The sequence below is a fragment of the Paenibacillus sp. FSL H7-0326 genome (assembly GCF_001955535.1).
In the GTDB taxonomy this organism is placed as follows: domain Bacteria; phylum Bacillota; class Bacilli; order Paenibacillales; family Paenibacillaceae; genus Paenibacillus; species Paenibacillus shunpengii.
On the sequence record NZ_MPVN01000006.1, the window covers coordinates 57538 to 115208 of the forward strand.

At 46.8% G+C, this 57671-nt stretch carries 58 protein-coding genes and 1 riboswitch (2 of these 59 only partly in view); of the genes, 42 read left to right on the forward strand and 16 right to left on the reverse strand.

The genetic code is table 11. The features are described from left to right. From BK126_RS23865 to BK126_RS23885, 5 genes are all read left to right on the forward strand, one after another. Positions 1-252 carry the 3' end of a metal ABC transporter ATP-binding protein gene (locus BK126_RS23865; RefSeq protein ID WP_076315012.1) on the forward strand. 555 nt of this gene lie to the left of the window's left edge, so 252 of the gene's 807 nt are visible here — the last part of the coding sequence; its start codon lies beyond the left edge, outside the window; it ends in the stop codon at positions 250-252. A 6-nt stretch (positions 253-258) separates the two neighbouring features. Beyond that, the gene (locus BK126_RS23870; protein WP_076315013.1) at positions 259-1191 is read left to right on the forward strand and encodes a metal ABC transporter permease; all 933 of its coding nucleotides are present in this window, start codon (positions 259-261) and stop codon (positions 1189-1191) included. Positions 1192-1208: 17 nt separating this feature from the next. Then, positions 1209-2099, forward strand: a complete 891-nt coding sequence (locus BK126_RS23875; protein WP_076315014.1) for a metal ABC transporter permease — start codon at positions 1209-1211, stop codon at positions 2097-2099. Between the two features lie 243 nt (positions 2100-2342). Next, complete coding sequence (locus BK126_RS23880) at positions 2343-3113, forward strand: Cof-type HAD-IIB family hydrolase (RefSeq protein ID WP_256209889.1); 771 nt, start codon at positions 2343-2345, stop codon at positions 3111-3113. Between the two features lie 36 nt (positions 3114-3149). Then, complete coding sequence (locus BK126_RS23885; protein WP_076315015.1) at positions 3150-4781, forward strand: putative polysaccharide biosynthesis protein; 1632 nt, start codon at positions 3150-3152, stop codon at positions 4779-4781. A 79-nt stretch (positions 4782-4860) separates the two neighbouring features. On the opposite strand, the gene BK126_RS23890 is transcribed toward BK126_RS23885, so the two are convergent. Next, positions 4861-6210 carry a DUF2515 family protein gene (locus BK126_RS23890; protein WP_305954056.1) on the reverse strand — a complete coding sequence of 450 codons (1350 nt, stop codon included), beginning with the start codon at positions 6208-6210 and terminating at the stop codon, positions 4861-4863. Between the two features lie 73 nt (positions 6211-6283). On the opposite strand from BK126_RS23890, the gene BK126_RS23895 reads away from it, so the two are divergent. From BK126_RS23895 to BK126_RS23925, 7 genes are all read left to right on the forward strand, one after another. Then, positions 6284-6628, forward strand: a complete 345-nt coding sequence (locus tag BK126_RS23895) for a thioredoxin family protein (protein ID WP_047913551.1) — start codon at positions 6284-6286, stop codon at positions 6626-6628. A 244-nt stretch (positions 6629-6872) separates the two neighbouring features. Next, positions 6873-7817 carry a COX15/CtaA family protein gene (locus BK126_RS23900; protein ID WP_379264268.1) on the forward strand — a complete coding sequence of 315 codons (945 nt, stop codon included), beginning with the start codon at positions 6873-6875 and terminating at the stop codon, positions 7815-7817. A 263-nt stretch (positions 7818-8080) separates the two neighbouring features. Continuing rightward, positions 8081-8824, forward strand: coding sequence for a Cthe_2314 family HEPN domain-containing protein (locus BK126_RS23905; protein ID WP_076315018.1), 744 nt, complete (start codon positions 8081-8083; stop codon positions 8822-8824). A 123-nt stretch (positions 8825-8947) separates the two neighbouring features. Next, positions 8948-9095: riboswitch (SAM riboswitch) on the forward strand. A 182-nt stretch (positions 9096-9277) separates the two neighbouring features. Next, positions 9278-10294 (forward strand): methionine ABC transporter ATP-binding protein, encoded by a 1017-nt coding sequence (locus BK126_RS23910; protein ID WP_076315019.1) that lies wholly within the window; start codon positions 9278-9280, stop codon positions 10292-10294. Then, positions 10291-10959, forward strand: a complete 669-nt coding sequence (locus BK126_RS23915; RefSeq protein WP_076315020.1) for a methionine ABC transporter permease — start codon at positions 10291-10293, stop codon at positions 10957-10959. The genes BK126_RS23910 and BK126_RS23915 overlap by 4 nt, the downstream gene beginning before the upstream one ends. Positions 10960-11091: 132 nt before the next feature. Beyond that, positions 11092-11928, forward strand: a complete 837-nt coding sequence (locus tag BK126_RS23920; protein WP_076315021.1) for a MetQ/NlpA family ABC transporter substrate-binding protein — start codon at positions 11092-11094, stop codon at positions 11926-11928. Positions 11929-12076: 148 nt separating this feature from the next. Then, positions 12077-12847 carry an SDR family oxidoreductase gene (locus BK126_RS23925; protein WP_076315022.1) on the forward strand — a complete coding sequence of 257 codons (771 nt, stop codon included), beginning with the start codon at positions 12077-12079 and terminating at the stop codon, positions 12845-12847. A 98-nt stretch (positions 12848-12945) separates the two neighbouring features. Here the strand turns inward: BK126_RS23925 and BK126_RS23930 are convergent, their stop codons facing one another. Continuing rightward, complete coding sequence (locus BK126_RS23930; RefSeq protein WP_047913558.1) at positions 12946-13194, reverse strand: NifU family protein; 249 nt, start codon at positions 13192-13194, stop codon at positions 12946-12948. An 81-nt stretch (positions 13195-13275) separates the two neighbouring features. Between BK126_RS23930 and BK126_RS23935 the strand changes: the two genes are divergently transcribed. After that, positions 13276-13527: a YuzB family protein gene (locus BK126_RS23935; RefSeq protein ID WP_076315023.1), complete on the forward strand. Its 252-nt coding sequence runs from the start codon at positions 13276-13278 to the stop codon at positions 13525-13527. Between the two features lie 20 nt (positions 13528-13547). Here the strand turns inward: BK126_RS23935 and BK126_RS23940 are convergent, their stop codons facing one another. Continuing rightward, entirely contained in the window at positions 13548-14609 is a 1062-nt protein-coding gene (locus BK126_RS23940) for an NAD(P)/FAD-dependent oxidoreductase (RefSeq protein WP_076315024.1), read from the reverse strand. Between the two features lie 230 nt (positions 14610-14839). Continuing rightward, positions 14840-15946, reverse strand: coding sequence for an aminofutalosine synthase MqnE (mqnE, locus tag BK126_RS23945; RefSeq protein WP_076315025.1), 1107 nt, complete (start codon positions 15944-15946; stop codon positions 14840-14842). Between the two features lie 349 nt (positions 15947-16295). On the opposite strand from mqnE, the gene BK126_RS23950 reads away from it, so the two are divergent. The 3 genes from BK126_RS23950 to BK126_RS23965 all read left to right on the forward strand — a co-directional run bounded on the left by BK126_RS23950 (position 16296) and on the right by BK126_RS23965 (position 18618). After that, complete coding sequence (locus BK126_RS23950; protein ID WP_076315026.1) at positions 16296-16655, forward strand: HesB/IscA family protein; 360 nt, start codon at positions 16296-16298, stop codon at positions 16653-16655. Positions 16656-17268: 613 nt separating this feature from the next. Continuing rightward, entirely contained in the window at positions 17269-18075 is an 807-nt protein-coding gene (locus tag BK126_RS23960; RefSeq protein WP_076315028.1) for a hypothetical protein, read from the forward strand. A 156-nt stretch (positions 18076-18231) separates the two neighbouring features. Continuing rightward, the gene (locus tag BK126_RS23965; protein WP_076315162.1) at positions 18232-18618 is read left to right on the forward strand and encodes a VOC family protein; all 387 of its coding nucleotides are present in this window, start codon (positions 18232-18234) and stop codon (positions 18616-18618) included. A 117-nt stretch (positions 18619-18735) separates the two neighbouring features. Here the strand turns inward: BK126_RS23965 and BK126_RS23970 are convergent, their stop codons facing one another. After that, a complete protein-coding gene (locus BK126_RS23970) occupies positions 18736-18963 on the reverse strand; it encodes a hypothetical protein (protein WP_076315029.1) in 228 nt (75 codons plus the stop codon). A gap of 288 nt (positions 18964-19251) precedes the next feature. Between BK126_RS23970 and ppk1 the strand changes: the two genes are divergently transcribed. Next, the gene (gene ppk1, locus BK126_RS23975; protein WP_143757791.1) at positions 19252-21348 is read left to right on the forward strand and encodes a polyphosphate kinase 1; all 2097 of its coding nucleotides are present in this window, start codon (positions 19252-19254) and stop codon (positions 21346-21348) included. Here the strand turns inward: ppk1 and BK126_RS23980 are convergent. Then, positions 21308-22831, reverse strand: coding sequence for a Ppx/GppA phosphatase family protein (locus BK126_RS23980; protein ID WP_076315031.1), 1524 nt, complete (start codon positions 22829-22831; stop codon positions 21308-21310). The two genes, ppk1 and BK126_RS23980, sit on opposite strands and share 41 nt — an antisense overlap. Positions 22832-23075: 244 nt before the next feature. Then, positions 23076-23279 (reverse strand): hypothetical protein, encoded by a 204-nt coding sequence (locus tag BK126_RS23985; RefSeq protein WP_076315032.1) that lies wholly within the window; start codon positions 23277-23279, stop codon positions 23076-23078. A gap of 179 nt (positions 23280-23458) precedes the next feature. On the opposite strand from BK126_RS23985, the gene BK126_RS23990 reads away from it, so the two are divergent. Continuing rightward, positions 23459-24118: a YheC/YheD family protein gene (locus BK126_RS23990; protein ID WP_076315033.1), complete on the forward strand. Its 660-nt coding sequence runs from the start codon at positions 23459-23461 to the stop codon at positions 24116-24118. Positions 24119-24389: 271 nt separating this feature from the next. After that, on the forward strand, positions 24390-24533 hold the full coding sequence (gene sda / locus BK126_RS23995; protein ID WP_090726845.1) for a sporulation histidine kinase inhibitor Sda: 144 nt from the start codon (positions 24390-24392) through the stop codon (positions 24531-24533). A gap of 348 nt (positions 24534-24881) precedes the next feature. Here sda and BK126_RS24005 read toward each other — a convergent pair whose 3' ends face one another. Next, complete coding sequence (locus BK126_RS24005) at positions 24882-25883, reverse strand: NAD(P)/FAD-dependent oxidoreductase (protein ID WP_076315035.1); 1002 nt, start codon at positions 25881-25883, stop codon at positions 24882-24884. Between the two features lie 570 nt (positions 25884-26453). On the opposite strand from BK126_RS24005, the gene BK126_RS24010 reads away from it, so the two are divergent. Together BK126_RS24010 and BK126_RS24015 are read left to right on the forward strand one after the other, a co-directional pair. Further along, complete coding sequence (locus BK126_RS24010; protein WP_076315036.1) at positions 26454-27644, forward strand: NAD(P)/FAD-dependent oxidoreductase; 1191 nt, start codon at positions 26454-26456, stop codon at positions 27642-27644. A 3-nt stretch (positions 27645-27647) separates the two neighbouring features. Next, positions 27648-27902: a hypothetical protein gene (locus BK126_RS24015; protein ID WP_076315037.1), complete on the forward strand. Its 255-nt coding sequence runs from the start codon at positions 27648-27650 to the stop codon at positions 27900-27902. A 66-nt stretch (positions 27903-27968) separates the two neighbouring features. Here the strand turns inward: BK126_RS24015 and hemQ are convergent, their stop codons facing one another. Beyond that, positions 27969-28712 carry a hydrogen peroxide-dependent heme synthase gene (gene hemQ / locus BK126_RS24020; protein ID WP_076315038.1) on the reverse strand — a complete coding sequence of 248 codons (744 nt, stop codon included), beginning with the start codon at positions 28710-28712 and terminating at the stop codon, positions 27969-27971. A gap of 314 nt (positions 28713-29026) precedes the next feature. On the opposite strand from hemQ, the gene BK126_RS24025 reads away from it, so the two are divergent. The 3 genes from BK126_RS24025 to dnaI all read left to right on the forward strand — a co-directional run bounded on the left by BK126_RS24025 (position 29027) and on the right by dnaI (position 32165). Beyond that, positions 29027-29356, forward strand: coding sequence for a YuiB family protein (locus tag BK126_RS24025; RefSeq protein ID WP_371264608.1), 330 nt, complete (start codon positions 29027-29029; stop codon positions 29354-29356). Between the two features lie 266 nt (positions 29357-29622). Beyond that, positions 29623-31152 carry a replication initiation and membrane attachment family protein gene (locus BK126_RS24030; RefSeq protein ID WP_076315039.1) on the forward strand — a complete coding sequence of 510 codons (1530 nt, stop codon included), beginning with the start codon at positions 29623-29625 and terminating at the stop codon, positions 31150-31152. Between the two features lie 59 nt (positions 31153-31211). After that, on the forward strand, positions 31212-32165 hold the full coding sequence (gene dnaI, locus BK126_RS24035) for a primosomal protein DnaI (RefSeq protein WP_076315040.1): 954 nt from the start codon (positions 31212-31214) through the stop codon (positions 32163-32165). A 115-nt stretch (positions 32166-32280) separates the two neighbouring features. Here dnaI and BK126_RS29200 read toward each other — a convergent pair whose 3' ends face one another. Beyond that, positions 32281-32439, reverse strand: coding sequence for a YqzM family protein (locus BK126_RS29200; RefSeq protein ID WP_090726846.1), 159 nt, complete (start codon positions 32437-32439; stop codon positions 32281-32283). 229 nt (positions 32440-32668) lie between these two features. Here BK126_RS29200 and trxA point away from each other — a divergent pair, with 229 nt between their 5' ends. After that, positions 32669-32983 (forward strand): thioredoxin, encoded by a 315-nt coding sequence (gene trxA, locus BK126_RS24040; RefSeq protein WP_047913576.1) that lies wholly within the window; start codon positions 32669-32671, stop codon positions 32981-32983. Between the two features lie 257 nt (positions 32984-33240). After that, on the forward strand, positions 33241-35226 hold the full coding sequence (gene uvrC, locus BK126_RS24045) for an excinuclease ABC subunit UvrC (RefSeq protein WP_076315041.1): 1986 nt from the start codon (positions 33241-33243) through the stop codon (positions 35224-35226). On the opposite strand, the gene BK126_RS24050 is transcribed toward uvrC, so the two are convergent. Then, positions 35195-36895 (reverse strand): CPBP family intramembrane glutamic endopeptidase, encoded by a 1701-nt coding sequence (locus tag BK126_RS24050; protein ID WP_076315042.1) that lies wholly within the window; start codon positions 36893-36895, stop codon positions 35195-35197. The genes uvrC and BK126_RS24050 overlap by 32 nt on opposite strands. Before the next feature lie 367 nt (positions 36896-37262). Here BK126_RS24050 and BK126_RS24055 point away from each other — a divergent pair, with 367 nt between their 5' ends. Both BK126_RS24055 and BK126_RS24060 read left to right on the forward strand, forming a co-directional pair. After that, the gene (locus BK126_RS24055; protein ID WP_076315043.1) at positions 37263-38609 is read left to right on the forward strand and encodes a TrkH family potassium uptake protein; all 1347 of its coding nucleotides are present in this window, start codon (positions 37263-37265) and stop codon (positions 38607-38609) included. A gap of 23 nt (positions 38610-38632) precedes the next feature. Further along, positions 38633-39298: a potassium channel family protein gene (locus BK126_RS24060; RefSeq protein ID WP_076315044.1), complete on the forward strand. Its 666-nt coding sequence runs from the start codon at positions 38633-38635 to the stop codon at positions 39296-39298. 14 nt (positions 39299-39312) lie between these two features. On the opposite strand, the gene BK126_RS24065 is transcribed toward BK126_RS24060, so the two are convergent. After that, positions 39313-40209, reverse strand: coding sequence for a LysR family transcriptional regulator (locus tag BK126_RS24065; protein ID WP_076315045.1), 897 nt, complete (start codon positions 40207-40209; stop codon positions 39313-39315). A gap of 347 nt (positions 40210-40556) precedes the next feature. Here BK126_RS24065 and BK126_RS24070 point away from each other — a divergent pair, with 347 nt between their 5' ends. The 8 genes from BK126_RS24070 (at position 40557) to BK126_RS24105 (ending at position 48143) form a co-directional block, all read left to right on the forward strand. Next, positions 40557-41219, forward strand: coding sequence for a succinate dehydrogenase cytochrome b558 subunit (locus tag BK126_RS24070; RefSeq protein WP_076315046.1), 663 nt, complete (start codon positions 40557-40559; stop codon positions 41217-41219). A 25-nt stretch (positions 41220-41244) separates the two neighbouring features. After that, on the forward strand, positions 41245-42990 hold the full coding sequence (gene sdhA, locus BK126_RS24075) for a succinate dehydrogenase flavoprotein subunit (protein ID WP_076315047.1): 1746 nt from the start codon (positions 41245-41247) through the stop codon (positions 42988-42990). A 42-nt stretch (positions 42991-43032) separates the two neighbouring features. Then, on the forward strand, positions 43033-43806 hold the full coding sequence (gene sdhB / locus BK126_RS24080; protein WP_076315048.1) for a succinate dehydrogenase iron-sulfur subunit: 774 nt from the start codon (positions 43033-43035) through the stop codon (positions 43804-43806). Between the two features lie 153 nt (positions 43807-43959). Then, a complete protein-coding gene (locus BK126_RS24085) occupies positions 43960-44772 on the forward strand; it encodes an AAC(3) family N-acetyltransferase (protein ID WP_076315049.1) in 813 nt (270 codons plus the stop codon). Between the two features lie 27 nt (positions 44773-44799). Continuing rightward, positions 44800-45747 carry a metallophosphoesterase gene (locus BK126_RS24090; protein WP_256703026.1) on the forward strand — a complete coding sequence of 316 codons (948 nt, stop codon included), beginning with the start codon at positions 44800-44802 and terminating at the stop codon, positions 45745-45747. A 54-nt stretch (positions 45748-45801) separates the two neighbouring features. Continuing rightward, on the forward strand, positions 45802-46569 hold the full coding sequence (locus BK126_RS24095; RefSeq protein WP_076315050.1) for a metallophosphoesterase family protein: 768 nt from the start codon (positions 45802-45804) through the stop codon (positions 46567-46569). Between the two features lie 28 nt (positions 46570-46597). Beyond that, positions 46598-47155, forward strand: coding sequence for a GNAT family N-acetyltransferase (locus BK126_RS24100; protein WP_076315051.1), 558 nt, complete (start codon positions 46598-46600; stop codon positions 47153-47155). 16 nt (positions 47156-47171) lie between these two features. After that, complete coding sequence (locus BK126_RS24105) at positions 47172-48143, forward strand: DMT family transporter (RefSeq protein ID WP_076315052.1); 972 nt, start codon at positions 47172-47174, stop codon at positions 48141-48143. Positions 48144-48353: 210 nt separating this feature from the next. On the opposite strand, the gene BK126_RS24110 is transcribed toward BK126_RS24105, so the two are convergent. Next, the gene (locus BK126_RS24110; RefSeq protein ID WP_076315053.1) at positions 48354-49163 is read right to left on the reverse strand and encodes a histidinol-phosphatase; all 810 of its coding nucleotides are present in this window, start codon (positions 49161-49163) and stop codon (positions 48354-48356) included. Between the two features lie 19 nt (positions 49164-49182). Beyond that, a complete protein-coding gene (locus tag BK126_RS24115; RefSeq protein WP_076315054.1) occupies positions 49183-50085 on the reverse strand; it encodes a LysR family transcriptional regulator in 903 nt (300 codons plus the stop codon). Between the two features lie 262 nt (positions 50086-50347). Here BK126_RS24115 and BK126_RS24120 point away from each other — a divergent pair, with 262 nt between their 5' ends. The 6 genes from BK126_RS24120 to BK126_RS24145 all read left to right on the forward strand — a co-directional run bounded on the left by BK126_RS24120 (position 50348) and on the right by BK126_RS24145 (position 56785). Beyond that, a complete protein-coding gene (locus tag BK126_RS24120) occupies positions 50348-51673 on the forward strand; it encodes an MFS transporter (protein WP_076315055.1) in 1326 nt (441 codons plus the stop codon). Between the two features lie 204 nt (positions 51674-51877). After that, positions 51878-52336 carry a chemotaxis protein CheX gene (locus BK126_RS24125; RefSeq protein WP_076315056.1) on the forward strand — a complete coding sequence of 153 codons (459 nt, stop codon included), beginning with the start codon at positions 51878-51880 and terminating at the stop codon, positions 52334-52336. 127 nt (positions 52337-52463) lie between these two features. Continuing rightward, complete coding sequence (locus tag BK126_RS24130) at positions 52464-53240, forward strand: SDR family NAD(P)-dependent oxidoreductase (RefSeq protein ID WP_076315057.1); 777 nt, start codon at positions 52464-52466, stop codon at positions 53238-53240. A 195-nt stretch (positions 53241-53435) separates the two neighbouring features. Further along, positions 53436-54800, forward strand: coding sequence for a DEAD/DEAH box helicase (locus BK126_RS24135; protein WP_076315058.1), 1365 nt, complete (start codon positions 53436-53438; stop codon positions 54798-54800). A 17-nt stretch (positions 54801-54817) separates the two neighbouring features. After that, positions 54818-55564: an ABC transporter ATP-binding protein gene (locus tag BK126_RS24140; RefSeq protein WP_076315059.1), complete on the forward strand. Its 747-nt coding sequence runs from the start codon at positions 54818-54820 to the stop codon at positions 55562-55564. A gap of 3 nt (positions 55565-55567) precedes the next feature. Next, the gene (locus BK126_RS24145; protein WP_076315060.1) at positions 55568-56785 is read left to right on the forward strand and encodes an ABC transporter permease; all 1218 of its coding nucleotides are present in this window, start codon (positions 55568-55570) and stop codon (positions 56783-56785) included. Positions 56786-56917: 132 nt separating this feature from the next. On the opposite strand, the gene BK126_RS29660 is transcribed toward BK126_RS24145, so the two are convergent. Continuing rightward, positions 56918-57049, reverse strand: coding sequence for a YjcZ family sporulation protein (locus tag BK126_RS29660; RefSeq protein ID WP_218145903.1), 132 nt, complete (start codon positions 57047-57049; stop codon positions 56918-56920). 245 nt (positions 57050-57294) lie between these two features. Beyond that, positions 57295-57671, reverse strand: partial view of an aminotransferase class I/II-fold pyridoxal phosphate-dependent enzyme gene (locus BK126_RS24150; RefSeq protein ID WP_076315061.1) — the 3' end only. Its footprint extends 922 nt past the window's final position; 377 of the gene's 1299 nt are visible here — the last part of the coding sequence; the start codon falls outside the window, past its right edge — the gene reads right to left on this strand; it ends in the stop codon at positions 57295-57297.

The window sequence follows — 57671 nt, forward strand, 5'->3', positions numbered from 1 at the left end:
GATGCCACAACAGAGAAGGCGATTATTGCACTGCTCGAGGCACTCAAGAATCAGGGCAAGACCGTTCTTGTTGTACACCACGATCTGGCTACTGTGGAAGAATACTTTGATCATGTACTGCTCTTGAACGGCAGACTGGTTGCTGCCGGACCGACAGCAGAAACCTTCACCCCTGACCTGCTGCAACAGACTTATGGAGGCCGGATTGCCATGATCGGGCACTCCCCATCCGCACCGAAAGATGGAAGGTGAGCCCGCATGTTCGAATGGATAGCTTCTGTAGTGACTGATCCTAATGTCAGATGGATTCTGTTTGGTTCAATGCTGCTCGGCTTCAGCAGCGGACTGATCGGTTCCTTCACCTATCTTCGCAAACAAAGTCTGATCGGTGATACCCTTGCTCACGCAGCACTCCCGGGCATATGCATCGCGTTTATGCTGAGTGGAGTCAAATCCACCTTTTTATTCATGATTGGAGCCCTTGTTGCCGGTTGGATGGCGACCATTGGGATTTCGCTCATAACCCGCTATTCCCGAATCAAGCAGGATACTGCACTGGGTATCGTATTGTCCGTGTTTTTCGGTATTGGTATTGTGCTCCTGACGAAAATTCAGCATGGGGATTACGGAAGTGCCAGCGGGCTGGATAAGTATATGTTCGGCCAGGCAGCCTCCATGGTTAGAAGCGACGTATACATGATGCTGGGAGTATCGGTTCTTCTGCTCATCGTGTGCTGGCTGCTATTCAAGGAGTTCAAGCTGATCAGCTTTGACGCCGGCTTTGCAAGGGGAATGGGTTATCCATCAGCCTTTCTTGAACAGTTGTTATTATTTCTAACCGTGATTGCCGTTGTTGCCGGCGTTCAGGTTGTAGGTGTCGTGCTGGTCGCAGCCTTATTGATTACGCCAGCTGCCGCTGCAAGGTACTGGACGAATGCGCTCGGTCTGATGGTCTGTCTGGCAGGACTGTTTGGAGCAGTTAGCGGAGCACTGGGCACGCTGATCAGTGCAACAATGCCGGATCTTCCTACTGGACCGGTTACCGTGCTGGTCATTACACTGATCTTCGGTGTTTCTGTGCTGATCGCACCGGGGCGGGGGCTGCTCGCCAAAGAAATTAGGAAGTATAGAACCAAAACGGATTACAACAATCAGCAGCAATCGGTAAATCGTGCTGAGGTCAGTAAATAGGAGGGAGGGAATCAATCATGTCAACATTCTGGATTTTGCTAACTGCCATACTGGTTTCCTCGGCCTGTGCACTGCTCGGTACGTTTCTGGTGCTTAGAAAGATGGCCATGGTTGGGGATGCAATCAGCCACGCGGTCCTTCCTGGTATCGCTATTGCCTTTTTAATCAGTGGCCGCGAATCCCTGTGGATCCTTGTCGGCGCTACGGCGGTGGGACTGCTTGCCGTCTTTCTGATTCAGCATCTGGAGTCCAGCGGGCTACAGTCTGATGCTTCCATCGGGATTGTCTTTACAGCTCTGTTCGCCCTTGGCGTCATTCTGATCAGTTTAAATGCACAGAATGTCGACCTTGATCTGGATCACGTATTGTATGGTGAAATTACGTATGTTCAATGGGACCGGCTGATCATTGGAGAAGTGGATCTTGGGCCAAGGGCGGTATGGATGCTCGGAATTACCCTGGCGATTATTCTGACGCTGCTAATTCTGTTCTATAAGCAGTTTAAGCTGGTATCCTTTGACCCTGCGCTGGCAGCGGCTACAGGCATTCCGGTAATGCTGTTCCACTACCTGCTGATGGGCATGGTGTCTATGACCTCGGTCGCTTCATTTGATAGTGTCGGCGCCATCCTTGTTGTCGGCATGCTGATTGTACCTGCGGCGACGGCATATCTGCTCACAGATCGGCTGTCCCATATGCTGGTGATCAGTGTTATTATCGGTGTAATCAGCTCATTTGCCGGCTATTATTCCGCTTTGATCATGGACTCGTCCATTGCCGGATGCATGGTAGCTTTCGCAGGTATTTTGTTTGTGCTGGCCTTCCTGTTCTCTCCACTTCATGGAGTTGTCGTTCGGAAATGGAAACAGAAGCGGGGCAACATGTCAGAAGATCCGCTGGAAGTATAGTTGAATTAGGTGTACGAGAATGTAACATAATGAAATGATGAAGTGACAGGCTGAGATGGAATCTCGCCCTGTCCTTTTTGCATTGTAATTTTTGTTGAACAATCCTGTTTTATGTTAAAATGTCGCTATGCCTCTTGATAGGGCGGCTAAAGGTATGATGAAATTGAATCTAATTGATTCTGCCTCATAGAGATATAAGAACATTGGATAAGAGTTGCAACAAACAAAGGAGGTCGAACCTGCTTGAGTAATCATTATCAGTATAAATTGCTTGCGCTGGATATGGACGGTACACTGCTGACGGATAATCATGAGATATCCCATGAGACGTCTACCTGGATTCATAAAGCGATGGAGGCCGGTATTCATGTCTGTCTGTCCACCGGACGTGCCGCGCATCATGCGCTGCCTTACGGTCAAGAGCTGGGCCTTGAGACACCAATGGTTACGGTGAATGGAAGCGAAGTGTGGAAATCGCCGAATGAGCTGCATATCCGCACACTGCTTGACCCCGAATTGATTAAGAAGATGCATGAAATTGCTGTGAAGCATGACTGCTGGTTCTGGGCTTATTCCGTAGATCAGCTGTTTAATCGTGAGCGCTGGGTGGATGCCATTATGGATCATGAATGGCTGAAATTTGGCTACACCACAGAGGATGATCAGGTGCGTCATGAGATTCTCATGGAGCTCCAGGATCTCGGCGGGCTGCAGATCACCAATTCTTCACCGACCAACCTGGAAGTGAATCCTGCGGGCATATCGAAGGCAAGTGGTGTTGCCGAAGTGTGCAAGCTGCTCGGTATTACAATGGAAGAGGTTGTTGCCGTTGGCGACAGCTTGAACGATCTTGCGGTCATTCAGGCTGTTGGCCTTGGTGTGGCCATGGGGAATGCGCAGGAGACGGTGAAGGAAGCAGCGGATCTTATCGTCGCTTCCAATAATGAAGATGGTATTGTGGAGGTCATTCGTGACCATATGTTGAAGGTAGGTACGACTAAAATACAGCCTTAACGTTTCGCACGGGGAAGGAAGAAGGGAAAGAACGTTTTGTCTAAGAAAGAATCATTTATTAAGGGGACGCTGATTCTGGCTGCAGCGGCATTAGTTGCGCGCGTGCTGGGCCTAGTTCAGCGGGTTCCGCTTGAGCATTTGCTCGGGCCCGTCGGGGATGCTTCGTTCGGTGTCGCAAACAGCGTCTATCTTATGCTTCTTACAGTAGCGACAGCAGGAATTCCGAGCACACTCAGTAAGATGGTATCTGAACGGTATGCACTCGACAAACCGCAGGATGCCAAGAGGGTATATCAGGCTGCGCTTATCTTCGCTGGTTTTGCCGGAATCGTCATGACCATTCTCTTATGGTCGCTCGCTCCATTCTACGCCACCTATGTTGCTCAGGTCCCGGAGGCATCGACAGCGATTCGGGCACTTGCTCCTGCACTGCTGCTGTTTCCGACCATTGCCATGATGCGAGGATACTTCCAGGGCCGTAATAACATGACGGCCGGAGGTATCTCTCAAATCGTGGAGCAATTCGCCCGAGTGGGAACGGCGATTCTGCTTGCGTTCATTCTCTTGCGACTCGGATATGCCGATGAAGAGGTAGCAGCAGGTGCTTCCTTCGGAGGAGTGCTGGGCAGCGTCGGTGCTTTTGCTGTTATGATGTATTTTGCATTCAAGCAGTCTCGCAAGGACCAGTCGATGGGGCTGGCACTGCATGCAAACACGCAGGTTCCATTATCACGTATCTATCGTGATATCTTTACGCTATCGATTCCTATCGTTCTGTCATCCCTTGCTGTGCCTGTAGTGAATTTCATTGATTCCTCCATCATTAAGCCGCTCATCAGCGGTGATGTCGGATCAGATGCAGCGACCAATCTGCTCGGGATCTTAACGAATCGTGCACAGCCGGTTGCGGGGATTCCACCGATTCTCGCTATTGCGCTTAGTCAGTCGCTTATTCCTATTATCGCCGCAGCTTATGCCAGAAAAGATGAAAGTCATCTGCGCGGACAGGTTACCCTGGCGATGCGAATTGCCATTATGACAGGTATGCCAATGGTCATTGCACTTACCGTTGCTGCATATTCCATCAATGGACTCTTGTTCAGTTCGTTGGAAGGTGCCGGCGTGGTGGCGATGCTGACGTTCGGAACAATCTTCCAGATTACAATGATGACGTCGAATTCCATCCTGCTTGGAATCGGCAAACCCAAAATTACCATGGTTACCGTCTTTATAGGAATCGTGGTGAAGCTTGCCGCGAGCTTTGCGCTTGCACCGTTCTTCGGCATCTATGGCATCATCGCTTCAACAGGTCTCGCATTCCTCATTATTACGGCATTAAATGTGCGTGTTCTGAAGAAAACGGTCAGCTTCTCCATCCTTGGCTCAAGGTGGGCAGGATTTGCTGCAACCGTCGTGCTCTCGGCAGGGATAGGGTACGGGCTTCATCAGCTGGGACTGCGAATGGCTGATCTGATGCCGTCTAGACTTGCTTACTTGATTAACTGCGGAATCGTTGGACTGGCTGTTCTTATCAGCTATTTTGTTCTGCTTATCCTTCTCGGCGTATTGCGAGAGGACGAGCTGAAGAGTTATCCGCGTATCATTCAGAAGGTGCTCCGCCCGCTGATGCGATTGAAGCGTTCTGGTAATCAGGGAGCAAGAGGATAACAGAGTGAGGGTTTGAATACTACGTATATAGAAAAAAAGGCATCGTTTCATTACCACATGAAGCGATGCCTTTTGCTATCTATATCAATCGATCCAGGTCATGCATCATGGCCAGCTTGGATAGACTGTTCCTATGCTCATGGCTGATCTCGAACAGCTTGGGTCGTCTTGGAACGGTCAGATGACCAAGACTATCGGTTTGAGTCAGCCAGTCTTCCCGTGATATTTTCTCATACGGTAAGTCCTGCCAAACGTTTAATAGTTTTGGGCTGTACAGCTTGTTCCCTGACGGGAGCGCTTCATTACGGCTCAGCATAGGAGATACGAGAGCCTCGTGTGTAGAGAGCTCTTTTTGATCTGTGAAAAACTTAGGCCAGTATTCACTTCTTGAGCCTTCATGAGGGACGGCATATGCATAAGCAGCAGCCCGATCCAGCACCTGCTCGTGTCCAAATAGCAGCGCATACAGATTCTTGCCAAAAGCAATCCGCTCATGCACCTTACTGAAATTCGACAAGGTCAAGCCAACGAGCTCCTCATTGATACCGAGCGGGATGACAATATGGTTCAGCCCCGCAATTTCATGTGAACGAAAGGACAGAGTAGAAGTCACATGGTGCTGGTAGAACGAATTGCGTATGACGCGATACTCAATATAATTCTGTTCATTAATGATGAGTCCAACCGTCAGCAGTGCACTGTCCCTATTCAGCCAGAAATGCTCCCAGAAGGGAACCATGAAGGAGGAAATGTGAAACTCCGATAGCAAATGAAAGTAGCTCCGGCCCTTTTCCTTACTTTTCATATATAGCAGCAGCTGTGGGTAAGCGTCTTGAAAAATAAGTGCGTTGCACCGTTCAAGCAGCAGGTATACCCTTTCTTTTTCTTGGTCATTCAGGATGGTCTTCAGCAATCCGCTGTGTAGATCTGTCATATTGTATCCACCGTTCCGGGATACGAAGTGAGCGAGAAGTGCCCAGTGCAGCTCCGGATAAGACTTGTAGCAGGCGAGGTAAGCTGCTGTTCTTGAGACATTGCTCCGGTTGTGATATTTCGTCAGCTCTTTGATCTCCTGAACGAGCTCCAGCTCCTCTACACTGTAAGGGTCAAGCTGGCTGCTCCGAAGGGAGGCTGTCTGAACACCAGACGTTCTCACACTTGCCATCATATGCTCAAGCTGTTGCTGTATCTGTACGGCAGAAGACGTCTGCCACGTCAGGGAGAGAAGTGGATGACGCAGTTTTTTGGAGGCTTCCCAGGCTGATCTCTTCCCAGTGATCATTTCCTTGATCGTGACCGGAATCGTTGTAATCAGCTGCCAAATAGAAGGCTTGGCCTGCGCTTGGTAATCTGGATGGTCCATCATCATATCTCCCTTTCGTTGAATCGTCTCACGATGCTTACTTACGATGTTTACTAGTATGCACACAAAATTTGACTTCCACTCTATTGTTTGCTTCACTAAGGTTAGATAAAGGTAAATAGCAGAAAGGATGGTACACATGAAATTAATGAATTCCAAAGCTGAATTTGACGTATCTATACAATCCTCCAACCTGGTCGTTGCTGTATTTAAGGCGGATTGGTGCGGTGACTGCACCTATATCAATCCATTTATGCCAGAGGTAGAGGAGAAATATGCCGATTCCTTATCGCTTATTCAGGTTGATGTGGATAAAGTGGAGGAGGTTAGTCAGGAGCAGAATATTCTGGGCATTCCGAGCTTTGTTGCTTACACGGATGGCCGGGAACTGATTCGTTTCGTCAATAAAAACCGTAAATCACGCGAGGAGATTGAGACCTTCCTGGATCGTGCGGTTGAAGTGTACAAGTCCATTCATAAATAAGAAACTCAAAAAAACACCGTTCTCCTTCTTTCGAAGGGAGCGGTGTTTTGCTGTGTAATGATGGATATACTGAGATGAGTGCAATGATTTGTGATTGATTTGGCAGCTCAGCGTGTTATGAAATAGATTTTATGCGTTAACATTTTGTCACAATCGGTTTATGCTGCGGATTCTTTTATCCGGTATAATTGAAAAAGAGCTGATGGATAGCTTCACCATATTTTATAACAGCAGGTGAATGAAGTTGAAACATATCAAATTGTTAAAATGGGTCAGTTTCGTGACGACCATATTCATGTTCTTTGCCACCTTTGGCGGCGGAGTCGTTACCCGGACCGAGTCCGGTCTCGGCTGCGGCAATGAGTGGCCGCTGTGTCATGGTAAATTTGTACCGGCGCATACACTTGCTTCACTTATTGAGTATTCCCATCGCATAGTAAGTTCCACAGCTGGGCTGCTTGCGGTTGCGACCTTTGTACTATTCTGGCTGTACAGCAAGAAACGCCGTGATTTACAGATATTTGCGTTATTGACGTTAATATTTGTCATTATCCAAGGAGCAATGGGAGCACTCGCTGTTGTCTTCTCCCAATCTCCACCCGTGATGGCACTGCACCTTGGGTTTGCGTTTATCTCGCTTGCGAGTGCACTGATGACAACGCTTGGGGCCAGACAGGAAGAGAAGTTTGGAGGTCTTGAACGGTTTGACAGACTGCCGCGCGTCAGTAAGGGCTTCCGTAATCTGGTATGGATTACCGCGATTTATTCCTACGTGGTTGTCTATACGGGTGCTTTTGTAAGTCATACGAGCTCTGCAGGCGGCTGCTCCGGCTTCCCTCTATGTAATGGAGAGGTTGTGCCTCAGTTGTCTGGCGGAGTCGGCATAGCCTTTATGCACCGGGCAGCTGCATTTCTGCTGGTAGCTGTCGTTGCTGTACTCAGTCACTATGCTTACCGGCACCACAAGAATAATCGGGAAATGCAGGTGCTTGGGCTGTCAGCGATCGGTCTAATTATACTTCAAGTGCTCTCTGGTGTTGGACTAATGCTGACGATGAATCGTCCTGAAGTCTATATGTTTGTCGTACTGGCACATATGACGATCATTGCCGTCTTGTTCGGTATGCTGTGCTATATGAGCTATGTCGTGTGGAGACTTGCCAAGCCCGCGGGCAGTAACAAGCTGTAACAGAAGCCAGAGGGAATCTAACCGTTTTTTTTCGGGCAGCGTTCTGCTGCCCGGCATACATAACTTAGACGTATGTCCCGCCCTTGTTAAGCCTTCGGAGATGTTCTCCGCAGGCTTTTGTTTTCAACATGCTTGATAACGGGGTACATATCTTGCATGAACTCACCTCTAATCCATCATTTTATCCTTCAGGATCAAGTTATGGTTGTGAGGTGCAGAATTCGGGAAATATAAGCTGCACAGATGCACAGGAGGACACGCATATGCTTCGAACTTTATTGGGAGAGCCCGCCCGGGTTAACACCGGAGAACTAAAAGAAGCCATGGATACCATGGCGAAGACACTGCAGCTGCTTGGAGCGGCTATAGATCGAGGAAACGACCCTTCACATGATTATCGCAAGCTCGATATTTGGACCCGAGGCCTGATGACCTCACTTGATGAACTGGAGCAGAGCACTTTTGCCGCTTCTTTCTTTGCCGCTAAAGTTCACTCCTCCTCAACAGAAGATATGGAACCGGATGAGAAGGCGGATTACGCACGGTATGTTTATTTTTACAAGGATGGCTTTATTCGCATGTTTGCTATCCTCGATAAGCTTGGTAACCTGCTGGATGACTGGTATGAGCTTCATACTTCCAAGGTGAAGGTGCATTTCTCGTACTTTACGGTTCTTCGTCAATTTGAATATTCGAAGCAGCATATGCCGCTTGTTCAGGAGCTGAACGATCTCAAGGATCAATATTCGGACTCGATGAACCGGCTTCGTAAACGAAGAAATACAGAAATCCATCACATGAATGTAGAGATGGTGGATGATCTGTGGCAGAAGCATCAGACTCTTCATGGCAAGGTTGAGCTGGAGGATCTGAGGTCCTTTACACAGGATCTTGAGCTGGGACTGGAGCTGGTATCCAAGAGCGTGACGGCGGCATTTCATTACATTAATAACAACTGGCAGAAGAGCACACCGAAGGCCAAAAGCTCTGTCAAATCCTCATCATAAGAAATCCGATAAAAATAATGTAATATTTTCCTTTGACAAGTAGTGTAAAGTATTTTATACTTTCACTTAGTTTCTGAAATTGCTGAAATGAATAAGTGAATTAAACACACAATCGCATATATGTTCTTATCGAGAGTGGCGGAGGGACAGGCCCTATGAAGCCCGGCAACCGATTCTGTATTGTAGTCAGTAAGACTGCTGTACCCGAATGACATGGTGCTAAATCCTTCAAGACCGTGAGGTTACTTCTTACGATCTTGGCAGATGAGAAGGAATCGCTTAATGATAACAAGCCCCTTTTTGTCTAGCAAAAAGGCGGCTTTTTCTTTTTATCGGACATTCTTCCACGAGGGATTCGGGTAGAAAGCAAGGCATACGGGTAAAACAAGTGTAAAGAAATAGAAGCTCTGACATAGAGAAGAACGGATTGCAGTAAGTAAGGAGGTACCTCATTTGATCGAACTAAAAAATATTAAAAAGGACTATGGCAAAGGGAAACAGGTCACGACGGCCTTATCCGGGCTTAATCTGTCCATTCAAAAGGGTGAAATCTTCGGCGTCATCGGTCATTCCGGCGCAGGGAAGAGCACGCTGATTCGTTTAATTAATTTGCTTGAGCGGCCGACAGCCGGTGAGGTATGGGTCGGCGGTATAAACATGACCAGGCTTGGTAAACATCAGCTGCAGGCGAAGCGCCGCAAGATCGGTATGATTTTTCAGCATTTCAACCTGCTCAGTTCAGCTACTGTATATGATAATATCGCGTTTCCCCTACGGCTCGTGAAGACCAATCAGGCGGAAGTGGATCGTAAAGTGAAGGAACTGCTAGAGCTGGTTGGCCTGACCGAGCATAGTAAGAAGTATCCTTCTCAGCTCTCAGGCGGTCAGAAGCAGCGCGTCGGCATCGCACGTGCGCTGGCAAGCGACCCGGAAGTGCTGCTATGTGATGAGGCAACCTCAGCACTGGACCCGCAGACGACGAATTCCATACTTAAGCTGCTGCTGGATATCAACAAACGCTTTAATTTGACCATTGTACTGATTACACATGAGATGCATGTGATTCAGTCGATCTGTGATCGTGTCGCCGTCATTCATCAGGGCGGTATTGTGGAAGAGGGTCCGGTGACGGAAGTGTTCCTCAAGCCGCAGCATCCTGTAACCCAGGACTTTATTCTACGGGAAACAGATTCGGGCGACCTGCTCGGTGAAGCCATTATGGCGACGCATTTGGAACATTCCCAAACTGTCAAAATTACGTTTCTCGGAAGCAAAACGTATGATTCGATTCTGTCGCAGACGGCTAGAAGGCTTGGTATTGATTTTGCCATCCTGCAAGGAACCATCTCAACTATTAAGCAAGTGCCTTACGGACAGCTTACGGTTAGACTTGAAGGTCCTCCTGAGCTGATTCGCAGTACGATAGATGAGCTAGTATCACAGGGACTAGAAGTGGAGGTGGTGGTATGATGGGGCTTGATTTTTCCGTCATCAACTGGGATGAATTCCAGAAGGCCACTTTAGATACATTAAAGATGCTGGGTGCATCCGGATTATTTTCCATTCTTATTGGTCTTCCGCTGGGCATTATTTTGTTCATGACTTCCCGTTCCACATCCGGAATCAGCAGGGCTGTTTACAATGTGCTGTCTGTAATTGTCAACATATTGCGGTCCGTTCCATTCATCATTCTGATTGTGGCGATGATTCCGATTACGAAAGAAATCGTGGGGACGGCGATCGGTGTTCTCGGTACGATTCCTCCGCTTGTTGTGGGGGCTGCGCCGTTCTTTGCCAGACTTGTTGAGACTGCGCTTCGTGAAGTCGACCGCGGTGTCATTGAGGCCTCACAGGCAATGGGCGCATCGACGGGTCAGATTATCTGGAAGGTGCTGATGCCGGAATCTCTACCGGGTCTGCTTGCAGGGATGACCATGACCATTGTTACGCTCGTATCCTACACAGCGATGTCGGGGATGGTCGGTGGTGGAGGCCTTGGTTCTCTGGCCGTCAACTACGGGTACTACCGCTATGAGAATGAAGTGATGATTATTGCTGTTATTATCATGATTGTGCTCGTGCAAGCACTGCAGATGATTGGGGATCGCTTGGTGAAGCATTTTACTCGGAGATAATAGACTCATCGCAAGTTCCTATTTAGGCGTATTTAATGAGAAATCTTAAGCTTACTTTGGATTTAGGGCATGGACGTTGTATGGTTCATCCTTTATCACATATATCGAGATTATATAGGAGGGTCATCTGTAATGAAAAAATGGTTCTTATCTGCATTAACTCTAACTCTGGTTCTGGTACTGGCAGCTTGCGGCAATGATTCCGCTCCCGATACAACAGGAAGTGAAGGCACGGGAGGCACAGAAGAAACAGTAACCTTGAAGGTCGGTGCAACACCAGTTCCACAAGCTGAAATTCTGGAGCAAGTCAAGCCAATTCTTGAAGAGCAAGGCGTTAACTTGGAAATTGTTACTTTCAACGATTATGTACAGCCGAACGTACAGCTAGATGAAGGCCAGCTCGATGCGAACTTCTTCCAGCACAAGCCTTACCTGGATAACGAAATAGAGACACGTGGTCTTAAGCTGGCGGCTCTCAATCCGGTACATGTGGAGCCGCTTGGTGCTTACTCGAATACGATTACCTCTGCAGATGAGCTGCAGGACGGTGCAAAGATTGCGATTCCGAACGATGCAACCAACGGCGGCCGTGCCCTTATCCTTCTGGACAAGAACGGTATCATTAAATTGAAAGACAACACTAACATTGAATCCAAGATCAGCGATATTGCAGAGAATCCAAAAAACTTGGAAATTATTGAGATGGATGCAGCGATGCTTCCTCGTCAGCTGGGTGAAGTAGAGCTTGCTGTCATCAACGTTAACTATGCGCTTGAAGCAGATCTAAACCCGCTGGAAGACGCACTCTTCCTTGAAGATGCAGATTCTCCATATGCGAATCTGCTCGTATCCCGCGAGGATAACAAAGATAATGAGGCAATTCAGAAGCTGAATGATGCTCTTCAATCCGATGAGATTAAACAGTTCATTGAAGATAATTATGCTGGATCTATCGTACCTGCATTTTAATTAAAGTAAGATGATAAACAGTCCCGTTCGGTACTTTGATGTTAAAAAAGTGCCGGACGGGACTGTTTCGTATGCCGTTCCTTTCATTCTGCCCTTCCCTATATTATACTGAAATAGGTAACCGCTCTTGTTAGAAGGAGGAAGGGATTTGGACAATAAAGTCGCCCTTATTACGGGAAGTGCGAAGGGCCTTGGCAAGATGACAGCTCTTCGGCTGGCTGCGGAAGGCTTCGATATTGCATTAAATTATGTGCATAGCAGGAAGGAAGCGGAAGCTCTTCAAGCAGAGATCATGGAGCTTGGTGTGCGTTGTATTGCGGTACAAGCGGATGTCTGTATAGCCGATGATACAGAGCGACTCGTCACCACGGTTGAGAAGGAACTTGGAGAAGTGGACATACTGATTAACAATGCAGGACCGTTCATTCGTGAGCGGAGGCTGTTTGCTGAATATAAGCAAGAAGAGATCATGATGCTGATGCAGGGCAATTTGGTCGGTACGATGCTCCTTGATCATCGGGTGCTGCCTTCAATGCGGCGCAAGAAATGGGGACGTATCATTCACTTTGGATTCAGTCACGCAGGAGAGGCAAGATCCTGGCCGCAGCGGGCGGTGTATGCGGCTGCCAAGGTAGGACTGGTTTCCTTCACGAAGACACTGGCCGTCGAGGAAGCGCCCTATGGAATTACAGTGAATATGATCTGTCCGGGGGATATTAGAGGAGATCATAAGGAAATGACGATTGAAGCGGTCAGCGGGCTCGTTGATAAGGAGACTCCTCGAGGCAGACCTGGCAGCGGAGAAGACGTTGCAAGAGTCATTCATTTCTTGTGTCTGGAGCAATCGGACTTTATTACCGGCAATATTATGGATATTTCCGGTGGACTCGATCCGATAAGACCGACCATTAAGGAATGAGAATGAGCGGGAGAAGTCAGAAGTGCCTCAAAAAAAAGAGTCCCGGCTTCTGCACATGACAGAAGCTTCGGGACTCTCTTATATGATGGTATGGGATACTAGAATACTTGAACAACTTCTTCTACGCCTTCGACTTCTTCGACTAGCGCGCGTTCGATCCCTGCTTTTAGTGTGATGGTGGAGCTTGGGCAACTACCGCAAGCACCCATCAATTTCAGTTTCACAATACCGTCTTCGACATCGACCAATTCCACGTCACCGCCATCGCGCTGCAGGAACGGACGAAGTTTATCGAGCACGTCAGAGACTTCATCATACATGGTGCTGCTTTGTACGTTTTCGCTCATATTATCAACTCCTTTCCTTCCCTTTATTATAGTATAAATTACGCCAAAATAAAATGGTCAAACCAAAAGCAGGTGAATAAAATGAGACCGATTATAGAATTTTGTACCAACAATATGCATTTTGGTACGGATGAGCTCTTTGAAGAGCTTGAAGAGAACATGGACTATGATGTCATCGAATACGGCTGCCTCAGCAATTGCGGACAATGCAGCATTACCCCTTTTGTACTGGTCAATGGTGAAGTTATCACCGCAGCCAGCCCTAAAGAACTGCATGAAGCCATTTTGTCCAAAATCGCTGAAGCTGACGCATGGGATGACTTGGATATATGAGTTAACCCGCTTGGTTTCAGCTAACCAAGATGACGTTTCGACATCCAGAGAACACCGCTCTTTAGAATACGCGGAACACGCCCCATCATGGAGGTCTTACCCATGAGCCCAAATCCGGCTTTTTTGCCTAGTGCACCCAGTGTGCCTCTCAGGCGAAGTGCCTCGACTTTGGGCTCTTCGTTTCTTAGAAGAGCAGAAATGACATGCGCAATCTGCTCACCTTGCACTTCAGCTGCTTGGGCGCTTGGGGCAAAAGGCAGGCTCGCACAGTCTCCGACAACATAGACTTCTTTGTATTCTGGAATCTGGTAGTACTCGTTCAATTTCACACGACCGCTTGGATCTTTCTCAACAGGCAGATCCTGCACCAATTGTACAGGCTGGATTCCTGCCGTCCACACAATGGCATCTGTCATAATTTCCTCATCCCGGTTATAGATCGAGCCAGGCTCAACACGGGATACAGAAATATGATTCTTGATCTCCACTTGATGCTCACTGAACCACTCACCCACGTAAGCAGACAAACGCTGTGGAAATGCAGAGAGAACACGTTCGCCGCGATCGAGTATGGTTACGTTTAGATCAGCGCGGCTTTCTCTTATTTCCGCTGCCATCTCAACTCCGCTTAAGCCGCCGCCCACAATATGCACATTGGCGTAAGGCTTGAGCTCACTTAGACGCATATAAGTTTCACGAGTGCTCTTGAAGCTTTGTATTGTGCAGCTATACTCTTCAGCACCTGGAGTGCCATGGAATCGATCGGTACAGCCAAGGCCGATGACGAGCTGATCATATTCAATCATTTCTTCATTTTGAATGGAGATGGATTTTGCATCCAGATCAATGCTCGTCACTTCACCATATCGATATTCCAATTGATGGTGAACCGGGTACTGTACACGAAGATCATAATCAGACACGGTTCCGGCTGCTAGTGCATAGTATTCTGTCTTCAGACCCTGAAAAGGCATGCGGTCGACCAGCGTGATATGGACATCCTTTGGCAATGGACCTTCAATTAAGTGTTTAACAATAGTGAGGCCGCCGTAGCCGCCTCCAAGTACAACAATATTCTTCATAGCGAAAAAACTCCCTTTCCTGATGTGCACCCACATAAAAAGAAGCTGTCAGTTGTCTGGTTATTACTAAAGAATATAAAATCGACAGTCCAATATTATGGGTAACGTCGTCTTTGTTGTTATTGCTTGGGCTGGTTCGTGCATAAGTAAGGATCAGTCCCTGCTCGAGAACTGATCCGTTAATAATTAAGAAGTACGTAAATGGGAGAGTCGACTGATCATATTCGATCTTATTCAAATACTTCAATCTCGTTATAGAACGTATCCCGTTCAACAGGAACACGTCCTGCTCCTTTAATGAGCCAGATCAGCTCCTTGCGGGTGAGTCCCGCTGGAGTCAGAGCACCTGCTGCGTGACTGATCTGTTCTCGGACAATTGTGCCATGTACGTCAGAGGCCCCGAAGCTTAAGGAGACCTGAGTCAGCTGAGCACCAATATTAATAAAGTAGGCTTTGATGTGGTCAAAATTATCTAGCATGAGTCTCGAGATCGCAATGGTCTTCAGATCCTCATAAGCGGAATTACGGCGCATGATGCCGGCGTTCTTGCTCTTCGGCTGCATGGATAGCGGGATAAATACGAGGAACCCCTTCGTCTCATCCTGCAGCTCGCGAATTTGGAGCATATGGTTAATCCGGTCTTCATAGGATTCCACAGATCCATACAGCATCGTGGTGTGTGTCTTCATGCCGAGTTGATGAGCTGTGCGGTGAACCTCCAAATAACGGTCTACATTTGCCTTGGTCACCTTCATTTTTCTACGATATTCATCGGAGAGGATTTCTGCCCCGCCCCCGGTAAGAGATTGGAGTCCCGCCTTCATGAGCTCCTGTAGTACTTCCTGGATACTGAGACCGCTGATGCGGGTGAAGAAATCAATCTCAGCGGCAGTATAGGCTTTCAGTGTTACATTCGGATATTTCTCGTTTAAAGCAGCAAGGGAATCGACATAATATTGAAAAGGCACATGCTGATTATGCCCGCCGACGATATGGAATTCCCGTACTCCCGGATGAATGTGCTGCTCCACATAATCAATCATTTCTTGCCCGGACAGCGTGTAAGAGCCTTCCTCGCCTTGATCTTTGCGGAAGTTGCAGAAGGCACAGCGTGCCTCACACACATTGGTGAAATAAAGGCTCATATTTTCGATAAAATAAACTTTCTTTCCGTTCTTGCGAAGATTTACTTCGTTAGCAAGCTGTCCGATCGTTAGCAGATCGTCGCTCTCATACAAGTAAACACCATCTTCAAGCGTAAGACGCTGACCATTCTGAACTTTCTCTATGATGGCAGCCATCTTCGAGTCCGTATGTGGTGTAATAAGGGTGGACATGCGCATTCCTCCTAGTCCGTACTTTTTTGGTTTGTGCTGTGACCATTAATTCATGCTCTCATATAGGTTTACCCGTAGGAGTCCCAAGATCAATCTTCAATAATGAATGGTTGTGAAAAAAGTTACAACTACATTTATGACAGCAACTGGATACACTGTGACAAAATATCGACAGTTTGGCCTCAAATACCCTACCTATTATAAACCTCACATTTCTTAGGTTCAATATCTGGAAATAAAAAGAATGCATTCTTAATAAAAAGCATACCGAAATGCGGATAGGTAACTCTTGAGGTACGAAAGTCACTGGAGTATAATTTAGTTATCAGGAAAGAAGGAGGTAAGACTTATGATTACAATTAGCGAGACAGCGGCAGAGCATCTGAAAGATATGCTTGAACAGCAGGAAACACCGAACATGTTCCTCCGTCTTGGTGTGACACCGGGAGGCTGCACAGGGTTCTCCTATGCGATGGGTTTTGATGATAACGAAACAGACGATGATGTATATATGACAATTCAAGATATGAAAGTAGTCGTGGAGAAGGACAGCCTTCGCTTCCTCGACGGACTTGAAATCGACTTTGAAGAATCCGGTATGACGGGCGGGTTCACCATTCATAATCCGAACGCGATTGCGACTTGTGGGTGTGGTTCTTCCTTCCGTACAGCTACGGACGCGGGTAAACCGAACGAAGAGCCTTGCTAAGACGGGAATTTAAAGTGTCTTTATAGTGTCTAACCATGAAACGGACCTTCTGAGCTATGTAAGCAGTATGCTTATTTAGTTCAGAAGGTTTTTCGTTTATTATGAATTATAAAATCAGATAAGTCAGCATAGAGGGGAGCTTGGCAGTGTGAGTTGGTTCTTTGCAGGTGTTTTTTGGCTGGTTTCTTTATCGGCCTTCCTTTTTGGGTTAAATTTAACAAGAGAATTACATAAGAGCACAGACTATTCCTCAAACGATTCCTCAGCAGGGTGGTTTTTTGATATCTTTTCCTCAATTCCAGGGCTAATTATAGGCTTCTTTAGCATCCTTCCTTGGTGGCTTGCAAGGACTGTACTTTTTGGAATTAGCATTATAATGCTTCTATTAGGAATCATTGTATTGAAAATATTGTAACTAGTTTCTTGGCATCCACGATAAGTGACACGAACCCGAGCTGCTCTCCTGTATTCCTATGGTCAAATCGTTTAAGGATGTGACCTCCATATGGAGTTTTGAGGATGACTTCATATTTCATGCCGAACTTCCGATACAAAATTTATATCCATTGTTCTTTGGGAACGGTATAAAGGGGAAATCATACTGATACATAAAATGATAAGGAACACGTTATTTTTACTTGTCGTGATTGCACTTCTAGTTATAGTCGTGAGGAAGGTATCCGAGCCTGTCTTCTCTGACCTGATTACACAGCCGATTACCGATAAAATAGCGCGAGATGCACTGGAGGATCTGCCTCTTCCTCCATCGCAGGAGGAGCTGATCGCGTACGCTCAGCAGCTTGCCGAGGAGGGGACAGTGCAATATTCTACAGATTTAACCCTTCAGTACGAGCAGGCATCTGGTGATAGTAAGGGCATCATGACGGCTGCTTACAAGGAAACGCTCCTTGGCTTTATTGATATGGAATCTTCATCACTGGCCGAGATTTCAAATCGTCCGATTTATGAAGAGAATGTGATGATTTCGAGCTCACTGGCTGCGGATATAGAGGGAGAGCAATATGCACAGACCCGTGCAGATCAAGATCAGCAGGCTGGCATGGATGCCATGCAGCTTGAGCCGGGTATGGTGCAGCAAGAGAACAGAGAGCAAGATAACCTTATAACGACGGACGCTTCTGTTCCTGTTGTTGAAGAAGGGGATGTGCGGAAGAGTGATGGAGGTCCCAGTTCAGGAAGCTCCAATACGGGCTCCGAATCCACTGACGTCACAGTTGACAGCGAGGTTTCGATTGCGGGCAATGAAGGAGTCGCTCTTTATGTAAATGAAGTGTATTTTGACCGTTATCCTAATCTTAAGGAGGCAGTTCGGCTGGCGTCATTGGTTAAAAATGCAGCACTGATTGATCTGCGTACAGATCAAGTGGTCTGGGACAATTATAAGCACAGCGCAGATTAGCCGGTGCAATAACGCTATACCTCTATACAAATCTCACTTTATCGCGCATGTATTCAATGGCATTTATGACAATTCACCTGCACATATGTTAGCATAGAGACATGGAATTCTCAGGTGACATTATTTAGCCAGATCATGAAGAGTGAGGTATACAATATGCTTGAAATGGAACGGATTCACCATGTCAGTCTTGCGGTTCGGGATATCGAGCGCGCTCATGCTTTTTATTCGGAAAAGCTGAAGTTTAAGCGGCTGGAGCGTCCCCCTTTTAACTCCACGGGAGTATGGTATGCGATCGGGGAGCATCAGCAGCTGCATTTATTGGAGCATCCTGAAGGAGATACACTGAGAGAGCGTGGAATTGACACGACAGATGGGCATTTTGCAATATGGGTGAAGAGTCATAAGGCCACGATTGAATGGCTGGAGTCTCAGCACATCCCGTACGAAGCGAGACCCGAGAGTGTTGCGGGGTTTGCCCAAATTTTCATTCTGGACCCCGACCACAATATTATTGAATTCGGAGCCCCGTATTCGTCGTAAATGCCGGCACTGAGCCTGCTTCGAGCGATATAAAAAAACGACTACTGCTTATTCGTTAGGATTCGGCCCATCTAAAAATGGACTGAATTCTAAAGAATACGTAGTCGTCCTCGTATATTAAACTTCCGTTTGGAAAATGACCGTGTCACGGGAATAATGATGCTCTCTTCCGTCTTCACTTCTTAACCGCACTTTATCATTGGAGAACATTTCTACAAGACCACGGGCAATTTCGCAATAGACGCCAGCAGAATCCTCCTGCCAAACGGAAACGACGGTTTGAGATAAGGCCGCAGTAAAAAACTCGATGTTTTTTTGCAGCGTTCTGGATTTATTGGAATTCATCGTATCCTCCTTCTTTCGTAAGGTGACAACTACGTTCACGTATAATAGCACTGACGTAAACACTTTACCCTACTCTATTCTCTATTGTAAAGCATCCCGTCAAATTTGGTAGAAACATTCTCATATTTTTTAGTATCTACACATTCAGGAATCGTAATATGGGTCAACCTTGCGGTGATTTTACATTGCGTTTACACAAAGAGTTTACAATAAAAATGGATAACTCTTTAGAAAAAGTGAGTAAGCTCAATCAGGCTTCGAACAATACACTTCATGAGTGAGGGAAGTATGAAAAAGGAGAATTATAATCACGACATGAACCCATATCTGAATCGGGATTTAAGCTGGCTGGAATTCAACAGAAGAGTACTTGAAGAAGCACAAAGCCCGGATACACCCCTGCTGGAACGCGTCCGCTTCCTATCCATTGTAACGACCAACCTGGATGAGTTTATGAGCGTGCGTGTTGCAGAGACCAGAGAGAAGATTAAGGCTGGCTTTACGAAAAAGGACTTTACCGGATATACAGCAACAGGTCTATATCGAAGACTGATGAAACGAACGATGAAAATGGTCAGTGAGCAGTATCGTTCATACCGTGATTTGCTTAGACAACTGAGCAAAAAGGGGATCGTATTTATGGAATATACGGACCTGAATGCAACCCAGCAAAAAGCGATGGAGCAATATTTTCACGATATTGTATTTCCGGTACTGACACCGATGGCTGTAGACTCCAGCAGGCCTTTTCCACTCGTACACCATAAATATGTGTATTTGGCCGTAGTCTTGCGCAAGGAAGAGAGCAAGGAAGCAAATGAACATTATTTTGCGATTGTACAGGTTCCTTCCAATATTCCGCGTGTTATCTCAGTTCCGCTGCGGTCTAATAGCAAGAAGAAATCATTCATACGAATTGAAGAACTGATAAAACATCATATTCAATCTTTGTTCAGCGGGTACATTCCAGAAGCCGTTCATGGCTTTAGACTAACGCGAAATTCGGACTTGTACATCAATGAGGAAGAAGCAGAGGATTTGCTCGAAGAGATTGAAAAAGAGCTGAGAAGACGCAGAAGAGGTGCGCCTGTACGTCTTGAGGTGGAGCAGGGAATTCATCCGTATGCACTTGAATATTTACAGGAAGAATTCTCGATAGGCTCCGATGAAATCTTCGAAATTCAAGGGCCGATGGATCTTGGATTTCTAAGCGGATTTGTGGATCAGCTCGAAGGATATACCCATTTGAAATATCCCGGCATCAAGCCTGTTTATCCAGATATCTTCAATACGGAGGAAAGCCTGTTCCGCATTTTGCGAAGACAGGACGTATTGCTGTACCATCCATATGAGTCTTTTGATGCGGTTACGGATTTTGTAGAAGAGGCATCAGAGGACCCGCAGGTCATGGCAATCAAGATGACCTTATATCGGGTAAATGGAGATTCCAGACTGATTCCGGCACTTGCTCATGCAGCTGAGATGGGCAAGCAGGTGACGGTTGTTGTCGAGCTGAAGGCAAGATTTGATGAAGAGCGAAACATCGCTTGGGCGAGGAAGCTGGAGAAGGCGGGCTGTCATGTTGTATACGGCCTTGTCGGACTGAAGACACATGCCAAGATCATCCTTGTCGTTCGAAAAGAGCAAAATATGCTCAAGAGATACGTCCATGTAGGCACGGGCAACTATAATGCGAGTACAGCACGGGTGTATACAGATATCGGACTCCTCACTTCAGATCCGCAGATCGGTGAGGATGCTTCTGAGGTATTTAACGAAATTACGGGGTATTCCGCAGCTCAGGGCTTGCAGCAGCTTCATATTGCACCAGCTGGACTGAAATCAAGGCTGTTTGAGATGATACGCAGAGAAGCAGAGAATGCAGCTCAGGGTAAACCAGCTCAAATTATCGCCAAGATCAATTCCCTGTCCAACCAGGAGCTGATTGACGAGCTTTACGCTGCTTCACAGGCAGGAGTCAAGATTCAGCTGATCGTTAGAGGTGTATGCTGTCTTCGTCCCGGAATAGAAGGACTCAGCGAGAATATTCAGGTCATCAGTATCGTTGACCGGTTTCTTGAGCATTCACGTATTTTTTATTTTCAGAACCATAAAGACCCAGAGGTCTACTTATCCAGTGCGGATTGGATGACTCGAAATCTAAATCGCCGGATTGAGCTGATGTGTCCAGTACATGATCCACAGCTTAAGCAAACGATTGTCAATATATTGGAATTATCGTTACAAGACAATGTGAAGGCCCGGCTCCTTCTATCGAACGGGAATTATGTTCCTGTTACGAATGATGAGCCGAGCCTGAGAAGTCAATTTGAAGCACTTAAGATCAACACGTGGAAGAAAGAGAAAGAGACCATTTCAAGCTAAGCTTCCAAGCCTTCTCAATATCTTTCTTAACCTCCGCTAGCTCCACCCGTTCCACAGACGGCTCCCTGCTGCAGCTTAACTGCAGGTGCAGGGCGTCGTCTGTTTTTTGCATATCTACCCTGTGGATCGCTTTTCCTCCACTGTACAGAGCTCGGGCGAGTTTAAGAAGGGAGCCGATTTGGTGTGTTTTATCCACATCAGCTGGTGTCAGTATATCCAAATGATCTTGGATTTGCTTTGGCGTACGGTTCTTATGGTAATCACAGATCATTGCAGAGATGACCGTTTCCCGATGACTGAGTCCCCACATGCCTTTGTTCATGAGCCAATACATGGAATGGGAGCTTGCCCGGTGATGATGTACCCGCTCTCCTATTCTGTAAAGCATGGACACAGCATAAATGATGCGCTCATCCTGTGTCTGTCCTTGGCCTATAAGTGTAGTGTGAAGCCGCTTCATTAGGCTGTAGACTTGATCAAGCTCCTCCTGCGGTGCAAGTGAATCAAAGGCAAGAGCATTGTGGACACTCTTGTACAAGACATCCTGATCCATAAACTGAGGGAATTGCCGATGAAGCGGCTCATAGAACAGCCCGTCACGAAGTCCTGCTCCGCTCACAACATAATGGGTAGACCTTAATAGCTCGTAGATCGTCTGCAGCAGGATCACACCAGGAATGATCAGATCGGTTCGATCCTTGGATAAGCCAGGGGTCTTCTTACGCTGATCATATGGAATATATGGAAGTGTGTCATAGAAGGATTGAATTTCTTCCTTGCTTATCATGTAGCCGTGCATAAGCGGAAGGGAATAGGCTTGTCTCTTCTGAACCATTTTTGCCAAGGCACGAACGGTCCCGCCTAGACCGACGAGCGGAAGATTTGGATGCGCGAGCAGCCAGTCCTCATCTTTCAAGGCGGTAAGAATGGAGTGTTTGAATCCTTGCACGGTTTCTGAACGCCAGTAATCGGCTGTGCCATAACGTGCATGAGAATTTACCGCACCGTAGGGGATCGATAGGCTTGCTCGATACTCCCGGTTAAGGAACAGTGTGATCTCTGTGCTTCCTCCTCCGATATCAATGATATATCCGTCCTGAAGAGGAATGGATTCTCGCACACCGAGAAATCCAAGCCGACCTTCGTCCTCACCGGAGATAAGCTCCACGGTAAGTCCGGTCGCCGCTCTAATCCAGGCTGTAATTTCTTCACTATTTGCAGCATTTCGAATGGCTGCAGTCGCAGCTGCCCGAATATGTAAGACATCGTATGCTGAACAGATATCCTGATAGCTCAGCAGAACGGGAATGATTGTATCTATATTTTCTTTGGTGATGGTGCCGTCAGGACTCACTCTTTGACTGAGTCTGGCTGCATATTTTTTCTCATGGAGAACCCTATGCTCTCCCGAATGAAGTACTTCGTATATAACGAGTCGAATCGAGTTCGATCCAATATCAATGATGCCAATTCGATGATTCATGTCAGCAAGCCACTCCTTTTTGTGAGACTCCCAGGTGATTCCTATTCGGATATTGGATTAATACCATCCTATCGCTTATTAGATACATATATACTCGAACGAATCAGTGCCAGGTTATGTATAAAGCCTATGTCTAAATATATGTACTATATTGTAACAGCTTAAACAGACAGCATAAACAAAAAAACCGCTTCTCCAGATAGGAGAAAGCGGTTTTTTTGTAAAACTTGGTTGGTTGATTGCATTACGTAGTAATGAACTCAATGACACTGATGAAAATCCCTGTAAAGATGAGAGAGAATATGATACAGCCGATTCCAAACCCGATGTGTTTCTTGTCACGAATAAATTTAATGCCTGTCACGAAAGTAAGGATCGTTACAGCAACAAGTACGAGAACGATGGCAAAATAAGCGACCCCGTATAGACTTTCAATTAATTGTACCACTTTAATTAGTGCTCCCTTCCAGGGTTATAATCTGCTTGCAATGTTTCTATAAGTTTAACCAAAACAGGCTCTCTACAAAGGCATACATACAAGAGAAGCAAGACTTCCGCCAATATATATGTAGTATATACCACGCTTAAGTTCATCCTGAAATCTTAATAGAGGGGAGAAGGAAGAAAATGAGCTTGACGATCGGAAGTAAGTGGTTAAAAACACAAGTGCTCCTGAGCAATGCCTCTGTTGCTAATCATATCCCAGAAACCTGCTTGTTTACCAAGCAGCATCTGAAAAATATGTTACAAAAATACGGAATGGTATTTGTTAAGCCCGTCCATGGAGGCGGGGGAGCCGGTGTCATTCGTGTCAAGCAAGAGCAGACAGGTTATTCATACACCAAATTGTCGCGCCGACTGACGTTTTCGAATTTTGATCTTATGTATGCCTCGCTTTTGAGAGCAAAGAAGAGAAGAAGCTATCTAATACAACGTGGAATTGAGCTGGCTCAGATCGGAGGCAGACCGATCGATTATCGTGTCAAATTCGTCAAGAAAGAGGCGGGCTGGAAGATCACGGCAATGCTTGGAAGACTAGCACGACCCGGCCTTGTGATAACGAATGTATGCAAGGGAGGAACCCTGATTAAAGGACGGCTGGCGTTACAGCAATCACTTCCCCATATCAGTACTCGGTCAAAGCAGCAGGAGATGCGGAATTTAACACGTGTTTGTACAGCCATCTTAGAAGAAAGGTTCCCGGGAATCGGACAATTGGGCTTTGATTATGGACTTGACCACTCAGGTAAGATCTGGATTCTGGAAGTCAATACAAGACCTCAATAATTGCTCTTTATGGAATGCTGCTTTCTCTTCATTCTATCAAAATTTAATAGTTCTCGAAAAAAAATTTTTGATAAGGTTTTCAGAAGAAATGACCTGTGTATAAATATTATCCACATAATCCACTTGCCAAAAATATAGATTTATCATAATTATTAACAATTTATACACAGGATTTCCACAAGTGGATGTGGATATCAAGAACGCTTGTTCTACTTTTTATTCTCTGATATGATAGCTTTGAGGAATAAATAGGAAAGGTTGTGTCGGACACATGGCTATGCTCTCAGATGAGACGCTGCTCGATTCTTACCATATGGCAATCGAGCTTCAGCTTGATGTCGATTTCATAGCATTATTGTTAGAAGAAATCCACAAACGTAGATTGCATACCGACGTATCTGCCGTTCTGCACTAGAAATCCTCGATTTGTGGACGGTCAGATCCTTCCAGGCACGTACCAAGTATCAGCTGCATATGAGAATTCCGTCAGACAATGAGGACAATGCATCAAGTGTAAGCATTGATTGGCGGCTGCTGGTATCGTTTGAGCGTGGGAAGATGCGACATAGGGACTGTAAGGTCCTGCGTAATCTTCCTGCAGTCCGCAATCTACGGTTTCTTGATGGCAGTTGGGACATAGTAAAACGGGTGCGGAATCTAGACCGTTACATATTGGGCATACATATGACAAAGGGTATCCACTCCTGAGATTAGTTTCAGGAGTAAGATACCCTTTTTTGTTGCAATATTATGCATTTATCGCTTACAGCTTCATATTGCTGCTATGGCCAGGGGACAGCTTCGCGCTTGGGTCCACATAGACCTTGGCGTTATTAACTGCAGTCGGTGCTTCGCCGAATCCAACAGCAATCAGCTTCAGCTTACCTTCATAGGTTGTAATATCACCGGCAGCAAAGATTCCCGGAATACTTGTCTCCATACGTGTGTCAACGACGATGGAGTTGCTGTTAATCTCGATGCCCCACTCGGCAATCGGACCTAAAGAGGAGATGAATCCAAAGTTTACAATGACATCGTCAACTTCAATTTCTTGTGTTTCTTTTGTTTTGACATGAGAGAGCGTTACCTTCGTGATACGGTCTTCACCATGAAGCTCGGTAATCTCTACTGGTGTAACTACATTCACTTTGGAAGCCATAAGATTCTCTACACTGTGCTCATGCGCACGGAATTTATCGCGGCGGTGAATCAGGGTGACCTGCTCTGCAATTGGCTCTAGCATAAGCGCCCAATCTACTGCAGAATCTCCGCCTCCGCTGATGAGCACCTTCTTGCCGGCAAAGCGCTGCAGATCACTTACAAAATAGTGCAGGTTCGTTTGTTCGAATTTGCTCGCTCCTTCAAGATCCAGTCTGCGAGGCTCGAATGCGCCCACACCTGCTGTAATAATAACGGCTTTGGCATGATGAACGTCTTTATCTGTCGTTACGATAAAATGCCGCTCTTCTTTCTTTTCAACAGAAAGTACCTTCTCCTCCAGACGGATATCGGTATCGAAGCGTTTCATTTGCTCCAGCAGATTGCCAACGAGATCGCCAGCCGTAATCTTTGGAAATCCAGCAACATCGTAGATGTATTTCTCCGGATACAAGGCGGCAAGCTGTCCGCCGAGCTGAGGCATGCTTTCGACGATTTTGACCGAAGCCTGGCGCATACCTCCGTAAAATGCAGCAAACATCCCAGCGGGACCGCCGCCGATGATGAGCAAATCAGTTATATCTTGTGTGGAATCTGGGGTCGTCACCTGTAAAACACACCTTTCATGTTTTATTCGAATCAATATCGTCACGGATTCAAATCCCACGAATTTCGATTCATAGACCAATGGGTAAATGGAAGTAATATGTCCATTAGTCCTTCTATTTGATAGTCATTATCAATTATAGACACTACTCTTGCTCGTTGCAAAGAACAATATACAACTTTTCCTATAATTTTCACCCAGAAAACGATTATATTTTCACTTGCTATTTTCGATACGTATCGCTATCATTTTTGTTGCATGAAAAAATAACTTGATTTTTAAAGGTTTTAGGCTTATTTTAAATAGTTTTGCAACCGAATGACATAAGCTGTCGTTTTAATGAATAGGAATTGAATTACACCCTCTTTTTAGCACGTTATGCGAAGGTGGATGTATACAGCTGGCCCATAGCGAACTTGTACGTTTCAGGGGAAGAATGGGCCATAAATATAGAGCGGACTAATAGGATGAAATCGATTCAGTTGTTATGAAGATTTACTTATTATAACCTGATAATATTGACTTTGGTTCCTTCTATAGAAGTTGAAACAATATCGGAGGGGTAAGCGCATGAGCAGCATTCCTAAGATTGTCATCCTTGGCGCAGGCTACGGGGGTATATTGACCGCGCAGCGACTTCAAAAGGAACTGAATTATAACGAAGCAGACGTTACACTCGTAAATCGGCATGACTACCATTATATTACGACACATCTTCATATGCCGGCCGCAGGGACGGACTCGATTGAGCATGCAAGAGTGCCTATTTCTAAATTGATTGATGAATTCAAGATTGATCTTGTGAAATCGGCTGTCAAAGATATTAGGCCGCATGAGAAAAAAGTAATATTGGAAGATGGTACCTTGTCATACGATGTCTTAGTTATTGGTCTCGGAGGTGAACCGGAGACATTCGGAATTCCCGGGATGAGAGAGCACGCTTTGACGATTCGCAGCATTAATTCAGTAAGGCTGATTCGGGAGCATATTGAATATCAATTTGCATGCTATAAAAATGACAGCAAGGCCAGCAGGATGAATTTTGTAGTGGGCGGTGCGGGCTTTAGCGGGGTAGAGTTTGTATCTGAGCTTGCTGACCGTCTTCCACGCCTGTGTAAGGAGTTTGATGTCGATCCAGGGGTTGTACACCTCTATAATGTTGAGGCAGCCCCAACGGCCCTTCCAGGCTTTGATAAAGAGCTGGTCGAATATGCGATGAAGGTGCTGAAGAACAAGGGAGTATCGCTGCGTATAGGTGTTCCTATTAAAGAATGTCTGCCCGAGGGTGTTATTATCGGAGACGGGGAACACATTGAAGCTTCCACGGTCGTATGGACCGGGGGCATCAGGGGCAACAGGCTGGTGGAGCAGGCTGGCTTTGAGGTCACACGAGGACGTGTAGCCGTTGATGAATATTTGCGGGCGCCGGGCTTCGATAACATATTCATCATTGGAGACAGCTCTCTCATTATGAGTGCAGAGGGTCGTCCTTACCCGCCTACAGCGCAGATGGCGATGCAGCAAGGGGTCAATTGTGCTAAGAACATTTCTTTGCTGATCCGTGGCAAATCGCTGGAAAAATTCAGATTTAATCATAAAGGAACGGTAGCTTCACTTGGCAAGGGCGAAGCAATCGCTGTTGTGAACGGGAAGAAATGGAAAGGCTGGAAGGCTGCTCAGCTCAAAAAAGCAGTAGATATCAGATACTTATATAAGATCGGCGGAATCCCGCTCGTCATCCAAAAAGGAAGGTTCTTTTAACTTATGAGACATTGCAGTGTTCAAGTACGCGGGCTGCTCACTAGAGATGAACTCAATCGGTATAATGCACTGATGGAAGTAGGCAGCTATTTGGAAGAACAAGACCGCTATGATCTATCTTATATTGTTCAGAAGGAAGTTGACATTCTTATTCTGCCGGCTATCGAGCGATTGAAGGAGAAGAGCAGGGACCGGGACCGTGCAACGGCAGAGTTCCTGGAGTCACTGAAAAGGCTCGAAGAGGAAGATGAGGATTAAAGCATTGTTACCCAAAAAAGAGGATGTGCTGCAGGTTGATCCGCAGTACATCCTCTTTGTGTAAGCTTACAGCTTCAGCATTGCTTCAAATGACTCCTGTGTCAGAAGGCTTCCTACATAGAAGGAACCAAATTCCCCGTAACGTGCGCTGACTTCATCAAAACGCATTTCATAGACCAGCTTCTTGAATTGAAGAGCATCGTCCGAGAACAGCGTTACTCCCCACTCCCAGTCATCGAAGCCGACAGAGCCCGTAATGATTTGCTTTACTTTGCCCGCATAGCTGCGGCCGATCATACCGTGACTTCTCATCATGGATTTGCGCTCGTCCATCGGCAGCATGTACCAGTTGTCACTGAGATCGCGTTTTTTGTTCATTGGATAGAAGCAAATGTATTGATTCTTCGGAAGTACCGGCTTCAGACGTGCAACAATCTGTGGATTCTGCATCGGATCTTCATCTTTGCCCAGATAGTTGCTAAGCTCAACGACGCTGACATAAGAATAGGATTTCGTCGTAAATTGGGCAAACGTTGTTTTGTTAAATGCATTCTCGATCGCATTCAGATCCTCCAGCGTTTCACGCAGATGCATCATGACAAAGTCCGCTTTTTGACCTACTACAGTATATACGGTAGAGCTTCCTTTGCCGGATTCCTCATCCGCTGCCCAGGCATTCAGAAATTCCTGTAATTCATCTGTGGCAACCGCACGGGTCTCATCGTCAGCAGCACGCCATGCCGCCCAGTTGATCGATCTGAAATCATGAAGGGCATACCAGCCCTCGAGAGTTAAAGCCGCTTCGCTCATCTGTTTATCACTCCTGATTGGAATATTTATTGTAAAAGAATTTTTCATTTGTTGTGAATCAATGTCATAATCCCTTTTATGACATTGATTCTGGTGCATACAGCTTTATTGTATCAAAGCGTAAAGCGGCTGGGCAAATGAAGATCTCATTAAGTGCACCGTTTTAACAAAATGCTCATAATTTGAACAATTGGGCGAAAGCCTGTTCATTTCATTTTTTGAGAACGGTAACACCTGTATTTTTGGAGGCGATCTCATTGCCTGTACCTCTCATTTGAGTTAAACTAATGATTATCTATTATGGGTTTGCATACATGAACTGGCAGAAAGAGGGGGAAGGTGAACGGATGCAGATTTTACCTGTGCTTGTTCTCATGGTTTTATTTTTTGTCATGATGTTTGGGATCGGTTTCATTTTAAATATGCTGATGAAGACAACGTGGTTTCCTTCTTATTTGTTTGTCATCGTGCTGATTCCTGTTGTGATCTTCAGTATGTGGGATCAGGCAAGCATGAGCCTAGGGGCACATCTCGGTACATATCGGCTAGTGGATTATTTAACAGGGATTGCTGGACTTGTAGGTGCCGTGATGAGCGGATGGACCATTAAGAAGCTGAGACTTGGTGGATATCGAATGTTTTAGTAATTAACTGGATACTTATTGAAGGACGCCTCTTTCTGGATGAAGAAAGGGGCTCTTTTGTCATATCAGGGGTTCACTTTTCATAGAGTGATAGAGTACAATAGTAAACCGTGGCTTTCAAAATAGAAGAATGGTCGATTAATGTCGTATAAGATGAAATAGCGGAAAGATTAAGCAGGGAAATTGGCTATTTTTGAAGATTTAAGCGGCCGCCTTTTATGATAGAATAGAGAAACATTATTATTCGGAAGAAGGAGAAATGAGCGATGCGCATGAAGAACATGCTGCACTTTACCGAGAATCATCGATACTGCGTTTTCCGCGAGTTTGGACTTAGCAGCCTGGACGAACGGATGCTCAGCTCCGCATATCAGCCCATGGCGGGGGCCTTTGCGATCAGCTTGTACAGGCTGTTATTCCAGCATGTCAGAGCAGATCAAATCGGCTACTCCACAATGGAGCAGCAGCGCAAGCTGTTCCTGGCGCTGGGACTTGAACCCAGTGATAAAGGACGCAAGTATTTGATGGAGCAAACCTCCAAGCTTGAAGCCGTAGGGCTGCTTCAGACTTCCCGAGTTTATATACCTGAGACAGATGAATATACCTATGAGTATGAGCTGTATCCTCCCTTGTCTCCCGGTGAATTTTTCCGGACCCAGCATCTGACGCTGCTGCTGAGAGATAAGATTGGCAAGTTCGCAGTCCTTGCACTGAGATCGCAGATTTGGACTGAAGATGCTGAGGAAGCAGGATTACCATCAGCGAACAAGGAGAATATCTCTGTCCCGTTTTACGATATATTTGAGCTGAATACGCATGTCATTGATTATGAGCTTGAGCAGGCATTATCCGAAATGTCGAGTGCTAGATCTGAAGCAAGTATGCCGGCTGTGCCTGAGAATGACCAGCTGAACTATGCGGATATTATTTTGCGCTTCCCGCGTGAATCTGCCAATCGGCGTTATGTCGAGCAGCTCCGATTTGAACCGGATCAGCTTGGCCTTGTGAATTATGTTGTGCACAAATATGACCTGGGGATTCAGGATGTGTGCCGATTGCTAGATGAGGACGACGTATTTAACACCCGTGGGGAGATTATACTGGATCGTCTGCAGGAGCTGGCCAGCAGCATGTTCAGGCAAGGGAAGAAGCGGAAAGAAGAGAGATCCATCCATGCGGCTAAGGTGGTTAGCATGCGCCAGGCACTTGAGAGCAAGCAGCCAGACGAGCCTCCAGTCGAGCATGGGGTAGAGATGGAATATTATTTGGAAGTACCTCCTCAATTCTCTTCTAAATGTGATATACATCAGTACAATATGATGCTGCGTAACGAACCCTATTTGCGTTTACTGCAAACCTTTTTCCCAGGTTCGGTTCCCGACAATCTTATTGACATATTCGAAAAGGTAGACCTCAGCTATAAGCTTCCGGGCGAAGTCATTAATGTATTGATTCATTATCTAATGACCTTGCTGGTGTCCGGGAGTGAACAGCGTATTAATCGTAATTTTGTGGAAGCCATTGCTTCCAATATGCTGCTTAAGCAGGTCAATACTTATGAAAAAGCAGTACAGTATATTCGTGACCAGTCGAAGGTCAAAGGCAGCAAGGATAAAACGAACGAGAAGGCTCAACGACCTGGGCGCACGAGAGGCTATGCATCACAGCAGGCAAAACTTAAGCCGGACATTCCTATTGTTCAAGATACAGGAGACGGGGCTTCGGTTACTGAAGAGGAGCTTGAAGAGATGATTCGTTTTGCCGAGGAAATGCAGGCGAAGAAATCACTCCGTTAACCAAGAAATGAATTTCAGCATATATATTCTAAATCAAGAAAGGAGGGCATTAACCAAGGATGGGACCGCTAGGACAAATATTACAGCAGATGAATCCGTCGTTTCGTCAACAGTCTCATGCCATTGCGGACAAGCTGAAGGCTGATCCTTCCGTTCGCCGGTTCTTGGAAGAGAACCCTGAGGTCGATGACACCCGGTTTATGCTCTCATTATCCAAGTTTTTTCAGTATGCCAAAGACAGCAGTAATTGTGCGAACTGCCCAGGTCTTGCGAATTGTCCGAATGACTTCGAAGGACATTATTCGAAATTGTCCGTGGAGCATTTTAACGGAGAGCCTGAAATTATAGATAAAAAAACCCCCTGCAACCTGCAGCTTGCAGCGATGCACAAGAAAAAGGTCAAGGAGCGGATTCAGAGCTTCTATGTGGATGAACGTGCTCTGAGCGAGGGGTATAATGTTGCCGAAATTTTAAGAAAAGATCTGCAGCGGGCCCCTGCCGTGAACCAGGTGTTCCGTTACGTCAATGAAGCGAAGCAGAACGGGCTTTCACCGCATGGATTGTATCTCGAAGGCTCTTTTGGAACAGGAAAGACATTCCTTATGGGATATTTGCTGCATGAGCTGGCGCTTGAAGGGTTCACTGGCGTCATTGTGTATATGCCTGACTTTGTAGAGGATCTGAAATCCATGTTTCAAGATGGGCAGAAGCTGAAGGAAACGACAGAAATGCTTAAGAACTGCGATCTGCTCATATTTGATGACATCGGTGCAGAGAACTTAAGCCCTTGGGTACGAGATCATGTACTGGGTTCAATTCTGAACTATCGGATGAACCGCAAGCCGACGTTCTATACTTCAAATTATAATCTGGACAGCCTGGAACAGCATCTGAGCTTTACGAGCAAGGACGGGGAAGAACGGCATAAGGGGCAACGCTTAATGGACCGAATTCGTCCTTTTGTAGACGTGGTTCCTGTACGTGGAGACAATCAGCGTGGAAAACAACGGTAACGTTATGGAGCTGATGAAATCATAAATATCGGGCACAATAAACAAAGCCTGATCATCCCGTCACAGCGGGCGAATCAGACTTTGGCTTGGGTCATGCGGCTTTCGACTTGAAAGCCTACGCCATCAGGAACTTAATGATCACCATTCCAAAAAAGATAACGGTCATCAGCACGAACATGCCGACGAATCCGCCAATGAGATCGAAGAGATCGTTACGCGGTTCTTCGTTCACATGGGACCTTGGATCGTACGGTCTCACAATGTTTGGTTCCATGATGCTGCCCTCCTCTGTTTACGTACTAAAACAATATAAGTATACCCACTATAGGAAGCACTTGTAAAGATTTCGTGAATACGGAAACATTTGTAAAGAATTCGCGAAATATATGCATATGCATGTATTTCCTTACGGGAGTCGTTGTGCTATAATGAACTCAATCGTTTACCAGAACGATATGAAGTTTAATAATAACTACGCAGTATATATAAGGAGGACATAATTCATGGCTATTGTTAATGTATCCGATCAATCCTTTAACACTGAGGTTGAAGGCACAGGTACGGTTCTTGTAGATTTCTGGGCGCCTTGGTGCGGTCCTTGTAAAATGCTTGCTCCTATTCTAGAAGAGCTTGCTGGTGAAGTAGGCGATGATGTAAAGATCGCTAAAGTAAACGTGGATGAGAACCCTGAATCGGCTTCCCGTTTCGGTGTAATGAGCATTCCTACACTGATCCTGTTCAAAGACGGTCAGCCTGTTGATAAAGTGGTTGGTTTGAACTCTAAGGAAAACCTGAAAAATCTGATTTCCAAGCACTAATCGGCTTAAGAAATGAAGATGATAACGCCTCCGGCATTGCAGCCTGGGGCGTTTTTTCATGGTTTTTGCGGTTGTGATGAAGAATACAGGATAGGATAGCACTTGATCGTACGAAGAAAGAAGTTATACTATAACATAGGGAACATGCATTCGTTGTTTGATCCCTTTTTCAGACCTTTTTACTTTTTAAGACTTCCATATACCGTTTATATATAGATCTAATAATACAGTTTGTCAGGGAGGGGGAACGAAGGAAGATGGAATCACATCTGAGCCATATTCATGAACAGGAGAAGGCGCTGGAGCAGATCAGACACAAGCTGGCGCTGCTGCCCGATCTGCCTGGCTGTTATCTGATGAAGAATGATCAGGGGAAGATCATCTACGTCGGGAAAGCGAAGGTGCTGAAGAATCGGGTGCGCTCCTATTTTACGGGAAGCCATAACGGGAAGACGCAGCGGCTTGTTGCGGATATCCGTGATTTTGAATACATCGTTACGAGCAGTAACAAAGAGGCGCTTCTGCTGGAGCTGAATCTAATCAAGAAGCATCAGCCGCGTTACAATGTACTGCTTAAGGATGACAAGACCTTTCCCTATTTGAAAATAACGAATGAGCGACATCCGAAGCTGGAGGTCACTCGCCGGGTGCTGAAGGACAAGGCAAAGTATTTCGGTCCATATCCGAACTCCTATGCAGCCCATCAGACGAAAAAGCTTCTGGACCGAATGTATCCGCTGCGCAAATGCGGAGTCATGCCGAAGGAAGTATGCTTGTACTATCATATGGGTCAATGCTTGGCACCTTGTGTCAAAGAGATTGGCAAAGAGACCTATGAAGGGATTAGCACAGAGATTGCTTCCTTCCTAAGCGGAGGTCACGAGGAGATCAAGAAGGATCTCCAGAAGAAGATGGAGGAGGCGGCAGAGGATCTATACTTTGAACGGGCTAAGGAGCTGCGCGATCAGATCATTGCGATTGATGCCCTGATGGAGAAGCAGAAGATCACGACCGCTGATACCAAGGACCGGGATGTATTCGGTTTTGCGATAGACAAAGGCTGGATGAGTGTACAAATTCTTTATATACGGCAGGGCAAAATGATCGAGCGTCATTCCACTTCTTTTCCTTTTTACGGAGATGCGTATGCGGACTTCATATCTTTTGTAACCCAGTATTACAGTGATAATCCGGCATTGCCGAAGGAAATACTTCTCCCTATGCTGCCTGAGGAAGAGAACATGCAGCTTCAGCAGACTCAGGAAGCAGACGAAGCGCATGAGCAGGCACAAGCTTATAGTTTAGAGGAGAATGAGCAGGAGGAGGAGACCGTTCCAATTCCTGACGAGACGGCATCAGGTGATCAAGAGTCGAGCGGAATTGATGATCCCGTCAGTGCAGCAGCACTGCTTCAAGAATGGCTGGATATCAAGGTGCTCATTCCTAAGCGGGGCTTGAAGCGTCAAATGGTCTCCATGGCCACGGAGAATGCGAAGGTATCTCTCGATGAGAAATTCCGTTTGATTGAGCGGACAGAGGAGCGCACTTCAAAGGCCGCGCAGCGTTTGGGAGAAGCGCTTGGACTATCCTCTCTTCGCCGTATTGAAGCCTTCGATAACTCCAATATTCAAGGAGCAAATCCAGTATCTGCGATGGTCGTATTTATTGACGGTAAGGCAGAGAAAAAAGAGTATCGCAAGTACAAGATTCGATCTGTTAAAGGGCCGGATGATTATGAAACGATGCGTGAAGTCATTCGCCGCAGGTATGAGCGTGTGCTCAAAGAGAATTTGACCCAGCCCGATCTGATCATCGTCGATGGGGGGCGTGGTCAGATATCCTCAGCGCTGGATGTTCTTCACAATGAACTGGGGTTGTATATTCCCGTGTGCGGGCTCGTGAAGGATGCGAAGCATAAAACGTCGCAGCTTATGATTGGAGATTCGTTCGAAGTTATTCAGCTGCCTCGGGACAGTCAGGAGTTCTACCTGCTTCAGCGTATTCAGGAGGAGGTTCACCGCTTCGCCATCACATTCCACCGTGAGCAGCGCGGTAAATCGATGGTTGTATCCCGTCTGGATGCCATACCGGGTATTGGCGAGAAACGACGCAAGATGCTGCTTAAGCATTTCGGATCTCTGCGCAAAATTAAAGAGGCCAGCATTGAAGACTTCCGGCCTCTATCCATTGGCGATAAGCTCGCCCAAACTATTATTGACTCTCTTCAGGATGAGGAGCCGTAAATATCGGCTTCTCTTTTTTTGTTCCCGAATGAAAACGGTAGATGACGTAACCCACGATGGCAGGAAGCACCATCCAGAATACTCCGGCAGCTACATTTACGGCATCCTGCATGGCGAGCAAGCTGATACCCATGAGAATGCTGTTAAAGATGACATGGCTGAATACAGCAGTGACGAAGCCATATTTGATCATAATGAAGCTGAATACAAGGCCGATAATCGTGAGTTCAATCGGTCTTGTGATGACAGGATAGATCGGATACAGCGTATGACCGAATGCCCAGATGAGAGACGTAATCACTGCGGCCAAGACCGTGCTTCGTACCATCTTCTTGAAGATTCGGATACCGAACAAACGGTAAACGGCTTCTTCCCCAATGCCGGCCATCCAGGCAAGGATAGGCATAAGCCACGGATAGACCATGTTATAAGGGGACTGGCTGGCATCTGTTGTAGACCATACGCCGAGTCCTTTTTCAAGCACGAAGAAGATGACGGACTGCAATCCAAGTAGTATAAATGCCCATAGGTAACCCGAATACATGCTGTGAAGCACATAGCGGCCATATCCAGGCTCCTTGGCCCGTCCCCATAGATTGTAGCCGTCCTTCCGCCAGAGCCCGTTCCCAGCAACCAGAGAGAAGTATACAAGAGCGGTCATCGCCAGTGTAAATAACGTTTGGATTCCAAACAAGATGACAAGCATAAGGGTAGAATAACCTTCCGCCTGGAATGTTGGCAGCAAGTTGATCGTACCGATCATGGAGAATAGGAAATACAGAATGGATAACCAGATTCCTCTTTTAAATGAGGTATAGGCTCTTGTCAGTACACTGTACACGATAGCGAGTACACCAAGCAGCAAGGTGAATAATCCATAGCCTGCAAGCGTCATTAGGTTGGCTCTGGACGTTTCCTTCTCTACATATGCTGTGTGATCGGCAGGTACAGAGAACTCGGGTTCGAATGATCGAATATCGTCATTTTCAAAAGTGAAATGAAGCTTCAGCGTACTTTCTCCGAGCTCCTTACTGTGATCTGCATAGACCAGACCGGGATCTGCTTCGGTCGTTTCAAGCTCTAGTGCGCTTACGTCATAGCCCAATTCGGATAGAACAGGGACAGCAAGACTCACTTTATCTTCCAGTGAAATTCCGCCTTCGGATAACCGAAGCAATGCGGCTCTTCCTTCCGATTCAGGCACCAGTTCATTCGTCGTATAATCGGAATCAGGCAATTCCCGGATATAGGATACAGGCTTCGCGGTATTCATGTGAATATCTACATTTAGATAGCCTCCTGAGTCTTGATCGGGGAGTCTTACCCGATATACATCATACGGATATTGTTGCTCAAATTCTTTGTCGTACTGCTCAAGCAGCTTCTGATTAGCCAGATAGCCGTATAATTCGGAACGTGACTGGTATGTAACTAATACATCCTCAAACATAATTTTATCGTTTATCCCGAGTTCACGCTCGGCATATTGAACCGCAGCTTGGTATGCTTCCTCTTTGCTGATTACCTTTGCTGTCTGCTGTTCAGTAGATTGCATTGACGTTCCCGGCAATATCTGGAAAATAAAAAACAAGATCAGGCCGATGGCCGCGAGCACCCCGAGCAAGCTGTAGTTCGGTTTGAGCACTAAAGGCTGCCCTGGTCGATTCAATGTCATTCCTCCATTCTTACTTGAGATTGTTCAGCTTACAGTAAAGATAGCATATGCCGCTGTCTCAAAGCCAATGAATAGAGCAAATCCTTGAGAAAGCGGTTTACAAGCATGAAAATGTCCAATAATGTTTCATAATATGTTGACTTTAAAGAAGTATATTCATTTTTGCACTTTTTTAGTGAAATTAAGATGTTTTTGATTTTGTCACGCTTTCCTGAAAGTCTTATAATCGTGGTTGAACTTCAAATGAGAAGCAATTAACCGAATCCTAAAGTGAAAACAGGGGAACCAATACAATAGTGCCTGGACTTTAAGGGCAGGTTGGTTCTTTTTTGATGATAGGAATATAAAACGAGGTGAACCCGTGCTTAACGAGCAGCACCGTCTTTTTAAATTGAATCCACCGCAGATTTTGGTGCTTGGCTTTGCCGGCATTATCCTGATGGGCACCCTTCTCTTAATGCTGCCTGTATCGAGCGTGAACGGAGTAAGTGTAGGGTTCATTGATGCGCTGTTTACAGCGACATCGGCTACATGTGTGACCGGACTTGTCATACTGGACACCGGATATGACTTTTCTGTATTTGGCCAAGTCGTCATTATGTTTTTGATCCAAATCGGCGGTCTGGGATTTATGACCATGGCCACCTTGATTGCCATCGTATTCAGGCGGCGGATTTCGCTGCGGGAAAGACTGATCCTGCAGGAAGCGTTCAACCAGAGTTCGATTGAAGGCATTGTTAAGCTGGTCCGTAAAGTATTGTTCTACTCATTGACGATTGAAGCAGTAGGGGCTGTTTTGTTTGCGCTTAGATGGTCTTTTGATATGAGTATCGGCAAGGCAGTATATTTTGGCGTATTCCACGCAATATCCTTGTTTAACAACGCAGGCTTTGATATCTTTGGTGAGTATCGGAGTCTGACGCTGTATGTGGATGACCCGTTCATCAACATCATCGCGATGGTATTGATTGTTTCAGGTGGTCTTGGCTTCGTCGTTCTCTCCGATGTACTGGAGCTTCGAAAAAGAAAAAAACGCATCCTGTCACTGCATTCCAAAGTAGTATTGTCGATCACAGGCTTTCTGATTGTCTTCGGTGCTATCGTTATATTTATCTTGGAATTTAGCAACGCGAAGACTTTGGTCGGACTGGATGCCGGAGGAAAAGTACTAGCTTCCTTCTTTCAATCTGTCACATCGAGGACGGCAGGCGCGAATTCGCTTGATATCGCGGGCTTACGCCAGGCAACCCAGTTTTTTATCATTCTGCTGATGTTTATCGGGGCTTCTCCGGGATCGACTGGGGGCGGGATCAAGACTACGACATTTGCCATTCTTGTCGGTGCCGTGCTATCCATGGTACGAGGCCGGGATGATGTCGTCATATTCCGCTACCGTTTGGCTCAGGAACGAATTATTAAGGCCCTGACCATTACAATGATTTCGCTGCTCCTGGTGGTGGGTGTAACAATGATTTTATCGACTACGGAAGATGCACGCTTTCTTATGATCTTGTTTGAGACAACATCGGCATTTGCAACGGTAGGGCTGTCCATGGGGCTTACACCTGAGCTGACGACCATTGGCAAGCTGCTGATCTGCCTGACGATGTTTGCAGGTCGTCTTGGGCCGATAACGCTCGCTTATGCGCTCAATCGAAAGAGCAAGGAATTGTATAGACATCCAGAAGGCAAGATTATTATTGGCTAAAGAGGAGATTTGAGACTAACGTTATGAAAAATCAGCAATTTGTTGTTGTTGGGCTCGGCCGCTTCGGTTCCAGTCTGGCAATGGAACTCGTAGAGAATGGTTATGAAGTCCTGGGTATAGACCGCAATGAGGAGATCGTTAATGACATGAGTGAGTTCCTGACTCATGCGGTCGTCGCGGACGCTTCGGATGAGGATACGCTTCGTTCACTGGGCATCCGCAATTTCGACTGCGGCATCGTGGCGATTGGCGACGATATTCAGATGAGTATTTTGTCGGCCATCCTGCTGAAGGAGCTCGGTGTGAAAAAGGTCATTGCCAAAGCCATCTCGCTGCTGCATGGCAGGGCGCTGGAGAAGCTGGGCGTGGACCGGATTGTCTATCCGGAGAGAGATATGGGCAAACGGGTTGCACACCAGCTTGTCACGCCGAATCTGCTCGATTATATCGACCTGTCTGACAATTACAGCATTGTCGAAATGACAGTTCCGAGATGTCTGGATGGCAAGACGCTCTCCGAGCTGAATTCGAGAGCCAGATACAATTGCAGCATCGTTGCTCTTCAGAAGAATGAGGGCATCATTATTGCACCAACTGCACTCGATCATGTGCACACTGGAGATATCATGATTATTATCGGGACCAATGACAACATTGAGCGTTTTGACGAAGAAGTCATCAGCCAATAAGAATATTCCCTGAGCTAACCGCGCTTTGCAGCGAAAAATTCACGTATTTCGTGAATCCACTGCTTGGCTGTCGCGCTTAGCTCTTCTTTTTGTCCATAGATCATGCAGGTCGTCCGTCTTGTTTGTCGAAGCTCAGGAATATGAACCGTGACCAAGTCATTGTCTGCGAGCAGCTGCGGCCTCAAATAGGATTTGGGGAGCAGGGCGGCAAGCTTGCAGGTTGGAAGCAGACGTACAATGGCTTCAAAGGAATCGATTTCCATCCGGATATCCGGCATGACTCCTGATCTGTGGAACAGATCATCCGTTAATTTGCGATACCAGGTACCTTTGGAGAAGGTGATCATTGGCATTTTTTGAAGATCATCCATTTGGGATGCTTGTCCACTTAGAGGATGTGTGCTGGCGACAACGAGCTCCAAATGGTCGTCGAAGAGAGGAAGACAGTTTAGTCCGGGTTCGTTAATGGAAGAAGCGACGATGCCTACGTCAGCCTGCTTGTCGCGCACACTGGATACAATTTCATGGGTCTTGCCTGTAACAAGTTTGATCTCCGCATGCGGATGGTTGTCCATAAATGCTGTAATGAGCGGAGGCAGCGTCGTCTGCAGTGTCGTTAAACTGGCCCCCAGTGTGATAGCGCTGTCCGTATCGTCCTTGAATTGGGCCAGTGTTTGCAGAAATTTCAGCTGCTGCTGCTGCTGTTCAATCGCAAAATCATAAGCAAGCCTTCCGATGGAGGTCAGCTCCAATCTTTTGCCAACCCGATTAAAAAGGGTAACACCAAGTTCATCCTCCAGTTTGGCGATCTTGCGGGACAGAGCAGGCTGTGACAGGTTTAACAGCTTGGAGGCCTGGTTAAGACTGGATTGCTCAACAACAGTGGCAAATGCCTGCATTTCTTCATACATAGATGCTTCATCCTCCTATTTAGCGTTTATAAACATATATACTTATACCCTATAGTTATAACATTTAATAATTATATTGCAATTCCCTTATAAGAAAAAAAAGAGTAACATTATAGCGACACAGGTTGTTCACAAGTTAAGCAAAAACTAGAAATTTGTCGAGCCTTAGTGAACTAGCAGGTCACTGTGTGATCCAGATAATTTGAACCGGAGACTTCATGAGTCTTTCATGAACCATTCCCCTATAGGATAAATTATTTGTTTGACGGGGTGCATGATCTTTCGTTCATTTTATCTTCCAAATTCAAATATGAAAACGCTGTACATGGAAAGGGGAAAGTCAGTTTATGAAAGGTTACTATGCCCGAAAGATTCACTCGCTTCTAGGCCTCATCCCTCTGAGTGTGTTTTTTCTTATGCACATGTTCTCGAACTTTGCAGCTGTTGAAGGCGGGCCGGAGAGGTTTCAGTCTGCAGTAAATTTGATCAACAGCCTTCCGCTGCTGCTTTTGATGGAAATTTTCGTGATTTATGTCCCTATGCTGTATCACGGTGTATACGGATTGTACATTGCGTATCAGGCCCAGCCGAACGTAGGCAGGTTCAACAATGAGCGCAACTGGAGATATATGCTTCAGCGTATATCCGGCGTCATTACTTTCGTATTCGTGATCTGGCACGTTTATCAGACACGCGTTCAGGTATTCCTGGGTGAGGTGAGCCATGAGGAGCTCGGTGCGCTGATGCACAGCATTGTAACGAATCCGGTCTATTTCATTATTTATCTGATTAGTGTCGTGGCAGCTTCGTATCACTTTGCTAACGGCCTGTGGGCGTTCCTTGTTAGCTGGGGAATTACGCGCGGACCTCGTGCACAGCGCGTATCGTCGTACGTATGCATGAGCTTGTTCGCAGTCTGCTCCATTATGTTTGTTGCATCGCTATTTGCCTTCCGCTCTGTGGAATTTGATGCATCTGCTGTAATCGAAATGTTGAAAGTAACAGTCTAAGCTGTAAGAGGAGAGTGAACTAGAAATGGCTACATCCAACATTATTGTCGTGGGCGGCGGTCTTGCAGGACTTATGGCAACAACCAAGGCTGCAGAAGCAGGAGTCCACGTTCATCTATTTTCTATTGTACCTGTCAAAAGATCTCACTCCGTATGTGCCCAAGGCGGTATTAACGGCGCAGTTAACACCAAGGGGGAGGGCGATTCTCCATGGGTTCACTTCGATGATACCGTCTATGGCGGTGATTTCTTGGCGAATCAGCCTCCAGTTAAAGCGATGTGTGAAGCAGCACCAGGCATCATTCACCTGATGGACCGGATGGGCGTTATGTTTAACCGGACACCGGAAGGGCTGCTCGATTTCCGCCGTTTCGGAGGCACTAAGCATCACCGTACCGCGTTTGCAGGTGCGACAACAGGTCAGCAGCTTCTGTACGCTCTGGATGAGCAGGTACGCCGCTGGGAGACAGCAGGTCTTGTCACGAAGCATGAGCACTGGGAGTTTTTGCAGGCGGTTGTGGATGATGAAGGCGTATGCCGCGGGATTGTGGCTCAGGATCTGCGCAGTATGGAGGTCGCTACATTCGCAGCGGATGCAACGATTCTGGCAACTGGCGGTCCCGGTATTATCTTCGGTAAGACGACGAACTCGGTTATTAATACAGGTACAGCGGCGAGTGCGGTGTATCAGCAAGGTGTGACTTATGCGAACGGAGAATTCATCCAGATTCACCCGACAGCGATTCCAGGTGATGATAAGCTGAGACTGATGTCAGAATCGGCACGGGGTGAGGGTGGCCGTATTTGGACATACAAGGACGGTAAACCATGGTACTTCCTTGAAGAGAAATACCCGGCTTACGGTAACCTTGTACCCCGGGATATTGCCACACGTGAAATTTTTGATGTGTGTGTTAACCAGAAGCTCGGCGTGAATGGCGAAAATATGGTATATCTTGATTTGTCTCACAAAGATCCGAAGGAGCTCGACGTTAAGCTTGGCGGTATTATCGAGATCTATGAGAAATTCATGGGCGACGATCCGCGCAAGATTCCGATGAAGATCTTCCCTGCGGTTCACTACTCTATGGGCGGTATGTGGGTCGACTATAACCAGATGACGAACATTCCGGGATTGTTTGCAGCGGGAGAGTGTGAATACCAGTACCACGGGGCCAATCGGCTTGGCGCCAATTCTCTCGTATCGGCGATTTACGGAGGGATGGTTGCAGGTCCTAAGGCGGTTGAATATATCAAAGGTCTTAAGAAATCTGCGCAGGATGTATCCTCTTCTGTGTTCGACAGATATCAGAAGCAGCAGACCGAGAAGTACGACCGCATCACCAAAATGCAAGGCACGGAGAATGCCTATGTTATTCATAAAGAGCTCGGCGACTGGATGAAGGACAATATGACGGTTGTCCGCTACAATGATCGTCTTGAAGCGACCATCGGCAAAATTAAGGAATTAAAAGAGCGTTACAAGAACATTAACGTGAATGATACATCCAGCTGGAACAATACGAGTGCATCCTTCACAAGACAGCTGTGGAACATGCTGGAGCTGGCTGAAGCGATGACGCTGGGCGGACTGCTTCGTAATGAAAGCCGCGGGGCGCACTACAAGCCGGAGTTCCCGGATCGTGATGATGAGAACTTCCTGAAGACGAGTCTTGCAAAATGGACGCCGGATGGACCGGAAATTTCGTATGAGCCTGTTGACGTATCTCTGATTCCGCCGCGTATCCGTGACTATTCCAAGGACAAATAAGAGCAGTAAGGAATGAATTATAAACAGTAAGGAGGAACCATCATGGCAGAAACCGCTGTAAATAAACAAACCGTGAAAAGTGTGAAGTTTGTCATTACCCGCCAGGATAAACCGGACTCTCCTTCCTATATTGAGGAATTTGAGCTTCCGTACCGTCCCGGAATGAATGTTATCAGTGCGCTCATGGAAATTCAGCGCAACCCGGTGAATACTTCGGGCAAGCAGATTGCTCCGGTATGCTGGGAATCCAATTGCCTTGAGGAAGTCTGCGGAGCATGCTCGATGGTTATTAACGGGAAGCCGCGTCAAGCTTGTGCTGCACTCGTGGACCAGCTGGAGCAGCCGATCCGGCTTGAGCCAATGAAGACCTTCCCGGTAGTACGGGATCTGGTTATTGATCGCGATCGCATGTTTAAGGCACTTAAACGGGTCAAAGCATGGATTCCGATCGATGGAACCTATGACCTGGGGCCTGGTCCGCGAATGGCGGAGAAGAAGCGCCAGTGGGCTTACGAGCTGTCCAAGTGTATGACCTGTGGTGTTTGTCTTGAAGCGTGTCCTAACGTGAATGACAAGACAGACTTTATCGGTCCAGCAGCGATCTCACAAGTCCGTTTGTTCAATGCTCATCCGACAGGCGAGATGAACAAGGAAGAGAGACTCGAATCGCTCATGGAGGATGGAGGAATTGAAGGCTGCGGTAACTCGCAGAACTGTGTAAGAGCTTGTCCAAAAGGCATTCCGCTTACAACTTCCATTGCAGAGATGAACAAGGATACGACCAAGCATATGTTTAAACGCTGGCTGGGCGCATAAAGTCCCGCCTCGTAATATGATTTGCAAGAACTCCGTCTTGATGCTGAAGACGGAGTTTCTTTATATTGGCAGAGCCATGCCTGCCTTGGCTCCATACAGATACCCGGAGTGTGTTATAATCGGAACTAACTGAAGAAGGGAAGTGCAATACTTTTGACGGAACCCATAATAGACAGACCCGTGACCCGGACCGAAATTAGCGAAGGGCTCTACCAGCTGGGGCTCAGACCCGGGATGACGCTGATTGTGCATTCCTCGCTAAAGAGCTTTGGAGGATGGATTCCAGGGGGCGCTCCTTCTGTTGTCCTTGCGCTCCAGGATGTGCTGGGCCCGGAAGGTACTCTTGTCATGCCGACGCAGTCAATGGATTTAACGGACCCCTCCACTTGGATGAACCCTCCTGCAGACCCGAAGTGGTGGGAGCTTATTCGTGCTGAAATGCCGGCATATGATCCGGATATGACAGAGACTTCTGGAATGGGTGCTATTGTTGATGCATTCAGGCAGAGCGGTGCTGTACTGCGTAGTCTGCATCCGAATGTGTCCTTTGCGGCGCATGGACGGCTTGCACCCTATATTTTAGAGAACCATGCCTATGATTATCCGCTGGGCGAGTCATCACCGCTTGCCCGGCTGTACGATGCGGATGCTTATGTCTTGTTAATCGGCTGCGGACATGATCGAAATACCTCATTGCATTTGGCTGAGTACCGAACGGAATATAAAGGCAGGAAGGAAATCCAGCAGCAGGCTCCAGTCCTTGTGCAGGGCAGCAAGCAGTGGATTACTTATCGTGATTATAATATCAGCTCCGATGATTTTGATAAGCTGGGTCATGATTATGAGCAGACGGATGGCTCTATATATGCGAGAAGTCACATCAGGCAGGCCTCCTGCTTCCTGGCACCGCAGCGTGCACTCGTTGATTATGCTGCGGAGTGGCTCAGGTCAAAGAGGCAGTTATAGCATTTCATTAGAAGGGGGAAATTACGCTTGGAATTTACACCACGCCCGAATAGGGAACTGGATAATAAACCTGAACGTCCCAAGGATGGAAGTGAGACAGTTCCGGCCATTTTCCCTGGCAAACCAAAGCAGCATCATTCCCGCAGAAGCTTCTTGAAGAAGGTGATGAAGCTGGGACTTACCGCGGGTGCCGGTTTGTTTACGGGAGGGTACGCTTGGCTGTGGGAGCCGCGAAATCTCGAAGTGGAGCATGTGAACCTTACGCTCCCCCGACTTCCTCAGAGCTTTCAAGGGATGAGAGTTGCCCATTTTAGTGATATGCATCTGGGGTTTCATATGGATAAATCGGATATGGAGCGATTGGCTAAGGCGGTCAGAGAACAATCTCCGGATATCATTTGTTTTACTGGGGATATGGTAGAAGCGAAGGCCGAACCGATGGCAGAGTGTGTTCCCCTGCTCCGATCTATGCAGGCCCCACTGGGCAAGTATGCGGTGCTCGGCAATCATGATTATCGTGGACGGGAGTATAAGAAGCTGGCAAAGCTGTATCATGATGCGGGTTTTACATTACTAGTTAATGAGCATGTTACAGTCGAAAGAAATGGGGACATCATTGCCATCGCGGGCCTGGACGATGCCTTGAACGGTGTACCTGATCCGGCAGCTGCACTTGATGGTCTGGAGGCAGATATATTTACGCTTCTTCTTATGCATGAACCGGATTACGCCGATATTTCGTCTGGATACGCCTATGATCTGCAATTGTCCGGGCATAGTCACGGAGGACAGGTGAGAGCTCCTTTTATCGGCGCTCTGACGACACCGCGAGGCTCGCATAAATATATTCAAGGACTGTACTACACCGGAGAAGAGGGGGCATCCATGCCGGTGTATGTAAATCGGGGTGTGGGTATGACCCAGCTGCCCATCCGTTTCCTATGCAAGCCCGAGCTGACGATGATCCATTTGTAATCTGCACATGAATCAGTGCATAGGGACGAACAATAACAGAAAGGAAATGATGAGATGGAACGAATCGCTATAGTTTCCGATATTCATGGGAATATGACCGCATGGACAGCCGTACTGGCGGATATGCGCCACCGCGGGATTACGCGTATCTTCTGTCTTGGTGATGTGGTGGGCAAAGGACCGAATCCGGAAGCCTGCTTAGACAGTGTCCGAGCACACTGTGAAGTCGTTGTGCGGGGCAACTGGGATGAGCTTGTTGCTAAAAGGCAGGAGGGGCTTCATTTTGAGTGGCATGCAGATCGGCTTGGTCAGGAGCGCCTATCCTATTTATCCTCATTGCCCTTTAGCTGTCATTTCAGACTCAGCGGGCGTTCCATTCGATTGGTGCATGCTTCGGCCGTAAGCGTATATCATCGTGTCCAGCCTTGGGACAGCATAGAGGAGAGACTCGGTATGTTCGCGCCGATTGCTGCATCCATTGAAGAGCTGGAGCAGGACGTGCCGGATGTGGTCGGTTATGGAGATGTGCATAACGCTTATCTTCAGCATATCAGCGGCAAAGTATTATTTAATGCGGGCAGCGTAGGCAACCCGCTGGACATTCCGGAAGCTTCCTACTGTATTCTTGAAGGAACGAACCTTACGATGGGGCAATTCGGAGAGAAGTCGTCCTCGTCTGATGCAGCTTTTAATATCCAATTTATTCGTGTACCTTATCGCATTGAGGAAGAAGTTCAAATTGCCCTGAATTCGGGTGCCCCGGATATGGATCTCTACATTAATGAAATTCGCACAGGTGTTTATCGCGGTATACAAAAATAAAGATAAATGACGATAGGAGCATACGACCATGTTCACGAAGCAAGCGTTAGGACGAGGACTGCCGGTGCTGAGGACTGAGCGCTTGCTCTTCAGAGGCCTTACGCCGAGCGATGATGAGACGATATTTCGCTTTTTGAATGATGTAGAGGTCATAAAGTATTTAAATCGTGTACACTTGCCGACTAAGCTTCGGGCTAGGCGCTTGCTAAAGGAAATATGGATATCCGGAGCGAGACTTGAATCGGTTCACTATGGTATATGTCTCCTTGAAACGGACGAGCTGATCGGGGTTATCTCATTCCAGCAATGGAAGGAAGATAAGAAGGAGGCACAGATCGGGTATTTGTTTGACCGCAGGTATTGGGGTCAGGGTTATGGAACGGAGGCGGTCGGACGAATGATCCGTTTCGGCTTTGAGGAGCTTGGGCTTCAGCGAATTGAAGGCAAATGCCATGAACATAATCAGCGTTCCCAGAAGGTTCTCATTAAGAACGGAATGACGTATATGCGGACACATAAGCATTTCTCTCTGCTTCCAAAAAATGGACAGGATATACTCGTTTATGTAAAGGAACAGACATTATAATCAAAGTAGGTACACTATGAAAATAGAACAATGGTTTAGACACCCCGCAGGGATCGTCATTAGTGCAGTCGTCGCTACCATTCTGTGGGGAAGTGCGATGCCGATTATAAAGATCGGATATGAGGATTTGGGAATTGGTGCAGCAGATTACGGGGCGCAGTGGCTGTTTGCAGGTTATCGGTTTACACTGGCAGGTCTGCTGCTTATCATATTTCATTATTTTGTCACCCGAAGAACAGCAACAACAGAACATCGTAAAAAGCTTGGCAAAGCCAGATTGTCTCGTCTAGCCCTCATTCAAACCTTTCTTCAATATTTACTGCTGTACGTAGGACTCAGCTACAGCACGGGGATACAAGGGTCCATCATCGTCGGATCGACCTCCTTGTTTCAGATGCTCTCCGTACGTTTCGTAAATTCGGCAGAGCGACTGACTGTAATGAAGATTACCGGATTGCTGCTGGGATTCTTAGGTATTGCTGCTGTGGGCATTGGAAAAGGGGATCTCAGTCTCTCCTTTGGCTGGGGAGAATTGCTGCTGCTGGGCTCTGCCCTTTTTGGTGGTGTAGGTAATGTACTGGCGAAGCAGGAGAGCAGACATGAGCCTGTGTTATCTTTAACGGGAAGACAGATGGCACTTGGCGGAATCCTGCTCATAGTGGTGTCTGTACCGATGGTCGGTGCGGCTCCTTTTGCGATTAACGGCACTCTATTCATGTATTTATTGTATCTAGCCGTATTGTCGGCTGTAGGATTCGGAATCTGGAATACCATTATGAAATATAATGATGTCGGACGTGTATCGATGTATCTGTTCCTGATCCCGGTATTTGGCGTCATATTATCTTCCATTCTGCTTGGAGAGCAGATGTCAGGCTGGGTCGGTATTTCACTGTCGCTCGTTGTCAGCGGAATCTTGATTGTAAACAGGTCGGTCACGGTTAAAACGATGGTTTCAAGAGCCAAAGGGGATACACAACATTCGTAATGTAAAATAATGTACTTTGTTACACAAATGAAATATTACTGAAACTTTACTCTAACAGTGAGCGGGTAAACTTATTGACATGACCCCCTTTTTGATAATATAAATTCAATGCTGTTGGGACCCGTTTATTTTAGAAGCGGGTCCACTTTTTTTGCCTTTTTACATAAAGAAAGACCGCAGTATGCGGCCTGACAGCTATTATAGTGGCTATTATAGAGGAACAATCTGCATTTGCTTCTGTTTGTAATACACCCATTCCTTAAACCCGATGTCGATCAGCCTTGTACGGACTTCCTCCCATTCATCTCCTACACGAGACGGCTTATGCGCATCAGATCCGAACGTAACATATACACCGTAATGAAGGGCCCTCTCCAGAATTTCGTCAGCAGGATACCAGCCCCCGCATAGTTTAGTCTTTCCTGAAGTATTGATCTCAATAGCGATCTTCTCCTCAGCAATGACCTTTAGGGTCTCATCTATAGCCTTACTCGCAGGAATGTCGGCAAACGCAGGGTAATTCCCCTTCATGGCATCGATATGTCCAAGTATTTGAAACATGCCGCTTCTCGCGGATTGCCGAATCAGGTCATAGTATGCCTCTTTTACCTGTAGGCTTGTCTGATCGTCTAATCCCTTCCATCTGTTTTTGTTAAAAATACTCACACCGCCGGTGCTATGTACAGAACCGATGATATAATCGAAGGGATATTTGCTGAGCGTCTCATGATAAATATGTGCAACTTCGGGAAAGAAGTCAGATTCAATGCCGAGCAGGACATCAATTTTCCCTTCATATTCCTTCTTAATGTCCAGAACTTCCTGTACATAATGACGAAGCTCTGCTTTGGGCATCGCGATCTTCGGGAAGGGTTGTTCTTCTTCGCTGCCGAAATAGGGAGTGTGGTCAGATATGCCAATGGCGGCAAGTCCAGCGGAAATACCGGCTTCCACGTAATCGCGTATGTTCCCATCGGCGTGTCCACAGCGGAAATGATGCGTATGCAGGTCAAATTTCATTCCTGTTCCTCCTTCTTCATTATTCCGAGCTTACAAACTGAGTTTCCGGCATTCCTTTGAGATCGCTCAAAAATTGCTGCATCGCGGAATTTAAATACCGACTGGATTTATAAATGACTCCAACAGGATGGCTGACCTCGAGCTCGCTGAGCGGGATCATGACCAGCGTCCCGAGACGAAGCTCTGCGGCAATGGCCTGCTTGGAGATGACGGCTGCGCCGAGATCCAGCTCCACCATTCTTTTGACTTCTTCACTGCTGGACAATTCCATTACGATATTGGGCTCAATCCCGTGTTTATCCATGATATTATCTACAAACCGGCGGCCGACTGTATCCGGTGACAGCATGATGAGCGGCGTTGTACCCAGTGCATCAATCGTAGCATGTTTCTTCTTTGCCAGCGGATGCTTGGGGGACACAACCAATTCAAATGTGTCATAGTACAGGGTAGAGGTGCTTAAATTAGGGTTCCGTTCAATAAGATAACCGATTCCGACGTCAATCATCCCGCTCTCTACTTGCTCATAGATTTGTGAGGATGGCATGGATTGAATGCTTGTCTTAATCTGTGGAAACTGATCTTGAAAATAAGACAGAATGCGCGGCAGAATTTGAATGGCGATAGATGTGGTTGTGCCCAGTAAAATATGTCCCTGTGGGTTCTGATCAAGATCCAGGAGCTTGAGCTTCAGTTCATCCACAATTTCAAGAATCCGTTCAGCGTGGCTCAGAAATACCTTACCTCGGTCCGTTAGGGCGACCGGCTGGGATCTGTCCACAAGTACCGTCCGAAACTCATCCTCAAGGCTTTTGATCTGAGCTGAGACGGCAGGTTGTGTCAAATTAAGAAGTTCTCCGGCTTTACGGAAGCTCATCGTTTTGGAAATCGTAATCAGTGTCTCCAATTGACTGATGTTCATGACTAGCCTCCTGACTTCATAGGTTGCATAATAATTCGCTTATCGCGTTGTTTTCTAATGAAAGGAAAGTACACTATTAAATTATAGGCGATTGAAAGCGGCAGAGCAATGCAGATCGTGTCTGTGGCTTGTCCAATAGTTTATGTAAAATGCAAATTTAATTAACATATCTCATGTAAAGTTATCATATGAAATCTCAAACTATGCAAAAGTCATGCTAACTAATATTAAAAAATGAGATAAATGATGGAGGGGTTTACGAATGGATCCAAAGCAAGCACGTGCATGGGTCATGTACGACTGGGCGAATTCAGCCTTTGCAACAACCATGATTGCAGCTGTACTTCCTATCTTTTATCAAAATGTGGCGGCTGAGGGTCTGGATGATGCAATAGCTACCAGCTATTGGGCTTTCTCCCAAACGATCGCCATGATTCTTGTCGCCGTTCTCTCCCCTATATTAGGAGCAGCGGCGGATGTCGGGGGACGCAAAGGAACCTATCTAATGATTGCAGCCATAGTGGGAGCTGCCGCAAGCTCGGCAATGGCACTGACCGGAACAGGGGACTATATATTTGTATCCATCCTTTTTATTATTGCTACGCTGGGCTTTTCCGGGGGAAATACATTCTATGATTCCATGCTGAGAGATATTGCCCCGCCTCCAGAACGGGATATGCTCTCCGCACGGGGCTACATGTTTGGCTACATTGGAGGAGGGCTGCTGCTGCTTGTCCATGTCATTATGATCCAAGGCTGGGAAAGCATTGGCTTTACGTCGCAAATTCAGGCGATGCAGCTCGTGTTTCTGACCTCAGGCTTATGGTGGCTGCTGTTCGCTATTCCTCTTCTCCGGAGATTTCCACTGCGTGATAAGGGGGCTTCACGATCGGCCAGCCGTTCAGTGGGACAGACGGCGCTCCACAGTGTCAAAAGTGTGGCGAACACCCTTCTTCATGTGAAGAAGTATCCTGAATTGTTCAAATATCTCATTGCATTTTGGTTCTTTAATGATGGAATCAGCACAATTATCAGCATGGCTGCTATTTATGGTGCTGAGATCGGAATCGGTACAACCCACCTGATTACAGCACTTCTCATTACTCAATTTGTGGGTGTTCCCTTTACCTTCTTATTCGGTAAGCTGGCGGGTAAGATTGGGGCCAAGCGTTCTTTGTATCTGTCACTCTGGTTTTACGTGGTCATTGTTATTTTTGGATTCTTTATGGAATCGGCCCTCCATTTTTATATCTTGGCATTTATGGTGGGAATGGTTCAAGGGGGATCTCAGTCTTTGGCAAGGTCTATTTACAGCCGCCTGGTGCCTGCGCATAAGACATCGGAATTCTTTGGGTTCATGAGTTTGTCAGGTAAAGTATCTGCGGCACTCGGACCCGCTGTATTTGGCTTTACGGCAGCCGCTACGGGAACGAGCAGACTGGCGATTCTATCGGTGCTTATCTTTTTTGTTGCGGGTATATGGATGCTGACTCGGGTTAATTTGGCCAAAGGGGAAGCTGAAGCTTCAGAGGATTCCGAGCCGCCAATAACGAGAAACCCAGGGAAACCACCTGCGGCAACATTATAGTCCTATAGAACTAATCTTGCGTGCGGATCAAACGTGGATTAAATGCGATTTGGTATAAATATTCACTTCTTACTTGTCGATAACAATAGTTATGGGCCTTTGGCTTGAATTCGTAATGAATTTTGGTGTGGCTTCAAGTATAATATTGTTAAAATAATGGGACTTTTGATTCGTGACCATTAACCTAGTAAGGAGGCACAATCGTTGAAAGCCGAAGTAATTAATCCATTCTTGGAGTCCGCGCGGCTCGTATTTGAGCAATTGATTCAGATTTCACCTTCCGCCGGCAAGCTGGGTATTAAGCAAGTTGAATTTCTCGAGGACCACATCTGGATTCTAATCGGAATGACGGGACAATTGAACGGGAAGGTCGTGTTCGGAATACAGGAGCAGGTGGCACTGCGGATCGTCTCTGCGATGATGGGCGGATTTGTTATCTCAGAGATGGATGAGATGGGACAAAGCGCAATTTCAGAGCTTGGCAATATGATCAGCGGGAACGCAAGCACGATTCTATACAATCAGGGCATTGCCGTTGATATTACGCCGCCGCAAGTAACGAAGTCCTCTCATCCAGCGATGGAGGCGGTAACCCAGGCGCTAAGCATTCCGCTTGTGATGGACGGTATCGGAGAGCTTGATATTCAGGTGATGATTTCGTAAGAAGCTAAATAGCTTAGAATCAGCTTTGAGCAGCTTATATCTTATGATGAAACTGTAATCTTGAAACCCATTTGCAGGTACACTATGATCAGATACATAAGTGGACTGCACTCGGGAGGTAAGAAAGATGAAATTAAAGGATAAGGTAATACTCATTACAGGAGCTTCCAGCGGTATTGGCGCAATCTGTGCTCAGAAGCTAAGTGAGCAGGGCGCTCTGCCCGTGCTGCTGGCGAGGTCGGAGGACAAGCTGCAGAAGATCAGTGCCTCGATCACCGGTACACCGGACTGGTATCCGCTGGACGTAACCGATAATGTTCAGGTGGAAGCACTGATTAAGACGATGATCGACAGGTACGGTCAGATCGATGTTGTGCTTAACAATGCAGGGTACGGTCAATTCGAGATGACGAAGGACATGACTGTAGCGGCCTTTGAACAAATGATGGACGTAAATTATATGGGTATTGTACGAATGACGAAGGCTGTACTGCCCCATATGCTTGCTTCCAGACAGGGGCATATCGTTAATGTCGCATCCATGGCAGGCAAGATTGGAACAGCGAAGTCTGCATCTTATACGGCAACGAAGCATGCCGTGCTTGGCTTCAGCAATGCACTGCGTCAGGAGCTGAGAGAGACAGGGATCAAGGTAACGACGATTAATCCGGGGCCGATTGATACGCCTTTCTTTGAGACGGCAGATCCAGGCGGTAGTTACATTAGCAACCTGAAGGGCTTTATTATGCAGCCTGAATATGTAGCGGATAAGATGGTTCAGGCGATCATTAAACAGAAGGAAGAGGTTAATCTTCCGCATATCGCTGCGGCGGGAATAAAGCTATATCAGTTGTTTCCCAGGCTGGCGGACAAGCTTACGTATGGCTTGTTAAATCGTAAATAGCAATAGAGAGCTCTTGAACAGAATTGTGCTCAAGAGCTTTTTTGTGTGGTTTTTGATTCGTTTTCAATCAATTTTGGTGAGCTGGATGGATACTGCTGCAGCGTTCTTTTGTTTTTTTGGCAGCCGTAATTTGGTACGTGAACGTTTTTCGCATATAATGAACAGTAATGAACTTATAACAAAGGATGGACTTGAATGACGACAACTTTTAATTCGCTCGGGCTGAGCCCGGGTTTGATAGAACGACTTGAGGAACGGGGCATACAGACACCTTCTCCTGTACAGGAGCAGACCATTCCCGTCATTAAGGAAGGCAAGGATGTGCTTGCACGTTCCCAGACAGGAACAGGAAAGACGCTGGCTTATTTGTTGCCGGTGCTGGAGACGGTAAATACGGATGTCAAAGGTACGCAGAAGCTGATCCTCGCTCCAACACAGGAGCTGGCGATGCAGATCGTTCGCGAAGCCGAAACATACGGTGCCTACCGCGGAATTAAGACACTGGGACTTATCGGCGGTGCTGCAATCAAGCGCCAAATTGAGAAGCTGAAGGAACATCCGGAATTGGTTGTGGGTACACCGGGACGGGTGCGTGAACTTATCGAAATTCGCAAGCTGAAGATGCATCAGATTAATACGATTGTCATTGATGAAGTGGATCAAGTGTTCCAGCTTGGCGGAGCCGGAGATGTAGAGCAGATCATGCATCGTTCATTAAGGGATCGTCAGCTTGTATTCTTGTCTGCAACGGTGGATAAGGAGACCGAGCAGCTTGCCAAGCGCGAAATGAAGGATATGGTCACCATAGGCATTGAACCTGAGCAGATGACAGCGAGCGGTCTGACGCATCTCTACTTTGTAGCTGAGGAACGGGAAAAGGTGGACATGCTGCGAAGAATTGTGCGCCATTTTGACCCGACCAGAGCTATCGTGTTCGCGAATACGGCAGAAACTATTGCTGAAGTAGAAGGCAAGATGAACTTTATGGGTCTGTCTGCAGCGGCCTTATATGGAGATGCCGATAAAATGACTCGGAGTAGAGTTCTTGCGAATTTTAGAGAGGGCAAAATCAAGCTGCTGGTAGCCAGTGACGTTGCGGCGCGCGGACTGGATATTCAGGATCTTCCGCTGGTTATCAACTTTGATCCGGCCTTTGATTCAGACCACTATGTTCACCGGGCAGGAAGAACAGGACGGATGGGCAAGACGGGAACGGTGATTTCCATTGTGGGCGAGAAGGAAACATTCATTATGCGTAAATTCGCAAGAGAGCTCGGAATAGAGCTGATCGAACGGGTGCTGTACGGAGGAGAAATACAGGAACGGGACGATCAAGCGAAGCGCAGTGCATTCCGTCAAGGCACAAGATCAAGCGGATCAAGTACAGAGGCTGCTCCAAGAACGGCTTCTCCAAAAGCGGGCATCAGCCATACGCCAAGTCGTCCGAAGGACAAGCCGGCACCAGCCGGAAGACGCAAGAATGAGAAGGCGCAAGACAAGAAGAACAAAGGAGCTCCGAAATGGCTCAAGAATAAACGTAATGATAACAGCGAGTCCTAGAAGAAAGCGGGGATCACATGGAACAGACACCTATCCTGCAAATTAACGGATTAAGCGGTGGATACAGTGCAAGGAAGCCGGTGCTGCATGATATTGATATACGCGTTGCTCCTGGTGAAATGGTTGGTCTGATTGGTCTGAACGGTGCCGGGAAGAGTACGACAATGAAGCATATCTTAGGTCTGATGGTGCCTCATCAGGGAGAGGTGCTCATTGGAGGCAAACGCCGGGATGAGAATCCAGAAGCTTACCAGAGCGGCATGGCGTATGTTCCGGAATCACCAGAGCTGTTCATGGAGATGACCGTTATGGAGCATTTGGAATTTACCGCAAGGGCCTATAATGTGCCCAAGACGGAGTTCGAAGAGCGAGCCGATCATCTCCTGGACATGTTCCGTATGCGGGACAAAAAAGACAGCCTGTCTGCCCATTTATCCAAAGGGATGCGTCAAAAGGTCATGATCATGAGCGCTTTTGTGGCCAGACCACCACTTTACATTATTGATGAACCGTTTCTGGGCCTAGATCCACTGGGCATCAGATCACTGCTGGATTTCATGATGCAAATTCGCGCCTCGGGTTCTTCGATTCTGCTCAGTTCACATATCCTGTCCACGATAGAGAATTATTGCGATCGTTTCGTCATACTTCATGGCGGAAAGATTATATCACAAGGGACCTTGGAAGAGCTTCGGGCTGGGTCCGGAATGAGACAGGCGCCGCTGGAGGAAATATTCTATAAGCTCGTACAAGGCGGGGATTAGAAGATGGATTTGCAGCAGCTATGGAAATCAAGACGAGGTGCATTCTGGAGCCAAATTACTCCTTATTTAGGCTATGTATTGCAGAGCGGAGTAGCCGTCGTCCTTGGCTTTTCCCTGATCGCGTTTTCCGCATGGTACACTTCGCTTGTACAAGATGTACCGAATGGTTTTCCGATTCGGTGGGTTATGCTTGTTGTGCTCGTTGCTCCGGTCATCTTCAGCAGCTATCGGACCTATCTTCGTCAAGCCGATATTGTCTTCTTAAGACCTCAGGAATATCGGATGCATCTATATTTGAAGAACAGCTTTATTCGGGGTATCGTCTACAAAACGGTTGGACTCATCATGTTATTCATCCTCTTGTGGCCGCTTTATATTCGGAGTGAAGGAGAACCTAAGCCCTTCCTGCTGTTTCTCATCCTGCTCGTGATCTTAAAATGTATTGCCAGTTTCGGAGGCTGGTGCGAGCAGCAAATGCTATCCAAGTCGTCACGGATGGGATACCGGCTTCTGCGTTATGCCGTGATCACCTTGTCATTGTATGCATGGATATGGCATCAGGTTATACCTGGATTAATCTTTATCGCTGTACTGACTGTGCTGTATGTCGTCTCTCTTCGTCTGCCCGTACGATTGCCGGTTCATTGGGAGCATCTGATCGAGACCGAGCAGATCAGAGGAGCGAGAGTGATCAAGACATTAGGATTCTTCGTCGAAGTCCCTGCACTCAAGCAGCGTGTCCATTCCCGCCGTTTGCTTGCACCACTGGCTGAACGTATATCATGGGGGCAGGACACAGCTTTTCAATACTTAATAGCAAAGACCTTCATCCGCAGTGATCTGCTGGGAATATGTATCAGGCTTGCCATTGTAGGCGGTCTGTTCGTGTATTGGACGGGAAGCAGCCTGTGGGGAAGCGGAGTATACTTATTCTTCTTGTTCGTACTGGGAATTCAGCTGTCCGGACTACTCCGATATCACCGTGATTCCTTCTGGATCTACATCTATCCGGTAACAGCAGTGAGCCGTAGACTACAGGTACTGAAGTTTGTATATACCTTGCAGTGGGCGTTAACCATCTTGTTATGGATTCCACTGCTCGTCGGAGGGTGGGGCAGATGGGTAGAGCTGCTAATTACATTAGCTCTTGGCCTACTCATCGCCCGTATGTTCCGAAGCTCACAACTGAAGAAATGGACTAAGGAAGAGGAATTGGAATAAGTGTAAGGTGATTAGCGGAAAGGGGTCTATCAATGGATAGGCCCCTTTCCTTTATGGCCTGGTGACTTATTCGCGAGGTAAGATCAGGTATGAAATTTACCGTCCATCCAATGAGCTGCTGCTTACCTGAAATTAGTAGGAGGAGAAGGATTTAACGATGATTACGAGAAGGATAAACAATACCAGGATTGCACCAAGTTTATTGCTTCCATGGTCACCGTAAGTTCCATAATCTCCATAGCTTCTTTCATCTTTTCCAGACATATTTCCATACCCCTTTCGAGTCATTTAATGGTAAGCTTCTCTTACGAAGCGTACAACGTATCCTATGATGCAAATCCCTCTCGTGTTTGGGCAGTTGCCTTTTGAAGCATAAAAAAATGAACCCAGAAATAAAAGCCGTTTATTTTGACACACAAACAAGCCCCTCTGACTGCCTAAGGGAAGTCAGAGGGGCTCATACTTTTCTCGTGATTTGGACTTACTTGGTTCGATACTTGAATCTGAATCTAACCTTGCGTCAGATCCTGGACAGCTTGATAAATGGTGTCGAACAGTTCTTCAAGCTGATTCTCCTCCAGCGAGGAGAAGGCAATACGTAAATCATGCTCGCCGAGCGCAATGGTACCAATCTCGTATCGGTCCAGAAGATGCACTCGCAGCTCTTCAGCTTGTACCTTCGTCACCTTCAGACACATGAAGTATCCTGAATTAAAAGGATAGTATTCCCATGCTCCGTCGTATTTGCCACTGTCGAGCAGTGCTTTTACGGTATTGGCACGAGCTTTCATGATGTGGAACTTTTCTTCTTTTTGTGCTGCAAATTCAGGTGATTTCAGCGCATCCAGCACAAAGGTCTGTGAAGGATGCGGACCACTGGAGATCG

What these genes read in the sequence shown, in the direction of transcription:
- BK126_RS24110 (WP_076315053.1), bottom strand. Translation starts at nt 49,163, where the DNA reads ATGAAATTTGACCTGCATACGCATCATTTCCGCTGTGGACACGCCGAT.
- sda (WP_090726845.1), top strand. Translation starts at nt 24,390, where the DNA reads ATGGCTATGCTCTCAGATGAGACGCTGCTCGATTCTTACCATATGGCA.
- BK126_RS24115 (WP_076315054.1), bottom strand. Translation starts at nt 50,085, where the DNA reads ATGAACATCAGTCAATTGGAGACACTGATTACGATTTCCAAAACGATG.
- hemQ (WP_076315038.1), bottom strand. Translation starts at nt 28,712, where the DNA reads ATGAGCGAAGCGGCTTTAACTCTCGAGGGCTGGTATGCCCTTCATGAT.
- BK126_RS24015 (WP_076315037.1), top strand. Translation starts at nt 27,648, where the DNA reads ATGAGACATTGCAGTGTTCAAGTACGCGGGCTGCTCACTAGAGATGAA.
- BK126_RS24135 (WP_076315058.1), top strand. Translation starts at nt 53,436, where the DNA reads ATGACGACAACTTTTAATTCGCTCGGGCTGAGCCCGGGTTTGATAGAA.
- BK126_RS24095 (WP_076315050.1), top strand. Translation starts at nt 45,802, where the DNA reads ATGGAACGAATCGCTATAGTTTCCGATATTCATGGGAATATGACCGCA.
- BK126_RS23990 (WP_076315033.1), top strand. Translation starts at nt 23,459, where the DNA reads ATGAGCTTGACGATCGGAAGTAAGTGGTTAAAAACACAAGTGCTCCTG.
- BK126_RS24130 (WP_076315057.1), top strand. Translation starts at nt 52,464, where the DNA reads ATGAAATTAAAGGATAAGGTAATACTCATTACAGGAGCTTCCAGCGGT.
- sdhB (WP_076315048.1), top strand. Translation starts at nt 43,033, where the DNA reads ATGGCAGAAACCGCTGTAAATAAACAAACCGTGAAAAGTGTGAAGTTT.
- BK126_RS23950 (WP_076315026.1), top strand. Translation starts at nt 16,296, where the DNA reads ATGATTACAATTAGCGAGACAGCGGCAGAGCATCTGAAAGATATGCTT.
- uvrC (WP_076315041.1), top strand. Translation starts at nt 33,241, where the DNA reads ATGGAATCACATCTGAGCCATATTCATGAACAGGAGAAGGCGCTGGAG.
- BK126_RS23930 (WP_047913558.1), bottom strand. Translation starts at nt 13,194, where the DNA reads ATGAGCGAAAACGTACAAAGCAGCACCATGTATGATGAAGTCTCTGAC.
- dnaI (WP_076315040.1), top strand. Translation starts at nt 31,212, where the DNA reads ATGGGACCGCTAGGACAAATATTACAGCAGATGAATCCGTCGTTTCGT.
- BK126_RS23895 (WP_047913551.1), top strand. Translation starts at nt 6,284, where the DNA reads ATGAAATTAATGAATTCCAAAGCTGAATTTGACGTATCTATACAATCC.
- BK126_RS23905 (WP_076315018.1), top strand. Translation starts at nt 8,081, where the DNA reads ATGCTTCGAACTTTATTGGGAGAGCCCGCCCGGGTTAACACCGGAGAA.
- BK126_RS24030 (WP_076315039.1), top strand. Translation starts at nt 29,623, where the DNA reads ATGCGCATGAAGAACATGCTGCACTTTACCGAGAATCATCGATACTGC.
- trxA (WP_047913576.1), top strand. Translation starts at nt 32,669, where the DNA reads ATGGCTATTGTTAATGTATCCGATCAATCCTTTAACACTGAGGTTGAA.
- BK126_RS23965 (WP_076315162.1), top strand. Translation starts at nt 18,232, where the DNA reads ATGCTTGAAATGGAACGGATTCACCATGTCAGTCTTGCGGTTCGGGAT.
- BK126_RS23920 (WP_076315021.1), top strand. Translation starts at nt 11,092, where the DNA reads ATGAAAAAATGGTTCTTATCTGCATTAACTCTAACTCTGGTTCTGGTA.
- BK126_RS24105 (WP_076315052.1), top strand. Translation starts at nt 47,172, where the DNA reads ATGAAAATAGAACAATGGTTTAGACACCCCGCAGGGATCGTCATTAGT.
- BK126_RS23915 (WP_076315020.1), top strand. Translation starts at nt 10,291, where the DNA reads ATGATGGGGCTTGATTTTTCCGTCATCAACTGGGATGAATTCCAGAAG.
- BK126_RS23875 (WP_076315014.1), top strand. Translation starts at nt 1,209, where the DNA reads ATGTCAACATTCTGGATTTTGCTAACTGCCATACTGGTTTCCTCGGCC.
- BK126_RS23980 (WP_076315031.1), bottom strand. Translation starts at nt 22,831, where the DNA reads ATGAATCATCGAATTGGCATCATTGATATTGGATCGAACTCGATTCGA.
- mqnE (WP_076315025.1), bottom strand. Translation starts at nt 15,946, where the DNA reads ATGTCCACCCTTATTACACCACATACGGACTCGAAGATGGCTGCCATC.
- sdhA (WP_076315047.1), top strand. Translation starts at nt 41,245, where the DNA reads ATGGCTACATCCAACATTATTGTCGTGGGCGGCGGTCTTGCAGGACTT.
- BK126_RS23935 (WP_076315023.1), top strand. Translation starts at nt 13,276, where the DNA reads ATGAGACCGATTATAGAATTTTGTACCAACAATATGCATTTTGGTACG.
- BK126_RS23960 (WP_076315028.1), top strand. Translation starts at nt 17,269, where the DNA reads ATGATAAGGAACACGTTATTTTTACTTGTCGTGATTGCACTTCTAGTT.
- BK126_RS24025 (WP_371264608.1), top strand. Translation starts at nt 29,027, where the DNA reads ATGAACTGGCAGAAAGAGGGGGAAGGTGAACGGATGCAGATTTTACCT.
- BK126_RS24120 (WP_076315055.1), top strand. Translation starts at nt 50,348, where the DNA reads ATGGATCCAAAGCAAGCACGTGCATGGGTCATGTACGACTGGGCGAAT.
- BK126_RS23870 (WP_076315013.1), top strand. Translation starts at nt 259, where the DNA reads ATGTTCGAATGGATAGCTTCTGTAGTGACTGATCCTAATGTCAGATGG.
- BK126_RS23940 (WP_076315024.1), bottom strand. Translation starts at nt 14,609, where the DNA reads ATGAAGAATATTGTTGTACTTGGAGGCGGCTACGGCGGCCTCACTATT.
- BK126_RS24145 (WP_076315060.1), top strand. Translation starts at nt 55,568, where the DNA reads ATGGATTTGCAGCAGCTATGGAAATCAAGACGAGGTGCATTCTGGAGC.
- BK126_RS24065 (WP_076315045.1), bottom strand. Translation starts at nt 40,209, where the DNA reads ATGTATGAAGAAATGCAGGCATTTGCCACTGTTGTTGAGCAATCCAGT.
- BK126_RS29660 (WP_218145903.1), bottom strand. Translation starts at nt 57,049, where the DNA reads ATGTCTGGAAAAGATGAAAGAAGCTATGGAGATTATGGAACTTACGGT.
- BK126_RS29200 (WP_090726846.1), bottom strand. Translation starts at nt 32,439, where the DNA reads ATGGAACCAAACATTGTGAGACCGTACGATCCAAGGTCCCATGTGAAC.
- BK126_RS24010 (WP_076315036.1), top strand. Translation starts at nt 26,454, where the DNA reads ATGAGCAGCATTCCTAAGATTGTCATCCTTGGCGCAGGCTACGGGGGT.
- BK126_RS24100 (WP_076315051.1), top strand. Translation starts at nt 46,598, where the DNA reads ATGTTCACGAAGCAAGCGTTAGGACGAGGACTGCCGGTGCTGAGGACT.
- BK126_RS23970 (WP_076315029.1), bottom strand. Translation starts at nt 18,963, where the DNA reads ATGAATTCCAATAAATCCAGAACGCTGCAAAAAAACATCGAGTTTTTT.
- ppk1 (WP_143757791.1), top strand. Translation starts at nt 19,252, where the DNA reads ATGAAAAAGGAGAATTATAATCACGACATGAACCCATATCTGAATCGG.
- BK126_RS24060 (WP_076315044.1), top strand. Translation starts at nt 38,633, where the DNA reads ATGAAAAATCAGCAATTTGTTGTTGTTGGGCTCGGCCGCTTCGGTTCC.
- BK126_RS24070 (WP_076315046.1), top strand. Translation starts at nt 40,557, where the DNA reads ATGAAAGGTTACTATGCCCGAAAGATTCACTCGCTTCTAGGCCTCATC.
- BK126_RS24140 (WP_076315059.1), top strand. Translation starts at nt 54,818, where the DNA reads ATGGAACAGACACCTATCCTGCAAATTAACGGATTAAGCGGTGGATAC.